The sequence below is a fragment of the Sphingomonas arvum genome (assembly GCF_026013565.1).
GTDB classification, from domain to species: domain Bacteria; phylum Pseudomonadota; class Alphaproteobacteria; order Sphingomonadales; family Sphingomonadaceae; genus Sphingomicrobium; species Sphingomicrobium arvum.
Map to the genome: position 1 here is coordinate 553,200 of NZ_JAPDOB010000002.1, position 55,020 is coordinate 608,219.

At 67.2% G+C, this 55,020-nt stretch carries 55 protein-coding genes, 3 tRNA genes and 3 pseudogenes (2 of these 61 running past the window's edge); 28 read left to right on the forward strand and 33 right to left on the reverse strand.

What is annotated here, in order from left to right; translation table 11 throughout:
* Positions 1-1,235: the 5' portion of an adenylosuccinate synthase gene (locus tag OMW55_RS10215; RefSeq protein ID WP_264882893.1), read on the reverse strand. 55 nt of this gene lie to the left of the window's left edge; 1,235 of the gene's 1,290 nt are visible here — the first part of the coding sequence; the start codon lies at positions 1,233-1,235; the stop codon falls past the left edge of the window.
* Between OMW55_RS10215 and OMW55_RS10220 the strand changes: the two genes are divergently transcribed.
* Positions 1,216-1,536, forward strand: a complete 321-nt coding sequence (locus OMW55_RS10220) for a hypothetical protein (RefSeq protein WP_264882895.1) — start codon at positions 1,216-1,218, stop codon at positions 1,534-1,536. The genes OMW55_RS10215 and OMW55_RS10220 overlap by 20 nt on opposite strands.
* Positions 1,537-1,734: 198 nt before the next feature.
* On the forward strand, positions 1,735-2,094 hold the full coding sequence (locus OMW55_RS10225) for a hypothetical protein (RefSeq protein WP_264882897.1): 360 nt from the start codon (positions 1,735-1,737) through the stop codon (positions 2,092-2,094).
* A gap of 37 nt (positions 2,095-2,131) precedes the next feature.
* On the opposite strand, the gene serA is transcribed toward OMW55_RS10225, so the two are convergent.
* Both serA and OMW55_RS10235 read right to left on the reverse strand, forming a co-directional pair.
* The gene (gene serA, locus OMW55_RS10230; protein WP_264882899.1) at positions 2,132-3,712 is read right to left on the reverse strand and encodes a phosphoglycerate dehydrogenase; all 1,581 of its coding nucleotides are present in this window, start codon (positions 3,710-3,712) and stop codon (positions 2,132-2,134) included.
* A gap of 75 nt (positions 3,713-3,787) precedes the next feature.
* Entirely contained in the window at positions 3,788-4,915 is a 1,128-nt protein-coding gene (locus OMW55_RS10235) for a phosphoserine transaminase (protein ID WP_264882901.1), read from the reverse strand.
* A 392-nt stretch (positions 4,916-5,307) separates the two neighbouring features.
* On the opposite strand from OMW55_RS10235, the gene OMW55_RS10240 reads away from it, so the two are divergent.
* The 4 genes from OMW55_RS10240 (at position 5,308) to OMW55_RS10255 (ending at position 7,830) form a co-directional block, all read left to right on the forward strand.
* Positions 5,308-6,342, forward strand: coding sequence for a M23 family metallopeptidase (locus OMW55_RS10240; protein WP_264882902.1), 1,035 nt, complete (start codon positions 5,308-5,310; stop codon positions 6,340-6,342).
* 37 nt (positions 6,343-6,379) lie between these two features.
* Positions 6,380-6,706, forward strand: coding sequence for an iron-sulfur cluster insertion protein ErpA (gene erpA / locus OMW55_RS10245; protein WP_264882904.1), 327 nt, complete (start codon positions 6,380-6,382; stop codon positions 6,704-6,706).
* 21 nt (positions 6,707-6,727) lie between these two features.
* Positions 6,728-7,501 (forward strand): exodeoxyribonuclease III, encoded by a 774-nt coding sequence (locus tag OMW55_RS10250; protein ID WP_264882906.1) that lies wholly within the window; start codon positions 6,728-6,730, stop codon positions 7,499-7,501.
* 80 nt (positions 7,502-7,581) lie between these two features.
* Complete coding sequence (locus OMW55_RS10255) at positions 7,582-7,830, forward strand: PilZ domain-containing protein (RefSeq protein WP_264882908.1); 249 nt, start codon at positions 7,582-7,584, stop codon at positions 7,828-7,830.
* Here OMW55_RS10255 and OMW55_RS10260 read toward each other — a convergent pair.
* A complete protein-coding gene (locus tag OMW55_RS10260; protein ID WP_264882909.1) occupies positions 7,827-8,699 on the reverse strand; it encodes a hypothetical protein in 873 nt (290 codons plus the stop codon). The genes OMW55_RS10255 and OMW55_RS10260 overlap by 4 nt on opposite strands.
* Positions 8,696-9,667: a diacylglycerol/lipid kinase family protein gene (locus tag OMW55_RS10265; protein ID WP_264882910.1), complete on the reverse strand. Its 972-nt coding sequence runs from the start codon at positions 9,665-9,667 to the stop codon at positions 8,696-8,698. Before OMW55_RS10265 ends, OMW55_RS10260 begins: the two co-directional genes overlap by 4 nt.
* Before the next feature lie 190 nt (positions 9,668-9,857).
* Here OMW55_RS10265 and lptF point away from each other — a divergent pair, with 190 nt between their 5' ends.
* The 3 genes from lptF to OMW55_RS10280 are packed head-to-tail and all read left to right on the forward strand — an operon-like array spanning position 9,858 to position 12,794.
* The gene (gene lptF / locus OMW55_RS10270; protein ID WP_264882911.1) at positions 9,858-11,078 is read left to right on the forward strand and encodes an LPS export ABC transporter permease LptF; all 1,221 of its coding nucleotides are present in this window, start codon (positions 9,858-9,860) and stop codon (positions 11,076-11,078) included.
* Positions 11,075-12,172, forward strand: a complete 1,098-nt coding sequence (gene lptG, locus OMW55_RS10275; protein WP_264882913.1) for an LPS export ABC transporter permease LptG — start codon at positions 11,075-11,077, stop codon at positions 12,170-12,172. The genes lptF and lptG overlap by 4 nt, the downstream gene beginning before the upstream one ends.
* Before the next feature lie 4 nt (positions 12,173-12,176).
* Positions 12,177-12,794, forward strand: a complete 618-nt coding sequence (locus OMW55_RS10280; RefSeq protein WP_264882915.1) for a DsbA family protein — start codon at positions 12,177-12,179, stop codon at positions 12,792-12,794.
* Between the two features lie 3 nt (positions 12,795-12,797).
* On the opposite strand, the gene OMW55_RS10285 is transcribed toward OMW55_RS10280, so the two are convergent.
* The gene (locus OMW55_RS10285; protein ID WP_264882916.1) at positions 12,798-13,907 is read right to left on the reverse strand and encodes a fatty acid desaturase family protein; all 1,110 of its coding nucleotides are present in this window, start codon (positions 13,905-13,907) and stop codon (positions 12,798-12,800) included.
* Positions 13,908-13,985: 78 nt separating this feature from the next.
* On the opposite strand from OMW55_RS10285, the gene OMW55_RS10290 reads away from it, so the two are divergent.
* Entirely contained in the window at positions 13,986-14,984 is a 999-nt protein-coding gene (locus OMW55_RS10290) for an MBL fold metallo-hydrolase (protein WP_264882918.1), read from the forward strand.
* Here OMW55_RS10290 and OMW55_RS10295 read toward each other — a convergent pair.
* The gene (locus OMW55_RS10295) at positions 14,981-15,166 is read right to left on the reverse strand and encodes a hypothetical protein (protein WP_264882920.1); all 186 of its coding nucleotides are present in this window, start codon (positions 15,164-15,166) and stop codon (positions 14,981-14,983) included. The genes OMW55_RS10290 and OMW55_RS10295 overlap by 4 nt on opposite strands.
* Positions 15,167-15,288: 122 nt before the next feature.
* Between OMW55_RS10295 and OMW55_RS10300 the strand changes: the two genes are divergently transcribed.
* Complete coding sequence (locus tag OMW55_RS10300; protein WP_264882922.1) at positions 15,289-16,422, forward strand: GNAT family N-acetyltransferase; 1,134 nt, start codon at positions 15,289-15,291, stop codon at positions 16,420-16,422.
* Between the two features lie 9 nt (positions 16,423-16,431).
* Here OMW55_RS10300 and OMW55_RS10305 read toward each other — a convergent pair whose 3' ends face one another.
* Positions 16,432-18,381, reverse strand: a complete 1,950-nt coding sequence (locus tag OMW55_RS10305; RefSeq protein WP_264882923.1) for a response regulator — start codon at positions 18,379-18,381, stop codon at positions 16,432-16,434.
* Positions 18,382-18,452: 71 nt separating this feature from the next.
* On the opposite strand from OMW55_RS10305, the gene OMW55_RS10310 reads away from it, so the two are divergent.
* The gene (locus OMW55_RS10310) at positions 18,453-19,682 is read left to right on the forward strand and encodes a S1 family peptidase (RefSeq protein ID WP_264882925.1); all 1,230 of its coding nucleotides are present in this window, start codon (positions 18,453-18,455) and stop codon (positions 19,680-19,682) included.
* An 8-nt stretch (positions 19,683-19,690) separates the two neighbouring features.
* Here the strand turns inward: OMW55_RS10310 and OMW55_RS10315 are convergent, their stop codons facing one another.
* Entirely contained in the window at positions 19,691-20,689 is a 999-nt protein-coding gene (locus tag OMW55_RS10315) for an acyltransferase family protein (protein ID WP_264882926.1), read from the reverse strand.
* 183 nt (positions 20,690-20,872) lie between these two features.
* On the opposite strand from OMW55_RS10315, the gene OMW55_RS10320 reads away from it, so the two are divergent.
* A tRNA-Gly gene (locus OMW55_RS10320) sits at positions 20,873-20,946 on the forward strand.
* 126 nt (positions 20,947-21,072) lie between these two features.
* On the opposite strand, the gene OMW55_RS10325 is transcribed toward OMW55_RS10320, so the two are convergent.
* Positions 21,073-23,079 carry a TonB-dependent receptor gene (locus tag OMW55_RS10325; RefSeq protein WP_264882927.1) on the reverse strand — a complete coding sequence of 669 codons (2,007 nt, stop codon included), beginning with the start codon at positions 23,077-23,079 and terminating at the stop codon, positions 21,073-21,075.
* Positions 23,076-23,399 (reverse strand): hypothetical protein, encoded by a 324-nt coding sequence (locus OMW55_RS10330; RefSeq protein WP_264882929.1) that lies wholly within the window; start codon positions 23,397-23,399, stop codon positions 23,076-23,078. Before OMW55_RS10330 ends, OMW55_RS10325 begins: the two co-directional genes overlap by 4 nt.
* A 76-nt stretch (positions 23,400-23,475) precedes the next feature.
* Here OMW55_RS10330 and ku point away from each other — a divergent pair, with 76 nt between their 5' ends.
* Positions 23,476-24,390 carry a non-homologous end joining protein Ku gene (gene ku / locus OMW55_RS10335; RefSeq protein ID WP_264882930.1) on the forward strand — a complete coding sequence of 305 codons (915 nt, stop codon included), beginning with the start codon at positions 23,476-23,478 and terminating at the stop codon, positions 24,388-24,390.
* A gap of 15 nt (positions 24,391-24,405) precedes the next feature.
* Here the strand turns inward: ku and OMW55_RS10340 are convergent, their stop codons facing one another.
* The 3 genes from OMW55_RS10340 to OMW55_RS10350 all read right to left on the reverse strand — a co-directional run bounded on the left by OMW55_RS10340 (position 24,406) and on the right by OMW55_RS10350 (position 29,188).
* Entirely contained in the window at positions 24,406-25,782 is a 1,377-nt protein-coding gene (locus tag OMW55_RS10340; protein WP_264882931.1) for an HlyD family type I secretion periplasmic adaptor subunit, read from the reverse strand.
* A complete protein-coding gene (locus OMW55_RS10345; RefSeq protein WP_319950667.1) occupies positions 25,779-27,530 on the reverse strand; it encodes a type I secretion system permease/ATPase in 1,752 nt (583 codons plus the stop codon). The genes OMW55_RS10340 and OMW55_RS10345 overlap by 4 nt, the downstream gene beginning before the upstream one ends.
* Before the next feature lie 92 nt (positions 27,531-27,622).
* Entirely contained in the window at positions 27,623-29,188 is a 1,566-nt protein-coding gene (locus OMW55_RS10350; RefSeq protein WP_264882932.1) for a M10 family metallopeptidase C-terminal domain-containing protein, read from the reverse strand.
* Between the two features lie 279 nt (positions 29,189-29,467).
* Between OMW55_RS10350 and ligD the strand changes: the two genes are divergently transcribed.
* Entirely contained in the window at positions 29,468-31,990 is a 2,523-nt protein-coding gene (gene ligD, locus OMW55_RS10355; protein ID WP_264882935.1) for a DNA ligase D, read from the forward strand.
* Here the strand turns inward: ligD and pip are convergent.
* On the reverse strand, positions 31,987-32,943 hold the full coding sequence (gene pip / locus OMW55_RS10360; protein WP_264882936.1) for a prolyl aminopeptidase: 957 nt from the start codon (positions 32,941-32,943) through the stop codon (positions 31,987-31,989). The two genes, ligD and pip, sit on opposite strands and share 4 nt — an antisense overlap.
* 158 nt (positions 32,944-33,101) lie before the next feature.
* Here pip and OMW55_RS10365 point away from each other — a divergent pair, with 158 nt between their 5' ends.
* Positions 33,102-34,097 (forward strand): outer membrane protein, encoded by a 996-nt coding sequence (locus OMW55_RS10365; protein ID WP_264882938.1) that lies wholly within the window; start codon positions 33,102-33,104, stop codon positions 34,095-34,097.
* Positions 34,098-34,293: 196 nt separating this feature from the next.
* A complete protein-coding gene (rplQ, locus tag OMW55_RS10370; RefSeq protein ID WP_264882940.1) occupies positions 34,294-34,716 on the forward strand; it encodes a 50S ribosomal protein L17 in 423 nt (140 codons plus the stop codon).
* A gap of 59 nt (positions 34,717-34,775) precedes the next feature.
* On the opposite strand, the gene OMW55_RS10375 is transcribed toward rplQ, so the two are convergent.
* The 5 genes from OMW55_RS10375 to OMW55_RS10395 all read right to left on the reverse strand — a co-directional run bounded on the left by OMW55_RS10375 (position 34,776) and on the right by OMW55_RS10395 (position 38,095).
* Positions 34,776-34,985 (reverse strand): hypothetical protein, encoded by a 210-nt coding sequence (locus OMW55_RS10375; RefSeq protein ID WP_264882942.1) that lies wholly within the window; start codon positions 34,983-34,985, stop codon positions 34,776-34,778.
* A 198-nt stretch (positions 34,986-35,183) separates the two neighbouring features.
* Entirely contained in the window at positions 35,184-35,723 is a 540-nt protein-coding gene (nusG, locus tag OMW55_RS10380) for a transcription termination/antitermination protein NusG (RefSeq protein ID WP_264882944.1), read from the reverse strand.
* 25 nt (positions 35,724-35,748) lie between these two features.
* Positions 35,749-35,946: a preprotein translocase subunit SecE gene (gene secE, locus OMW55_RS10385; protein WP_264882946.1), complete on the reverse strand. Its 198-nt coding sequence runs from the start codon at positions 35,944-35,946 to the stop codon at positions 35,749-35,751.
* 219 nt (positions 35,947-36,165) lie between these two features.
* A tRNA-Trp gene (locus OMW55_RS10390) sits at positions 36,166-36,241 on the reverse strand.
* A 66-nt stretch (positions 36,242-36,307) separates the two neighbouring features.
* On the reverse strand, positions 36,308-38,095 hold the full coding sequence (locus OMW55_RS10395; RefSeq protein WP_407822135.1) for a fatty acyl-AMP ligase: 1,788 nt from the start codon (positions 38,093-38,095) through the stop codon (positions 36,308-36,310).
* A 77-nt stretch (positions 38,096-38,172) separates the two neighbouring features.
* Between OMW55_RS10395 and OMW55_RS10400 the strand changes: the two genes are divergently transcribed.
* The 5 genes and pseudogenes from OMW55_RS10400 to OMW55_RS13975 all read left to right on the forward strand — a co-directional run.
* Entirely contained in the window at positions 38,173-38,724 is a 552-nt protein-coding gene (locus OMW55_RS10400) for a regulatory protein RecX (RefSeq protein ID WP_264882950.1), read from the forward strand.
* Positions 38,725-38,871: 147 nt separating this feature from the next.
* On the forward strand, positions 38,872-39,378 hold the full coding sequence (locus OMW55_RS10405; protein ID WP_264882951.1) for a cold-shock protein: 507 nt from the start codon (positions 38,872-38,874) through the stop codon (positions 39,376-39,378).
* Positions 39,375-39,869 (forward strand): DUF192 domain-containing protein, encoded by a 495-nt coding sequence (locus OMW55_RS10410; RefSeq protein ID WP_264882953.1) that lies wholly within the window; start codon positions 39,375-39,377, stop codon positions 39,867-39,869. Before OMW55_RS10405 ends, OMW55_RS10410 begins: the two co-directional genes overlap by 4 nt.
* A 56-nt stretch (positions 39,870-39,925) precedes the next feature.
* A complete protein-coding gene (locus OMW55_RS10415) occupies positions 39,926-40,309 on the forward strand; it encodes an NADH:ubiquinone oxidoreductase subunit NDUFA12 (RefSeq protein ID WP_264882954.1) in 384 nt (127 codons plus the stop codon).
* A 235-nt stretch (positions 40,310-40,544) separates the two neighbouring features.
* Positions 40,545-40,712 (forward strand): annotated as a pseudogene (locus OMW55_RS13975) (DUF2155 domain-containing protein); the annotation flags it as partial.
* Between the two features lie 35 nt (positions 40,713-40,747).
* On the opposite strand, the gene aat reads toward OMW55_RS13975, so the two are convergent.
* The 6 genes from aat to aroQ form a co-directional block, all read right to left on the reverse strand.
* Complete coding sequence (gene aat, locus OMW55_RS10425; RefSeq protein ID WP_264883984.1) at positions 40,748-41,443, reverse strand: leucyl/phenylalanyl-tRNA--protein transferase; 696 nt, start codon at positions 41,441-41,443, stop codon at positions 40,748-40,750.
* A gap of 40 nt (positions 41,444-41,483) precedes the next feature.
* Positions 41,484-41,825 carry an arsenate reductase (glutaredoxin) gene (arsC, locus tag OMW55_RS10430; protein WP_264882956.1) on the reverse strand — a complete coding sequence of 114 codons (342 nt, stop codon included), beginning with the start codon at positions 41,823-41,825 and terminating at the stop codon, positions 41,484-41,486.
* Positions 41,822-44,176, reverse strand: a complete 2,355-nt coding sequence (locus OMW55_RS10435) for a PAS domain-containing protein (RefSeq protein ID WP_264882957.1) — start codon at positions 44,174-44,176, stop codon at positions 41,822-41,824. Before OMW55_RS10435 ends, arsC begins: the two co-directional genes overlap by 4 nt.
* Before the next feature lie 116 nt (positions 44,177-44,292).
* Positions 44,293-45,645 (reverse strand): acetyl-CoA carboxylase biotin carboxylase subunit, encoded by a 1,353-nt coding sequence (gene accC / locus OMW55_RS10440; RefSeq protein WP_264882958.1) that lies wholly within the window; start codon positions 45,643-45,645, stop codon positions 44,293-44,295.
* Between the two features lie 4 nt (positions 45,646-45,649).
* Positions 45,650-46,141 (reverse strand): acetyl-CoA carboxylase biotin carboxyl carrier protein, encoded by a 492-nt coding sequence (accB, locus tag OMW55_RS10445; RefSeq protein ID WP_264882960.1) that lies wholly within the window; start codon positions 46,139-46,141, stop codon positions 45,650-45,652.
* Between the two features lie 34 nt (positions 46,142-46,175).
* Positions 46,176-46,607: a type II 3-dehydroquinate dehydratase gene (gene aroQ, locus OMW55_RS10450; RefSeq protein ID WP_264882961.1), complete on the reverse strand. Its 432-nt coding sequence runs from the start codon at positions 46,605-46,607 to the stop codon at positions 46,176-46,178.
* Positions 46,608-46,644: 37 nt separating this feature from the next.
* On the opposite strand from aroQ, the pseudogene thiS reads away from it, so the two are divergent.
* Positions 46,645-46,860: pseudogene (gene thiS, locus OMW55_RS10455) on the forward strand (sulfur carrier protein ThiS); the annotation flags it as partial.
* A gap of 3 nt (positions 46,861-46,863) precedes the next feature.
* Here the strand turns inward: thiS and OMW55_RS10460 are convergent.
* On the reverse strand, positions 46,864-47,289 hold the full coding sequence (locus OMW55_RS10460) for a hypothetical protein (protein WP_264882963.1): 426 nt from the start codon (positions 47,287-47,289) through the stop codon (positions 46,864-46,866).
* 72 nt (positions 47,290-47,361) lie between these two features.
* Between OMW55_RS10460 and OMW55_RS10465 the strand changes: the two are divergent.
* Positions 47,362-48,132: pseudogene (locus tag OMW55_RS10465) on the forward strand (sulfur carrier protein ThiS); the annotation flags it as partial.
* On the opposite strand, the gene OMW55_RS10470 reads toward OMW55_RS10465, so the two are convergent.
* Positions 48,125-48,928: a class I SAM-dependent methyltransferase gene (locus OMW55_RS10470; RefSeq protein WP_264882966.1), complete on the reverse strand. Its 804-nt coding sequence runs from the start codon at positions 48,926-48,928 to the stop codon at positions 48,125-48,127. The pseudogene OMW55_RS10465 and the gene OMW55_RS10470 overlap by 8 nt on opposite strands.
* 36 nt (positions 48,929-48,964) lie before the next feature.
* Between OMW55_RS10470 and OMW55_RS10475 the strand changes: the two genes are divergently transcribed.
* A complete protein-coding gene (locus tag OMW55_RS10475) occupies positions 48,965-49,594 on the forward strand; it encodes a protein-L-isoaspartate(D-aspartate) O-methyltransferase (RefSeq protein ID WP_264882967.1) in 630 nt (209 codons plus the stop codon).
* Positions 49,578-50,876: an erythromycin esterase family protein gene (locus OMW55_RS10480; protein ID WP_264882969.1), complete on the forward strand. Its 1,299-nt coding sequence runs from the start codon at positions 49,578-49,580 to the stop codon at positions 50,874-50,876. Before OMW55_RS10475 ends, OMW55_RS10480 begins: the two co-directional genes overlap by 17 nt.
* 6 nt (positions 50,877-50,882) lie before the next feature.
* Here the strand turns inward: OMW55_RS10480 and OMW55_RS10485 are convergent, their stop codons facing one another.
* The 3 genes from OMW55_RS10485 to cmk all read right to left on the reverse strand — a co-directional run bounded on the left by OMW55_RS10485 (position 50,883) and on the right by cmk (position 53,477).
* Complete coding sequence (locus OMW55_RS10485) at positions 50,883-51,077, reverse strand: YgaP family membrane protein (protein WP_264882970.1); 195 nt, start codon at positions 51,075-51,077, stop codon at positions 50,883-50,885.
* A gap of 71 nt (positions 51,078-51,148) precedes the next feature.
* Complete coding sequence (locus OMW55_RS10490; protein ID WP_264882971.1) at positions 51,149-52,822, reverse strand: thiamine pyrophosphate-binding protein; 1,674 nt, start codon at positions 52,820-52,822, stop codon at positions 51,149-51,151.
* A gap of 10 nt (positions 52,823-52,832) precedes the next feature.
* Positions 52,833-53,477, reverse strand: a complete 645-nt coding sequence (gene cmk / locus OMW55_RS10495; protein WP_264882972.1) for a (d)CMP kinase — start codon at positions 53,475-53,477, stop codon at positions 52,833-52,835.
* Between the two features lie 99 nt (positions 53,478-53,576).
* Between cmk and OMW55_RS10500 the strand changes: the two genes are divergently transcribed.
* Together OMW55_RS10500 and OMW55_RS10505 are read left to right on the forward strand one after the other, a co-directional pair.
* Positions 53,577-53,906: a TIGR02300 family protein gene (locus tag OMW55_RS10500; protein WP_264882974.1), complete on the forward strand. Its 330-nt coding sequence runs from the start codon at positions 53,577-53,579 to the stop codon at positions 53,904-53,906.
* Positions 53,907-53,951: 45 nt separating this feature from the next.
* A tRNA-Ala gene (locus tag OMW55_RS10505) sits at positions 53,952-54,027 on the forward strand.
* Between the two features lie 144 nt (positions 54,028-54,171).
* Here the strand turns inward: OMW55_RS10505 and OMW55_RS10510 are convergent.
* The gene (locus OMW55_RS10510; protein ID WP_264882976.1) at positions 54,172-54,360 is read right to left on the reverse strand and encodes a Flp family type IVb pilin; all 189 of its coding nucleotides are present in this window, start codon (positions 54,358-54,360) and stop codon (positions 54,172-54,174) included.
* Between the two features lie 154 nt (positions 54,361-54,514).
* On the reverse strand, positions 54,515-55,020 hold the 3' portion of the coding sequence (locus OMW55_RS10515; RefSeq protein ID WP_264882977.1) for a transglycosylase domain-containing protein. Its footprint extends 1,492 nt past the window's final position; the window shows 506 of its 1,998 coding nt (coding positions 1,493-1,998); its start codon lies beyond the right edge, outside the window — the gene reads right to left on this strand; it ends in the stop codon at positions 54,515-54,517.

A 55,020-nucleotide genomic window follows, 5' to 3' on the forward strand; every position in this document is an offset into this window, starting at 1 on the left:
GAGACCAGCGCCACCGGGCAGTGGATCAGCTCTTCCACCCGCCGGATATACTTGATCGCCTGGGCGGGTAGCTCCGCCCAGCTGCGCGCACCGGCCGTGCTCTCGCTCCATCCCGCGATCTCCTCGTAGATCGGTTCGACGCGCGCCTGGTCGGCGGCGTGCGGGGGCAGGTAGGCGAAGTCGCGCCCGTCAATCCGGTAGCCCGTGCAGATGCGGATCGTGTCCAGGCCATCCAGCACGTCCAGCTTGGTCAGCGCCACGCCGGTGATCCCGCTCACCGCCACCGCCTGCCGCACCAGCACGCTGTCGAACCAGCCGCAGCGGCGGCGACGCCCCGTGACCGTCCCGAACTCGCGCCCGCGCTCGCCGATCCGCTCGCCGACCTCGTCGAACAGCTCGGTGGGAAAGGGGCCCGCGCCGACCCGCGTGGTGTAGGCCTTGACGATTCCCAGCACGAACCCGGCCGCGCCCGGCCCCGTGCCGCTGCCGCTGCCGGTCGTCCCTGCCACCGTGTTGGACGAGGTGACGAACGGGTAGGTGCCATGATCGACGTCCAGCAGCACGCCTTGCGCACCCTCGAACAGGATGCGCCGCCCGCGCGATCGCGCCTCTTCGAGGTCAAGCCACACGGCCCTGGCGAACGGCAGCACGAATTCCGCGATCTCCGCCAGCTGCGCCTTGAGCGCGGCGCGATCAACCGCTGGCTGGCCAAAGCCGGCCCGCAGCGCATCATGGTGCGCGCACAGCCGGTCCAGCAACGGGTCGAGCTCGTTCAGGTGCGCCAGGTCGCACACCCGGATCGCGCGCCGGCCGACCTTGTCCTCATAGGCCGGACCGATCCCGCGCCGGGTGGTTCCGATCTTCGACGCCCCGCTGGCATCCTCGCGCAGTGCATCCAGGTCGCGATGGATCGGCAGAATCAGCGGGCAGGTCTCCGCCACCCGCAGCACCTCGGGCGTCACCGCCACGCCCTGCGCGCGGATCCGCTCCACCTCGTCCTTCAGCGCCCACGGATCCAGCACCACGCCGTTGCCGATGATCGACGGCGTGCCCCGCACGATCCCGCTCGGCAGCAGCGACAGCTTGTAGGTCTCGCCGCCCACCACCAGCGTGTGCCCGGCATTGTGCCCGCCCTGAAAGCGGACCACCACGTCCGCCCGGCTGGCGAGCCAGTCGACAATCTTGCCCTTGCCCTCGTCGCCCCATTGCCCGCCGATGACGGTGACGTTGCCCATCCGAAACGATCCTGCCAGTCAGCTGAACGCCGCGATCAATCGCGGTTCAGCGGCGCTCCTATTGGTTCGCTCCATTGCCGTCCAGTTGAGGGAGATGGGAATGGCGATTTCTCGTGCGAAAGTCGGCGCCGGCCTGCTGGTCGCCAGCGCGCTCGTCGCAGGCCATCAGGTGCTCGCGCAGCAACTGCCACGGCAGTGCCGCACCCCGGCTTTGGCGCGATGCCTGCTCTCGGCTGACCGTGACAGCTGCGCCGCCTTAGTGCTGCAGAACATGCTCCACGACTGCAAGGGCTATCAGTGACCAGGTGGTGAACCGCGCGGGAGCGCTGCCGGCCGGGTGGCGCTGGGAATGCCTAGCGCCAGTCCCCTTCAGCTCGCTTGAAGCGATTCAGCTCAGTAAGCCGCACTTCTTCGGCTGTTCTCCTGGGTCTAGTCCATCACACAACTGGAGGCCGTAGCTTCGGGCTCGTACAATGTGTGCGGTTCAAGGGAGGCTGCCATGCCTGAGCTGCCATCTGCCGCGTGGAGTCACGTTCCGGACGTGGTACGCGATAGCGTAACTCCGTTGACGTTCACCGTCCTCTACTATGGCATCGGCGCCGAAGATGTCGGTTTCTTCGGCGAGGTCAGCGAGAAGACGTGGATCGAGCGAACGGCGGGCGCCACCTACACCTACAAGGAGCTCGTGGAGAACCCCAACAGGGTCGTGCTGTACGACGAAGTCCGCGACCGTACGGTGACAATCAACTGGTCCAATTACCACTTCACGATCAGCGATGATGGAGTCCAAACCTCCTACATCGTGACCGACTCCGAAGACTCGCTCAGGCCCTTCGTCCCACCGGACTCCTGGTTTTGAACGCTGAGGCAATCGCCTGAGGGTGCGGGAACGCTTGTCAGAAGCGTAGCGGCACGACCTCGCGCACACCCTCCAGCCCGCACAGCTGCTCCACCACCGCCGCCGGCACCTCGCCGTCGACCGCCACCAGCGCCACCGCTTCGCCGCCGGCATCGCGCCGGCCGAGGTTGAAGGTGGCGATGTTGATGCCCGCTTCACCGAGCGTGGTGCCCAGCTTGCCGATGAAGCCCGGCGCGTCATTGTTGACGATGTACAGCATCGCCCCCGCCAGCTCCGCCTCGACGCCGACGCCGAACATCTCCACCAGCCGCGGGGCCTTGTTGCCGAACAGAGTGCCCGCGACGCCGCGTTCGCCCGCGTCCGTGCCGACCGTCACCCGCACCAACGTGTGGTAGTCGCCCTCGCGGTCGTGCCGCACCTCACGCACGTCCAGCCCGCGTTCCTTGGCCAGCACCGGCGCGTTCACCATGTTCACCGTTTGGCTGTAAGTGCCCATCAGGCCGGCCAGCACCGCGCCGGTGATCGGCTTCGGATTGAGCTCGGCCGCCGCGCCCTCGACCTCGACCGCCACGCTGCGCACCTCCTCGCCCAGCACCTGACCGGCGAGCCGGCCCAGCTTCTCGGCCAGCGCCATGTACGGCTTCAGCCGCGGGGCTTCCTCGGCCGACAGCGACGGCATGTTGATCGCGTTTGTGACGCCGCCGAGCAGGAGAAAGTCGCTCATCTGCTCCGCCACCTGAATGGCGACATTGACCTGTGCTTCGCTGGTCGAGGCGCCAAGGTGCGGCGTCGAAATGAAGCCGGGCGTCCCGAACAGGGGCGAGGCGGTCGCCGGCTCCGTCTCGAACACATCCAGAGCCGCGCCTGCAACCTGGCCGCTGTCCAGCGCCTCCTTGAGCGCTGCCTCGTCGATCAGCCCGCCGCGCGCGCAGTTGATGATTCGGACGCCTGGCTTGGTCCTCGCCAGCGCCTCGCGCGATAGAATGCCCCTGGTCTGGTCGGTCAGCGGCGTATGCAGGGTAATGAAATCGGCGCGGGCCAGCAGCGCGTCCAGCTCGACCTTCTCGACCCCAAGCTCGAGCGCCCGCTCCGGCGTCAGGAACGGGTCAAACGCGACGACCTTCATTTTCAGCCCAAGCGCCCGGCTGGCGACGATGGAGCCGATATTGCCCGCGCCGATCAGGCCCAGCGTCTTGGCGGTCAGCTCGACCCCCATGAAACGATTCTTCTCCCACTTGCCGGCCTGGGTGGAGGCGTCGGCCTCGGGCAATTGGCGCGCCAGCGCGAACATCAGCGCGACTGCATGTTCGGCGGTGGTGATCGAATTGCCGAACGGCGTGTTCATCACCACCACGCCCCGGGCGGTCGCGGCGGCGATGTCGACATTGTCGACCCCGATACCGGCGCGGCCGACCACCTTAAGGCTGGTGGCGGCGTCCAGCACGTCCGCCGTCACCTTGGTCGCGGAGCGGATCGCGAGCCCATGATAGTCGCGGATGATCGCCTTGAGCTCGTCCTTGCCGAGGCCCGGCTTCTCGTCGACCTCGATCCCGCGCTCACGGAAGATAGCGGCGGCCTTGGGGTCCATCTTGTCGGAAATGAGGACTTTGGGGGTCATGATGTGATCCTTGCCGTGCTCCCGCGTCGGCAGGAGCCCAGTTGTTCTTGGAAGAATGAAGGTCTGGGCTCCCGCCTATGCAGGAGCAGTCTCTGCCCAGGCCCAGTCGAGCCACGGCCCGAGCGCCGCTATGTCGGCGGTGTCGACGGTCGCGCCGCACCAGATGCGCAGCCCCGCCGGCGCGTCGCGATAACCGGCGATGTCGAATGCCGCCCCTTCCGCTTCCAGCAGTCCGGCCATGCGCTTGATCCGGTCCTGGTCGGCCCCGTCGAGCGTCAGGCAAACGCTGGTGGTCGAACGGCTCGCCGGGTTTGCGGCGAGGTGTGACAGCCAGTTCCGTTCGCGCACGATCCGATCCAGTGCCGCCGCATTCGCCTCGGTTCGCGCGATCATGCCCGCGTGCCCACCAATGGACTTGGCCCATTCCAGCGTCACGATCGCGTCCTCGACCGCGAGCATGCTCGGCGTGTTGATCGTCTCGCCGGTGAACACGCCTTCGTTGAGCTTGCCCTTGGACGTGAGCCGGAACAGCTTGGGCAGCGGCCAGGCCGGCGTGTAGCTTTCCAGCCGCTCGACCGCGCGCGGGCCCAGGATCAGCACGCCATGCGCCCCTTCGCCGCCCAGCACCTTCTGCCAGCTGAAGGTCGCCACATCGACCTTGTCCCACGGAATCTCATAGGCGAACACCGCGCTGGTCGCGTCGGCGAAGCTCAGGCCTTCACGGTCGGCTGCAATCCATTCGCCGTCCGGCACCCGCACGCCGCTGGTAGTGCCGTTCCAGGTAAACAGCACGTCATGGCTCCAGTCGACCTGGCCGAGGTCCGGCAGCTCGCCGTAATCCGCGCGGATGACCTTCGGGTCGATCTTCAGCTGCTTGACGGCATCGGTCACCCAGCCTTCGCCGAAGCTCTCCCACGCGAGCGCCGTCACCGGCCGTGCGGCGAGCATGGTCCACATCGCCAGCTCGTACGCGCCCGTGTCGGAGCCGGGCACGATGCCGATGCGATGCGTGTCCGGCAGCTGCAGCAGCTCGCGCATCAGGTCGATGCAATATCGCAGCCGCGCCTTGCCGAGCTTGGACCGATGCGATCGGCCAAGGCTGTCGAGCTTGATCTGGTCGGGGCTCCAGCCCGGCGGCTTGGCGCAGGGTCCGGAAGAGAAATAGGGACGGGCAGGACGCACGTCCGGCTTGGTGTTCGTCACGTTTGAACTCTCCTTACAGAGAGCGCGCGCCGCGTTGGGACGGCGTGGCCCGACGCCGGGTGTAACGGCTCGATGCCGCGGCGCAAGCTGGCTCGTGTCGAATCGAGCAGGCCGGTGAATAACTCGCGCCGGCAGGGAACCTTTTTCCACGTCCTTGCTGCGACTGGGCTCGGTTCGTCGCCCTTCGCCCGCAACTCGTCCCGGAGCGGGCAGCAATAGGTTGAATTGCTTAACCAACGGCGGTCTTTTCTCCCCGTCAGCACGGCCGTTGGGCAAATCGGGCGTGTGGGCAACGGGGCTGGGGAGCTCCTTGTGGTGGACAAAACGAAGCGGGCGCGGCGCCTTGGTGCCGCCTTGCCCGCTCCGGAATGAGGTTTGGGAGCGACTACCCGATGGCTTATGCACTGACCGCGCCGACCGGCCTTCTGCGAAGCCGTGACCTGTTCGTCCATGATGGCGCACGGCTCCGCCGCATCCGCCTGTCGGTTCCGGTTCAGGCTCTCTTCCTGGCGCTCGCTGTCGCCCTTGTCTGCTGGTCCGCGTTCGCCGCCACTCGCCTCCTCTCCGCCGCAACGCCGGCCCCGACCGGCCTGGAAGCGCGCGCCCGCCTCCTCGAACAGCGCCAGGCCCTGATCGAAGCCATGCTGGTCGGCGAGAAGGTCGACCCGGCCTTGCTCGCCGCCGCTGCCCGCACCGCGGCCGCGCAGGCCGGCCCGCTCGCCCGCCTCGAGAGCAATCAGGTCGAGCAGGCGGCGCTGGTCGCCAAGGCGCTGGACGTCCGCTATCAGGTCACCGCCGAGGAGCTGGCGAAGCTCGGCCTCACCCCCGCCAAGGTCGGCGGCGTCGGCGGCCCGCTTGACCCCGCGAGCAGCGCCGACCCGACGTTCAAGGCCCTGTTCAACAGCTGGAAGCGGCTCGACACTCTGCAGGACGGCGTGTTCGCCGTGCCCAGCGACAAGCCGGTCCGCACCGCCGCCTTCACGTCCAGCTACGGCGTGCGCTCCGACCCATTCCAGGGCCGCGCGGCAATGCACGCTGGTATCGACCTCGCCGGCCCGGTGGGCACACCGATCTACGCCACGGCCGATGGCACGGTCAGCACCGCGGGCTGGAACAGCGGCGGCTACGGCAACCTCATCAAGATCGACCATGGCCGCGGCATCGAGACGCGCTTCGGCCACCTGTCGGCCATCATGGTCCGCGAAGGTCAGCGCGTGCACCGCGGCGACCTCATCGCCAAGATGGGCTCGACCGGTCGCTCCACGGGCAGCCACCTGCACTATGAAGTGCGGATCGACGGTCGGGCCGTGAACCCGATCCCGTTCATGAAGTCGACCGACTACATCCTCGCCCTGCGCGGCCATCAGGCCGGCTCGTCGATGGACCAGGTCGCACTCGGCGGTCCGGCCCTGCGCGCCGCCAAGTAAGCTTGGCGAAGGGGCCCTTGGCTCCTATCTCGCCTCCGTGACACAGCTTACCCTTACTCCGTCCGCCGCCCGCCGCGTGGCCTGGATCGCCGATCGCCAGGGCAAGCCGGCCGTGCTCCGCCTGGCCGTGGATGGCGGCGGCTGTGCTGGTTTCTCCTACAAGTTCGGCTTGGCCGACGGCATCGACGCCGACGATGCGGTTGCGGAAACGGACGGCGTGAAGCTGGTGGTCGACAGCGTCAGCCTCGGCCTGCTCGACGGCAGCCAGGTCGATTTCGTCGAGGACCTCGGCGGCTCGGCCTTCAAGGTCCAGAATCCCAACGCCGCCAGTGGTTGCGGTTGCGGGTCTTCCTTCTCGGTCTGATCTGCGGCTAGGTGGCGGCCCATGAAGATCGCCACCTTCAACATCAACGGTATCCGCGCCCGCCTCCCGCGCCTGCTCGAATGGTTGGAGCGCGAGGCCCCCGATGTCGCCTGCCTGCAGGAGCTCAAGTGCGCCGACGAAGCGCTCCCCATCGCCGACATCGAGGCGGCCGGCTATGGCGCGGTGTGGCATGGGCAGAAGGGCTTCAATGGAGTTGCGGTCCTGACCCGCGGCCGCTCGCCCGACCTGCGCCGCATCGGCCTACCCGGCGACCCCGACGACAGCCACAGCCGCTACATCGAGGTGGAGGTGGGCGACCTCGTGATTGCTTCGCTCTACCTGCCCAACGGCAATCCGATCGGCACTGACAAGTTCAGCTACAAGCTCCGCTGGATGGACCGCCTGCGCGCCCACGCGGCTGAGCTGCTTGGGGACGAACGGCCGGTGGTCCTCGCCGGCGACTACAATGTCGTGGCGGAAGACCGCGATGTCTGGTCAGCCAGCCGGATGGCCGGGGATGCCCTGCTCCAGCCGGAAACGCGCGCGGCCTGGCGCCGGCTGCTCTACCAGGGCTGGACGGACGCGCTGCGCGCGCTGCATCCCACGCAGGACAAGCTCTACACCTTCTGGGACTATACGGCCGGCTGCTGGCAGCGTGACGCCGGCTTTCGCATCGACCACCTGCTGCTCAGTCCGACCGCGGCCGACCGGCTGCAGGCCGCCGGGGTGGACCGCTGGGCCCGCGGCGAGGAGAAAGCGTCCGACCACGCGCCGACCTGGATCGTCCTCGATTGAAGACAAGAAGGTGAAGCCGGCGGCAACCATCGCCGGAAACTCTCCGTTATTGACAGTTGGGCTAGGGTGGCGGCGGACCGATGGACCCCACGAGCATTCTTGAACGCCGGCCGCGCCATGCGGTGCGGCTGACCGCCACCGTTCGCGTGGCCGACGGCGCCTGCCTACGGGCGCCGGTCAGCGACCTGTCGCTTAACGGCTGTTGCCTCGGCATCGAACTGCCTATCGGCGAGGGGTTGGAACTGGAACTGCCCGAACTCGAGAAATTGCGCGGGCAGGTTCGCTGGTCGGTGAACGGGCGCAGCGGAATCCGCTTCGCCGCCGCCTAGCGTATAGCCTTGCTCCGCAGCAGCCGCGGCGCCAAGGTCAGCGCGGCCAGCAGTGGCCAGCGCCGCTGCCACGGCCGCAGCTGGATGTCCGTTCCCGCGTGCCGATTGATCTTCCAGGCGATGTAATCCGCGCCCCCGGCGAAGGTCGCGCTGGCCTTGGCCAAGCGCAGCACGGACAGGGCCTTGCCCTCGATCTTGCGCCGCCGCCAGCTCGAATGGCGCCGCCGTCCTTCCGCCCGCGCGGCAGCCAGGGCCGGCCCGGTGAAGCGGCGGTAGCGGTCGGGATCGGCGTCGACGACCGAGCCGCCCTTGTGCTTGCGCTCCGCCCGCAGTTCGGCGCCATAGGTCAGCGCGAAAGCGCCGCGCCACAGGTCCAACTCCGACTGCTCGTTCGGTAGTTCGGCCAGCGCGGCGGACAGCAGGGTAGGGGCGGCCCGTGCCACGGACGCGATCGCCCGGCCTTCCGCCGCCAGGTCGGACGACCACACCAGCCGGGCCGGCTGCGCAAACCGCGCCCACACGGACGGGTTGCGGGTCTCCGGCCCGTTCAGCCGATGAAAGTCGGCCTCGCTAAGCACGGCGTATTTCGCGCGCAGCCCGCCATGCTCGATCAGGAACACGTTAGGCGGGATCAGCCGGTTGGCGGCGGCCATCCACCGCTTGTCGTAGGCCGCGCGGTAATCCGACACGATCAGGTAGAAATCGAGCATAAGCCCGTCGAGCTGCCGCTCGCGCAGGCACGATCCGTAGAACAGCACCGCGCGGCTCGCCGGTCCGTGCTTGGCCGCGACCGCGGCGGCGAGCTCGCGCACCCGCGGATCGACCGGCTCGGTGAGCTCGGCCCTGACCAGATCGCGCAGCTGGCTCAAGCGGCGAGGCGCACGAACGACAGCGGCGTCGCGCGCGTAAGAAAGATTGGGCGGCCAGTACGGGCTTCGAACGTCTCGCCATCCAGGATCACGCTCGACCGCTCGCCTTCGATCGAGATCTCGTCCGCATCCTCGACATGGACGCCGTTGAACTCGGTCCGCTGTCCGGCCCAGCCGGCAAGGACGCGCAAGCCGCGCAGCATGGAAGCGGGCTTCTGCTCAATCGCGATCATCTTCAGCCGCCCGCCAGTGCCCGGGCGTAGCTCGCTGCCGAGCAGCAGCTTCTCCAACGTGGTCACCGCCAGTACGGCGAAGCGACCGCTGATCTTGCCATCCTTCGCAACCGACACCTGCAGCGGCGCCGGCTCGGGCGGCAGGAACTTCGCCTTCCAGCCCAGCAGCCCGCGCAGCAGCACGGCCACGGCGGTGATCGCATGACTAAGACCGTTTGGAAGACCCAGCGGATAGATGCGGTTGCGGCAATAGAGCATGGTGTCGGCCAGCCCCGCGCCGCCCAGAAACATGCCGATCACCGGCCGCTGCTCCTGCGCACCGCACCGCAGCGCGATCAGCTCCCGTGCCACCAGATGCTCTGACAAGTCGCTCCGGGCGATCTCCAGCAGGCGCGACAGCGCCGTCACCGGGTCGCCCTGCGCCCCAAGGTCCAGGGCAATAAGATTGGTCTTGCCGTTGGGCAGCACTGCCACGGGCGGAATATCCGTGCCGAAGTGCCCGCCATTGTGCAGTTCGGTCAGGGCGGCCTGGACCGTACCATCGCCGCCGTTGATCACCAGCAGCCGAGGCCGGATCTGAGCGAGGGTGCGCATCGCCTCGCCGATCTGGCTGGCCTGCTCCACCTCGTAATGAAAGATATCCGGATGCTCGGCGCAAAAGGCACGGATGCGCGGCAGCTTGCTGACGTTACCGGTCGACTTGGGGTTCGACAGCAGCGCGATGCGAACGGGCATGGTCAAGCCTGCCCCCGCCACGGCGCATTGCGTCGTCCGCCAGGGCATTGCCGCCCGGCGTTCCAACTCCAGCTACCCTTTGTCGCATGATCCATTATAAGGTGGCGTTCAGACCGAGCCGGGAATAGCCCCAGCCTCCTTTGTTCTTCTTCGCCGCTCATTGCGGCCAAATCATGGTGTCCGGGCCCCAGTGCGCAGCTTGTCGCTGATCGACCGCTACATCGCCCGCTCGGTGGCCGTGCCGCTGCTCGGCACGCTGCTGCTCGCCGCCATGCTGCTGGTGCTCGACAAGATGCTCCGGCTGTTCGACTTCGTGGTCAACGCCGGCGGTCCGGTCAGCGTGGTGTGGCGCATGCTCGCCAACCTGCTGCCCGAATATTTCGCGCTCGGCATTCCCATCGGGCTAATGCTCGGCATCCTGCTCGCTTTCCGCAAACTTGCGACCAGTTCGGAACTGGACGCGCTGCGCGGCATCGGCGCCGGCTTTGGCCGCTTGCTCCGCGTGCCCTACGGCTACGCAGTCGCGCTGATGCTGTTGAACCTGTTCATTGTCGGTTGGCTGCAGCCTTGGACCCACTACGGCTACGAACGACTGCGCTTCGACCTGCGCTCCGGCGCACTGGGCGCCAGCCTTAAGGTCGGCGAGTTCAACACCCTGTCGCGCAGGTTCACGCTGCGGATCGACAAGTCGGAACGCAAGGGGACCCAGCTCCACGGCATCTTTGTCCAGGTCGATGACAAGTCCGGCAACAACATCGTGGCGACGGCGGAACATGGCCGCTTCTTGGCCACGGACGACCCCGACGTGATCCTGTTCCGGCTCGACCGCGGCCGCCTGATCCAGGACAGCCCCAAGTTCACCACGCCGCGGACGCTTGCGTTCGAAAGCTACGACTTGCCGATCAACTTGCCTAAAGTGGACAGCTTCCGCGCCCGCGGCACGGCAGGAGACGAGGTCGACGAGAAGACCCTGCCGGAGCTGCTCACCAACGCTTATGGCGGCGGCGCCAGGGGAGAAGCGCAGCTCGCCGCCCGCGCCAACCTCCACTTCCGCCTGGTTGAAGTGGCGATGATGCTGCTCCTGCCGCTGCTGGCGGTTGCGCTGGCGGTTCCGCCCAAGCGCAGCGGCTCGGCGCTCGGCATCTTCATCGGCATCGTGATGGTGGTCGCCTACCACAAGATCAATCAATGGGCGGAAGCCACTGGTTCGCGCGGCAGCCTGGTGCCCGAAATCGCGCTGTGGCTGCCCTTCCTGCTGTTCGCCGTGCTGATCGTGTGGATGTACTGGACCTTGTCCCGTAAGCCGGGTGGCCAGCCGATCGGCGCGCTTGAACGGGCCTTTGCAAGGACCGGCGCGGCCATCCGCCGCCTGCTGCCGCAATTCGGGCGCGAGGCGGAAGCGGGCGCATGATCAACTTCGACTTCTTCCCCTCGCGCCGGCTCGCCTGGTACACCGCCAAGCTGTTCCTCACGCGCGGCCTCGCCGTCATGTTCAGCCTCAGCCTGGTGCTGATGATGCTCAACCTGCTGAGCGAAAGCGGCAAGATCCTCGCCGTTCCGGGCAACGACAATGCCGACGTCTGGCACTACGTTGCCCTGCGCCTCCCGCAGATTGTCTCGTTCGCCTTCCCGTTCTCCTTCCTGCTCGGCACCCTGATCGTCTTCGTCACCCTCAACCAGAACAGCGAGATTATCGCGATGAAGGCGGCGGGCATGTCCGCGCACCAGCTGATCGCCCCGCTGATCTTGACCAGCCTTCTGCTGGCCGGCGTCAGCTTCGCCTTCAACGAAGGGGTCGTGACCAAGGCCAGCCGAGAATTGAGCGCGTGGGAGGGCAACGACTATCGGCCGGTGCCACCGGACAAGGCGGTGGTCAGCAACGTTTGGATCACCGCCGGCGACGACATGGTGCGCTCACGCCTGGTGATCGGACGCGGCGCGGCCACCCAGCTCGACCGGGTCACCATTTACGAGCGCCGAGCCAATGCGGTCACCCGGATCATCGACGCCGAGCATGCTGTGCAGGACGCAGGCGCCTGGCAGTTGCAGCGGGTGCGGGTATATGATGGAGCGATGAATTTCGTGCGGCGCGTGCCAACGTTGCGGGCGCTGGACGGGGTTGACCCGGGCCGCTTCACTTTGGCTAAGGTCGATCCGGAAGCGAAGAGCTTTTTTGCGCTCCGCCGGTCACTAGCCGAGCTACAAGCGGCAGGCCGCCAGACCGACGAGGTTGAGACCGGCCTGTGGCACAAGGTCTCCGAGCCGCTTTCAACTCTGCTGATGCCCCTGCTCGCTGCCGTCGCCGCCTTCGGCCTCGCGCGCTCGGGTAAGGTGTTGGTCCGTGCGGCGCTCGGCATGGGACTCGGCTTCACCTATTTCGTCGCCGACAACTTCAGCCTGGCGATGGGCAACGTCGGAGCTTACCCGCCATTGCTTGCCGCATGGGCGCCGTTCCTCCTGTTTCTGCTGATCGGCGAAACCGTGCTGGTCCGCTCCGAGGAGTAAGCTTGTGATCCTGACGCTGTTTGCCACTGCTGCCACGGTTTCCATGCCCGTTGCGGCCACCCCCACGGGGTGGGTGATCGGCAGCCCCAAGGCGCGGCAGTCGCTGGTCGAGTACGGCTCACTCAATTGTGGCCATTGTGCTGCCTTCAGCCGCGAGGCGACGCCAACCCTGATGGCCGCGGTCAAGGCCGGCCGCCTGCGGTTCGAGTACCGCCCGTTCCTGATCTTCCCGCACGACATCGCCGCGACCTTGATCGCCCGCTGCGTGCCGGTGTCGCGCCGCTTCAAGTTCGTGGAGCAATATTATGCGAACACCGCCACTTTCACCGAGAAGCTGCGAACGGCGGACGAGGCGACGCTCAACGCTGCAAAGGCGAAGGGCGAGGGCGACTACAACCGCGCGGTGGTGTCGGCTACCGGCATGAAGCCACTCGCCGCGCGCTTCGGATTGACCGGTGCCGCAGTTGACCGCTGCGTCGCGGACCCCACGGGCACCGCCTGGCTCGACAGCGCCTACCAGAAGGCGCAGGCAGCCGGTATCAGCGGCACCCCGACTTTCTTCCTCAATGGCACGCGAGTGCAGTTCGGCAGCCTGGAAGAGGTCAAGGCCGCATTGAAGTAAGCGCTAGCGCTGTGCCAGCGTCGAGCGGGCCAGCCGTGAGACCAGCGGCATCAGCCCGCGATGGTTCACCGCATGGAACGCGCTGCCCTCGTCCAGCGCCGCGGTCAGCCGCCGGTGCGCCTCGCCGAGATTGTGATAGGGCACGCCAGGCAACAGGTGGTGCAGCGCGTGGTAGCGCAGGCCCACCGGCGCCCACAGGGCCGGCAGGGTGGCGGGCGGCGGTACGTTGACGCTGTCGAGATACTGGGCCGTCACCGACATCGGCTCGCCCTCATTCTCCCATAAGTGCGCGACCAGCGTGCGGACCTGGTTCAGGAACATGACGCCACTGGTCACTGCCAGCAGGATCGCGAACTCGCGCAGGGGGACCACGCCGGTGACCGCCAGGCCGATGAGGGTCAGCGCCCAGGCCGCGCAAGCCGTCTCCAGTCTCGCCCAGCTGCGGGCGAACTCGCCTTCGGGCCGCTTGCGGCGGAAATGGGGATTGATCTGCAGGCCCGAGTAGCGGCCAACGACCAGTTCGCGCAGCCGCGGCGAGCACAGCGACAACGGGGCCAGCAGGCCGAACCGGATCAGCAAGCCGATCGGGGCCAGCGCGGCGACCACCAGAAAGACCGGCAGGGTCCATGGCTTCATCAGCGCGAGTGGCAGATACTCCGGGTCCTCGACCGTGCCATAGCGCGTCTTGGCATGGTGCTGGTTATGAACACCTTCGTACAGGAACGAGGGCACCAGCAGCGGCACGCCAACCGTTAGGTTCCAAGCGGTACGGAAGCGCGGCAGCTGGCTGTGCTTGATGTGCGAGATTTCGTGGATGAAGCTGCCCGCGCGGTAAAGCGCCAGCACGGCCACGACGCCGGAGGCTACCGCCTCCCAACCGCCGAGCAGCAGCGCGCCGGCCAGCGCGACGTAGCCCAGCACCGCTGAGCCGATCAGGTCGGCCCAGTAGATGCGCGCGTCCGGGGTGTTGAGGTCGCGGGTAAGGTTCGCCGCAGCCCGCAGCATCTCCTTGTCGTCCGCCCCGCGCAGCGGGCGCGCGGGCGCCCTCGCGGACGTCGGCTCGACATCGGCGGCACGGCTGAAGCCACGGCGGGAGAGGGCTGCTTGGGTCATGGGATCCTTCGTCCAGGCTGGCGGACGTACGACCAGATAGTGGCGGCCGTATGGCGCGACAATGAACGTTGCGCCTCCGTGGCGGTTGGACTGTCGGTGACTCCGACGCTCCACCCGCACCTCGTCAACGGCCGTTCCGGCGATCCCGCCCTGTTCGTCGAGCGGCTGCACCGGCGTGAGGCTTTGCTGTTCGACTGCGGCGACCTGACGGCGCTCAGCAACCGCGACCTGCTCCGCGTGCACCACCTGTTCGTGTCCCACCTTCACATGGACCATTGGATCGGCTTCGACCGGCTGCTTCGGGTGCACATCGGCCGCGACAAGCTCATCCGGGTGGTTGGCCCGCACGGGTTGATCGAGCGCCTGCACCATCGGCTGCAAGGCTACGAGTGGGACTTGACGGAACGCTACAACGCCGATCTCGTGTTCGTCGCTACGGAGGCCGGCGCCGCCGGGCCAGAACGGAGTGCCCAGTTCCGTTTCCTCGCCCGTTTCGCCGTCGAGCCGTTGCCCGCGCCCGAGCCGCTCGCCGCCGACGACCTCGCCGTCACCTCCGCGCTGCTCGAGCACCATGGCCCGTGCCTTGGCTTCGCCGTGGCGGAACGCGCCCACGCCAACGTCTGGAAGGTCCGGCTTGCCGAGCGTGGCCTGGCTCCGGGTCCATGGCTGCAGGCGCTCAAGTCGGCGGTCCTCGCCGGTGCGCCGGACGGCATGCCTATCGAGCTTTCGGACAAAAGCCGCCTGCCGCTCGCTGCCCTGCGCGATCTCGTGACCGTCGGTCCTGGGCAGAGGCTCGCCTATGTCACGGATGTGGCCGACACGCCCGCGAACCGCACCGCCATCACCGCACTGGCTCATGGCGCCGACCTCCTGTTCCTGGAGGCACGCTTCGCTACCAATCATGCGACTGAGGCGGCCGCCCGCGCCCATCTGACCACGGCGGCGTGCGGCGAGATCGGTCGGGCGGCCGGGGTGCGCCGGCTGGAGCCGTTCCACTTCTCGCCGCGCTATGACGGGGAGGAGGATCGCATGCTGGCGGAGGTCGCGGCCGCGTTCGCGGGCGCGCCCGTGGTCTAGCTGCTGTCCGGTTGCGTTCGCAGTTGGCCGCTCGCGATCGCCGCCTGATCGATCAATCGAGCACCGGTCTCGGCGGCCGCTTCGGGCGTGAAGGCAAAGTGGACGTGATCGGGTCCGTCCACCAGCACCTTGCCCTCCTCAGCCACCACGTCGCTCGGCTTGCTATAGGTTTCGTCCGGCATGAACGCACAAGGTCGCAGCGAACCGTGTGTTCCTAGGATTTCATCTTCGAATCGAACTGTCGGCAAGATGACGGAGCGCGGGCCGGGCTAGGCGTGCTGGCCGGGCAGGGCTAGGCAGGGGCATGAGCCTCAACATTCGCCGGGTCGAGACCCAGGCTGACCGCCGCCGCTTCGTTGACCTGCTGTGGGACATTTATGGGGACGACCCCAATTGGGTGCCGCCGCTGAAGAGCGAGGAACTGGGGCTGATCGATGCCAAGAGCAACCCTTGGTTTGAGCATGCCGAGGCGGCGCTGTGGTTGGCCGAGCGCGACGGCAAGGTGGTCGGTCGGATCAGCGCGCAGGTAGACCAGCTGGTGCTCGAGCACATGGGCGCGGGCACCGGTGAGATCGGCATGTACGAAACGCTTGAGCAGGAAGCGGGACGGGAGCTGCTCGCCGCCGCCGAGGCCTGGCTGCGCGACCGGAGCATGACCCGCGCGCTTGGCCCCATCAGCCTTTCGATCTGGGACCAGCCCGGCCTGCTGGTCGACGGCTATGATGAGCCGCCCACGGCCATGATGGGCCACCACCGGCTTGAATATCGCGGTTGGTGGGAAGCCGCTGGCTACGTCCGTGCAAAGGATCTGCTGACCTACGAGCTCGACATCCGGATCGAGCACGTCGCCATGATCCGCCGCCTGATCGAAAGCGGCCGGCGCAACCCGCGTATCCGTATTCGCCAGGTCGACAAGAGCCGCTTCGAAGATGAGGCGAAGCTCATTCTCAATCTCTTGAACGATGCCTGGTCGGACAATTGGGGCTTCGTGCCCCTGACCCCGGCCGAGATCGCCTATGCCGGCAAGAAGTTAAAGCCGATCATCTTCGAGGACCTGGTTCTGGTGGCCGAGGTCGACGGCGAGCCCAAGGCGTTCATGATCACCATCCCCGACATCAACGAGCTGATCCGCGACCTCAACGGCAAGCTGTTTCCGTTTGGCTGGGCCAAACTGTTGTGGCGCCTGCGCAAGCCGCGCGTGAAGCGCATGCGGGTGCCCCTGATGGGCGTCACCAAGGACCTTCATGGCAGTCGCTTGGCTGGCCAGCTCGCCTTCATGATGATCGAGCAGTGTCGGCAGGTCAGCGTGGGCACCTATGGCGCCACTCATGGCGAGTTCGGCTGGGTGCTGGAGGACAATGGCGGCATGATCTCCATCGCGCAGCTGCCCGGTGCTTCGGTCAACAAGACCTACCGGATCTTCGAGAAAGCGCTCTGAGCGCCTCGCCTAGGCGGCCTGACCCTGCTCGCCGCTGTCGCGGTGCAGGGCTGTCGCGACCGCGTGGGCCAGGGCGCTGACGGTGAACGGCTTGCGCAGCAACTCGTAGCCGATCAGGTCGTCACCTTCGCCCTCGCCGACGTAGCCGGTGACGAACAGGATGGCGGTGTCCGGGTGCTTGGCTTTCAGCTCACGCACCATCTCCGGGCCGGTCATTTCCGGCATGATCACGTCGGAGATGACAAGGTCGAAGTCTTGCCGTTCGAACAACCGGATCGCGTCGGCACCAGATTCGCAGGCGACCGGATGATAGTCGAGGTCTTCAAGGGCGCCCACAGTGGCAGCGCGAACCCGGGGGTCGTCCTCGACCACCAGGATGCGAGCTCCGGGTACACTCGGTTCGGCCTGTTCGCGCTGGCTCATCACAGGGTGCATCCTCACCTCTGCCGTTTCCGCCTGTGCCCGTGGCAGGTAGATGGAAACGGTCGTGCCTACGCCTACTGTGCTGTCGATCCCGACTTCACCGCCCGACTGACGGGCAAAGCCAAAGATCTGCGACAATCCTAGTCCCGTACCCTTGCCAACTTCTTTCGTGGTGAAGAATGGCTCGAACGCGCGGTCCATGACCTCTTGCGGCATGCCGCAACCAGTGTCACTGACGCAAACCCTTACGTATTCCCCACCGCGCACATCTCCCACTTCGCCGGGCGCCAGCGTCACATTCTGCGTCCGGATCACCAGCTCGCCAACGCCCTCCATCGCGTCCCGGGCATTTACCGCCAGATTGAGAATCGCATTTTCCAGCTGGTGCGGATCGACGAACACCGCCCATGCGTCGGTCGCGGTGTCGACGCGGATGCGGATCCTTTCGCCGATTGTTCGATCCAGCAGTTCGGACATGCCCGCGACGAGCTCGCCCGGGGCGACACGCGCCGGAAGCAGCGGCTCGGATCGGGCGAAGGAAAGCAGGCGGCGGGTGAGCGCGGCGGCGCGGGTCGCGCCCTCCATCGCATTGTTGAGGTGCAACAGCACCTCCTGCCGTGGTCCGTTCAGCCGCCGCTGCGCGAGATCCAATCCGCCGACCACCACCGCAAGCATGTTGTTGAAGTCGTGCGCGATACCGCCGGTCAGCTGCCCTACGGCCTCCATCTTCTGCGCCTGCCTCAATTGCGCTTCGGCCGCCGCACGCTCGTAGGCTTCCTCTTTCAGCGCTTCATAGGCTTCGCTCAGCTCTACGGTGCGCAGCGCCACCGCCTGCTCCAGCGTCTCCGCCTCTCTGCGTGCCTGAACGTTCTGTCGCCAGATCTGCACGGCGATGAAGCCGAGCCCGAGCGCCATCAGCCCGACGATCACGCCCAGCCAGGACAGGTAGTCGGTCAGACGGTCCGCGCGCCCGGAGAAGAACCGCGTTTGGCGCATCGAAGCGCGCAGCAGCCGCCGCTCGGCCGAGGCAATCTGCGTGAGCTGGCTGCTGAGGTCTGGGCCGGTGTCGGTCCGGCTCGCCGCGTAATAGAGCGGCACGCCGCCCTGGCCCTGCTTGGCCATGGCGGCCTGTGCCGCGGCGCCCAGCTCCAGCCCGCGCTCATTGTACAGTCGCTCCAGCTCCGCGACCCGCGCGCGCTGCTGCGGGTCGCGCTGAACGAGTTTCTTCAATTGCCGCAGCTGGTAGCTCGCCAGTCGCCACTGGTCGGCGTAAATGGCGCCGCTGCCTTCCTTGCCCGTGTCCTCGTCCAGCACGAAGCGGCCAAGCGCCGCTTCGGACCGCGACAGGGTCGCGTCCAGCGAGCGCACCAGCAGGGTTACGTCGTAGGAATGCCGCTCCCGCTCCAGCGCCGTGTCGCGGGCCTGGCTCGCCAGCGTGACGAGCAGCACCATGCCGAGCAGCACGAGGGTTGCGATGAGAGCACCGGCCGCCGCCCCCCCGCGGCGCCAGTCGAAGCCTCTCTCTTCAGGCGTCATGCACCCGACTCTAGGCTCGCGCGCAAGCCGGCGCTACCCCTAGGTTCAGGTGGGTCGTGGTAGGAAGAGCCATGCGACGCTTATTGCTCCTGTTAAGCATCTTTCTGGCCACGCCTGCCCTGGCGGCCGATCCCGCTGTCCAAGGCTCGAGCGAAGCGCTGGCTACCGACGCCGCTGCCTATGCTGCCGCGCACGGCGTCCCTCAGGCCGAAGCCCTGCATCGCCTCCGCCTGCAGCTCGCCAGCGTCGGGATCGCCGACCGGCTCCGCGTCCAGTATGCCGGTCGCCTCGCCGGCCTCTTCATCGAACACACCCCCGACTGGCGGCTCGTAGTGCTGCTGGCCGGAGAGGTGCCGACGCAGGACCTGCTGCTCGGCAGCGCCGACCTGCGGGTTCCCGTCCAGATCCGCGGCGGTGGTGCGGCGACCCGCACCGCGGTGCTGACAGCGATCGACGCGCACCGGCAGCAGCTCGCCGCCCTGGTGCCCGGGCTCCGCGGCATGGGCGCCGATCCGCGGGCCGGCGCCCTGCTGGTGTTCCAACGGGCGAGCGCGGCAGTTCGACCGACCGCCGAGGTCGAGGCCGAGCTGACGGGGGTGGCCGGCGTCCCCGTCCGGCTGCGCCTGATCTCCGCTAACTTCGACAATGCAACGGCGACCGGCGGGGGCCGGGTGGTTGGCGCGTCGGGCGGTCATAACTGGATCTGCACCACGGGCTTCGTCGTAACCGCCGGCAACAACCGCGGCATCACCACCGCCGCCCACTGCCCAGACGGACTGAGCTATCGTGGTCCCGACGGCGAGGAGCGGCTGCTGACCATGGTTGGCAGCTGGGGCGCGGGCGCCCGCGATGTGCAGGTAATGGCGGGAGCAGGAAGCGGCCCGGCCCTGTTCTTCGCCGACACGGCCCGCGCGGTTGCTCGTCCCGTCACCGGCTGGCTGACCCGCCCCATGACCCGGTCGGGCGACTGGGTGTGCAAGCGTGGCGAAGCTTCGGGTGCGAGCTGTTCGGAAATTGAACTGACCGATTTCGCCCCACCTGGTGAGCTGTGCGGCGGCTTGTGTTCGGCGAGCTGGGTGACGGTGAAGGGACCCACTTGTCGCCGCGGGGACAGCGGCGCCCCCGTGTTCATCGGCACCACTGCGCTCGGCCTGCTCAAGGGCGGCGCCTTTGTCGAGAACGACGGCTGCGCCTTCTACTACTACATGAGCCTAGACTATTTGCCCGAGCAATGGCGTGTGGTCCGCACCGGCACGGATGTTCGCTCGGCGCCAGAACCGCTTGCCACCGACGCAGGCTAACGGCCGCGCTACAAGTCCTGCGCCGAGTTCCTGCCGAACCTCCACCTGCCGTTGGGATTGCCCCTGCCGCTCCACAATTCGAGCAGCCGGCGCTGGACCGGCTTCTCGAAGTACCGGTGCAATGCGATCGAAAGTGCCACGGCGCCGAGCGCGGTTGGCAGGGGCGGCGCCAGCTCCAATCGAAGCAGCGGAAAGTGCACCATGTACAAGGCGAAGCTGGCCTCACCCAAAAGGACGGCCCAGCCTTGTGACAGAAGGCGGGCGAGGGGACCTCGGCTGGTGGCGAACGTCCGCACCAGCGCGACTGCGCCAGGCCAGAAGATCATGGCGGAAGCGAGCGAGCCGGGCAGGTCGGCATAGACCAGCGCGAGCCCGGCAGCGGCGAGTGCAAGCGCCATCGCCTCCTCACGCCAGCCCGCCGATCGGGCGGCCGGCAGCAAGCCCAGGCCGATCCCGAAGGCGAATTCGATCAGCCGCGCTGGCGGCAGGATGTAGAACAACCAATGCGTCGGCTCGCCGGCCAGCGGCTGCGGGCTCAGGACCGCGGCGCCCACCGCAACGGTCGCGAACGTGGCCGCCCACCATGCCAGGCGCCGCAGCGGGCGCGGGCGGAGCCAGGCGAGCAAGAGCGGGAACACGGCGTAGAACATCGCCTCGTCGCTGATCGACCAGCTCGGCGCATTGAAGCTGAAGTAGACCGGGCCGAGCGGAACGAAGCTCTGGAGCAAGGTGAGGTTGAACGGGAGGGCAACCAGGTCGACGCCCAGCGGCAGCGCCAGCACGAAGGTCAGGAGGTGGAGGGGGTAGATGCGGGCGAAGCGTTTCCACCAGAACTGCCGCCGCTGCTCGGCGGTCCCGATCTTGCCCGCATAGTTGATGGTCAGCACGTAACCGGACAGGACGAAGAAGAACGACACCCCCGCGTAGCCGGCTCGGAAGCCGAAAAAATGATGCGCGACGACCAATAGGGCCGCGACGAAGCGCAGCGACGTCAACGGGCGGATCATGCAGCTATGGCGGGGAGGAGCGACATGCGCCGACCGTGGTCGGGTTCGTCCAAACGTTCAACCGCTTGCGCCCGCTGTGGGCGGCAGCTAACACCCGCGACGCCCATTTCGATGTTGGCTCGCCCGACATCGAGAGATCGGAAAAGCCTCCTCCAAGAGGAAATTGCACGATGTCGGGCGCGAGCGGGTGTAGCTCAATGGTAGAGCAGAAGCCTTCCAAGCTTACGACGAGGGTTCGATTCCCTTCACCCGCTCCAGCCGAGTAGCGACCTGCCAGGAGCAGGTCGCAGGCTGGAGCGCGGTCCCGCTGTGCCGAACCGGCTTAGCCCGCGCGAGTCAAAATGCTTGCTAGGGTAGGTCGCCCACGGGTGCCGTCCTCCGAGCTAACGCAGCCGCAGCCCAACCCACAACGTGCGGGGGGTGATCCGCTCACGCACGCCATCCGAACTGGTCGCTGCCAGGATGTTCGCGTCGAGCAGGTTCTCGACCCGTGTCGTCAGCTGGAGGCGCGAGCTCAGCGGCAATCCGGCGGCGAGGTCCACCTGGGTTCCTCCTGCGAGGCGAAGGCTGTTGAGATCGTCCTCGAACTGCGCCCCGGTACTCCGCACCGACAAGTTCCCGAAGGTGCCGTCCTGGCTCCACCCAAGCGAGCCTCCGACCGAAGTGCGCGGGGTCTGCGCCGGGCGAAGGCCGTCCAATGCCGCCGCTGCCCGCGAGGCGCTGACCTCGGCGGCGGCGAGGCTCGCCGACAACCGCGCCCGCCACGGCCCTCGGCGCCACTCGCTCGCCAGCTCTAGGCCGCGGCTAGTGACCGCGTCCAGATTCTGGCGCTGCCGATAGCTGCCGCCCGCCCCGACGAAGCCAATTTGCGCGAAGCTGCCAGGACCGCTCGCCAACGTCACGTTGACGACCGGATCGATCAGCCGATTGGCAAAGGCAGTCGCCGACAGCGACCAGGGTCCAGTGGCCCACGCGAGGGTCGCCTCGGCCCCGCGCAGCCGCTCGGGCTTGAGCAACGGGTTGGCGGCCGTAGCGTCGCTGCCGGCCCGAAAGGGACGGAACAGCTCGTTGAGCGTAGGCAGGCGCCAGCCAAGATAAGCCGCCCCGCTGACCGACCAGCCGCCGGTCAGGTCCAAGGCCGCGCCGGCCCGCCCCGTCGGCCGCCAACCGTGGCGCGCCGGGTAGCGCAGGTCCTGCAGCGCGGCTCCGCTCAGCAGGTTCCGCTCGGCGTAGACGCCGTTGCCGATCCACCAACGGTCGAGCCGCGCGGCGACGCTCAGTACCAGGGGACCTTCGGTGCGGGTCGCTTCGACGAACAGCCCGGCCTGGCCACTGCGTCCGCCCGAGCGCCGGTCGCGGGTCGGTGCACCCGAAGCATAGCTGCCGAATTCGTTGGAGAAGCCACGCATGGCGCGCATATCGCCACCGATCCGCAGCTCTACACCGCTCGCTACCAATGGGCGCAACTCGGCGCTGCTCCCAAAGGCGCGCGACGGCACGTCATATTGCAGGGCGCTACGCCGCGCTTCAGTGCGCCCGGCGGTCACACTGGCCGAGCTGTTCTCGAACCCGCGCCACTGGCCGTAGGCGAGCAGCGCAAAGGGCAGGGCACCTCTTCCGACCAGGCGAAGCGACGCATCGGCGCCGTCCGCCTTGTTGCCGGTAAACGCCAACCCGCGGGTGCGGTGGTCGGTGAAGGCCGACAAGCCGGCCTGAAGCTCCGCCTCCCCGCCGACCGGCGCCACCCAACGCAGCCGTGCGGCGGCGTTGCGGTAGGGTGCGCGGCGGTCGGCCGGTCCGCGATCTTCCGCCACTACCGGCATGAAACCATCGCCACGCGCCGCCTGGGCCGAAACGGTCAACAGCCCGCCTCCTGTCTTCATGCCGGCACCCACCGCAGCGTTGAACGACTCGCGGCTACCCGCTTCTGCTTCACCCCGCAGGCCAAGATCGGCACGGCTAGTCAGCTCGACCACCCCGGCCAGGGCACCCGGCCCCGCTGTCACGCTACCGCCGCCGCGGGTCACCCGGACCTCCGCGAGGCCCGCCGGATCGTAGGCCGGCCACGGCACCCAGCCGCCGAACGGATCAACCTGCGGCACGCCGTCCAAAACCAGCAGTGTTCGGCTAGCCGCGTTGCCGCCGAGCGCCCGCAGGGTCACGCCCTGGCTTGTCGGATTGGCCGATCGTGCGTCCGAGCGGCGGAACAGCTGCACGCCCGCGAGGCCTGTCAACAGTTGGTCCAGCCCGGTCGCCGGCGTCTCGGCCAGCTCACGCGCGTCGATCACCATCGGCCGGAGCAGGCGCTCGCCCGCGCTGGTGCCAAGCGCGCGTCCCGTCACGACGATCTCGGTTGCCGCCGGCGAGGACGGCGGGGGCAGGTCGATCAAAGTGCGGTGAGCGCGATGACCGAGGCCATGGCGCTCGCCACGCCCAGCATGATCACCAGGGCGACCCAGCCCTGCTGCGCCGCCCGCTCCTTTTGCCGCTCACGATCGAGATAATAGCGTCCCGAGCCTAACGGCCGTACGATCGCCAGGCCGACCAGCTCGGTCAGCGCCGATGCTTCCGCGCCGTCCAGGTCCAGGCTCATGGCCGTACTCGGCTCGTACGCTTCAGCTTTCTTCAGCTTCTGCAGCACCGCCTGCTGCGCAGTCTGGCTGTTGGCCGCCGATGCGATCAGCGCTGCGTTGATTGCCGGGTTCACCATGACCTCCCTCTAGTCGGAACGACTCTCGCGCCAAAGGATTGAATCGCTCCAGCATCGTAACGAGCAGGAGCCCCCGATGGCCGCACGTCCCGCGTGGCGCGGACAGATCAAGTTGGCGCTGGTATCGATCCCGGTCGAAATCTATCCGGCGACGAAGTCCGGCGCGGCCATCGCCTTTCACCAAATCCATGAACCGAGTGGCAAACGGATCAAATATGAGAAGGTGGTGCCCGGCATAGGGCCGGTGAATACGGACGACATCGTCAAGGGCTTCGAGGTTACCAAGGGCGAGTACGTCCTGCTCGAACCCGAGGAAATCGAGAGCGTGAAGCTGGAGAGCCGCAAGACGCTCGACCTCGTCCAGTTCGTCGACATGGCCGAAGTCGACGCCATCTACTACGACAAGCCCTACTTCGTGGTCCCGGCCGACGACCTCGCCGAGGAAGCGTATATCGTCGTCCGTGACGCGCTCCGGGCCGCGCGCAAGATCGGTATCGGCCAGCTCGCCATGCGCGGCCAGGAGTATGTCGTCGCCCTCAAGCCCTGCGGTCGTGGCATGCTGCTCGAAACGCTGCGCTACTCGGACGAGGTCAACAAGGCGGCGAGCTACTTCCGCGAGATCGAGGATGCGGAGCCCGATGCAGATCTGCTCGACCTCGCCGGCACCCTCATCGAGAAGAAGAGCGGAAAGTTCGAGCCACAGGAGTTCCACAACCGCTACGTCGATGCGCTGAAAGGCCTCATCGAGGAGAAGCGCAAGAGCAAGGGCGAACTGGTTATCCAGGACCCCGGCGACGACAAGCCGGCGAAGAGCAACGTCATCGACCTCATGGCCGCGCTCAAGAAGAGCCTGGGCGACGATGCCGGCAACGACAACAACGGCACTGCGGCCAAGCCGGCAGCGAAGAGGCCCGCCGCCCGCAAGCCTGCCGCCGCCAAGAAGGCTGACGCCACAGCGAAGAAGACCGCGGCGGCCGGGCGCAAGCGCTAGGCCGGCCCCCCGCTCCTAGTGCTCCGTCAGCGACCGGCGGAACGGGGCTGTCAGCGGCTCGATCATGTATTGTAGCGCCGTGCGCTTGCGGAGCGGAATCTGCACTGACACGGGCATGCCCGCGCGCAGCTCGAAATCCTTGCCGCGCACGGCCTTGAGTTCGCTGAGCTCGCTTTGCGGCACGTCGACCGTCGCGGTGAAGAAGCTCTCGCCCGTCCGCTCGTCCGTGAAGCTGTCGGCCGATACCCGGGTGACATGCCCTTCGAGCGGCCGCAGTGAACGCTCGTGCATCGCATCGAACCTGACATAGGCCAGCTGCCCCGGATTGAGGTCGTCGGCATCGTTAGGCGACACCTTGGCCTCGATGGTCAGCGGCGTCCGGTCCGGTACCACATCCATCAGCTTCTGCCCCGCCGCGATCACACCGCCGGGTGTGAACACCTGTAGGCCAACCACCGTGCCAGTCGCCGGCGAGCGGATCTCGGTCCGCGCCAGCTGGTCGCGGGCCGCGTTCAGTTTCGGCAGCACCTCATTCAGCGATGCCTCGATGTCGCGCAGCTCGGTCGCAGCCCGCTCGAGGTAGGAGCTCTGCGCTTCCAGCGACTGCAGCCGGGCTTCGCCGCCCAAGTCGCGTGAGGATGCGACAGTGGCGGTATACTGGCCCTTTTGTCCGATCAGCTCGGCCCGGGCCCGCTCCAGCGCACGCAGCCGGTTCTTGGCCACGAAGCCCTTCTCCGCGACGGAGCGAAGGCTGTTCAGCTCTTCGTCCAGCAATCGCACCTGTTCATCGATGGCGGCGATCTGGCTGCGATAACCGGTGCCCTGGTTCGCCGCCTGGCTGCCACGCTGGCCAAAGGTGCCGCGCTGGGCAGACAGCACCGCCAGACGCTGGCGCAGCTGCTCGTTCTGAATACGCAGCGCTTCGCGCGCCGCCGGCTGGTCCTCGGGCGACAGCGAGGCGAATTCGCGCGGGGTGACGATGGTGGCTGACCGCTGCTGCTCGGCCATCGCCCGCGCCCGCTGCGCGAGGAGAGTGATCGCCTGCGCAGTCAGCGCCCGCTCCTGCGCCCGCACGTCGGCGGCGGCAAGGCGGATCAGTACCTGGTTCTTCTGCACTTTCTGACCTTCGCGGACCAGGATGGCGCCGACCACGCCGCCGTCGCGATGCTGCACGGTCTGGCGCTGGCCGGTAACAACCAGACGTCCCGGGGCATTGGCGGCCGCGTCGAGGCGGGCGAACGCCGCCCATCCCAAGAACAGCACGAAGAACAAGGCAGCGACCATTGCGCCGATGCGGATATCGACGGAAGGATCATCGTTGCCGCCGGCCTGCTGCGGGCCGGGGAGAAATGGCATCTGACCCGGTGCCAGGGCGAGGCTGTGTTCGTTCATGACGTCGCTTCCGTCGTTCGGGCGGGAACCCGGCGGCGCTCGGGCGCGCCGGCCGCCAATTGCTTCAGCACCTCGTCGCGGGGCCCGACCGTCGCCACCCGCCCGTCGCGGATCACCATCAGCGTATCAACCACTTCAAGGATGCTCATCCGGTGCGCCACCACCAGAATGGTCGCGCCACGGTTCTTAGCGGCCCGCAACGTCTCAGTTAGTTGCTGCTCGCCTTCCGCATCCAGGCTCGAGTTCGGCTCGTCCAGGATCAGGTAGCGCGGATCGCGGAACAGCGCGCGGGCCAGCGCCACCCGCTGCGCCTGCCCGGCCGACAGCCCGCGGCCGCCAAGACCCAACTGGGTGTCGTAGCCCTGCGGCAGCCGCAGGATCATCTCGTGCGCGCCGGCCAGCCTGGCCGCGGCGATCACGTCGGCGTCGATTGCGTCGGACGCATCGCCGAGCCGGCCGCGGAAGCGGGAAATGTTGTCGCGGATCGAGCCGGCAAACAGCGCCGAGTCCTGCGGCATGAAGCCGACATGCTCCGCCAACCGCTCCGGGCTCCAATTGCGCTGGTCCGCCCCGTCGAAGCGGATGATGCCGGCAGCGGGCAGCATGGCCCCGGCCAACGTCCGCACCAAGGTCGACTTGCCCGCGCCACTCGGGCCGACGATCGCGACCACCTGGCCCGACGGCACGTCAAAGCCGACGTTGAGCAGAATCGGGCGCTGGTTGGGGTCGGTCACCGTCAGGCCCTGCACCTCCAGCCGGCCTTCCGGCGCTGGCAGGCGGGTCAGCGCAATCTCAGGCGGCCGCTCGTTGAGTAGGTCATTGAGGGCGGCATAGGCAGTGCGCGCCTGAATAATGGTCTTCCAGCTGCCCACCAGCTGATCGATCGGCTGCAGTGCGCGACCGATGATGAACATTGAGGCGAAGACGGAGCCGGGGCTGATCTTGCCGTCGATCGCCAGTAGGGCGCCGAGGCCTAGTGCCAGTGACTGGATCAGCTGCCGGGTGAAGCGCGACAAGGCGGTCAGCCCGCCGCCCGCCAGGCTGGCGTCCGTCTGCAGCCGCAGCATCTCGTCCCGGTCAGCCAGGTGCCCGCGCACCACTGCTTCGCGCATCCCGAGTGCACGGACCACGTCGGACGACGCGACGGTAGAGTCGAACTCGGCATAGCTGCGGCCGGCGGCGGCGTTGGCGCGCTCCATCCGAGCCCGGGTGGCCACCTCGTTGCGCCATGCGAGGAACAGGCTGAGGCCCGCGCCGACGATGCACAACACGCCGATCCACGGATGAATGAGAAAACCGATCAGGATGTAAATCGGGACCCACGGCGCATCGAGCGCGGCCAGGACCGCCGGTCCAGTCAGCGCCTGCCGCAGCGTGTCGAATTCGCGCACCGCCTGCCGCGACAAGCGGCGAGTCGCGCCGTCAGGGCGGACCAGCGTGGCGTCGATTACTTCAGGTGCCAGAATCCGGTTCAGCCGGATGCCGGCGCGCACCAGCAGGCGGGTACGGATGGCGTCCAGCCCGGCGAACGTCATCAAGGCGAAGGCCAGCACTACCGTCAGCAACAGCAGTGTCGCTCCGCCCAGCGTCGGGATTACCCGGTCGTAGACCTGCAGCATGTACAGCATGGGGGCGATGAACAGCAGGTTCACCAGCGCGCTGAATAGCAGGGCGTAGGTGAAATGGCGGCGGCACGCCCGAAGCGCGGCCATGATCCGCTCGTTGCCGCTGACCGTCGGGATTCGCACGATGGATCGTTCTCCGATGAGCGCTGTCTAACCCCCAGACAGCGAAACGCCCCCGCGCAACCGCGGGGGCGTCTCTCTTAAGCCATTTCTACTTAAAGGAGAATGTCGGAACTTGTAAGATGGACCTGGCCCAGGTTGACGACGAAATCGGCCACTCCGTCGCCGTCCAGGTCGCCGGCGACGATATTCATGCCGGTGCCATCGACATAGGTCCGGACCTCGCCGGCGTGCTTGCCGAACGCCGCGTCGCCGATGAAGGTCATCGCCTGATCGCCCTTGGCCGAGCTTGGGTCAAACGCCGTGAAGTCCAGCTTGTCCTGGCCACGAACGAAGTCGGTGATCTTGTCGGTGCCACCAGCATTCGCGATGATGAAGATGTCGTTGCCCAAGCCACCGGTGTAGGTGTCGTTGCCGGCACCGCCGTTCAGCTTGTTGGCGACATTGTTGCCCTGAAGGACATCGTCGCCAGCGCCGGTCACACCGTTCTCGATGATCGTGTTGTACGCGATCCCGATGTTTTCGCTCAGGAAGCCTGGATTGCTGGTCCGACCATCGTAGATGGCGTTCCAGAACGCCTGGTCGAAGTCGGTGCCCCAAACCTCGTTGAGCTGCGCCGCATCACCGTAGGTGTAGCCGGTGCTGAACGCACCCGGCCGCAGGTCCAGCACCGTCGGTGCCACGAAGCCGCTGAGGTCCAGCGTGTCGTTGTTGCCACCGGCGTCGTAGATGCTGAGGAACGGGTTCTGGTTAAGCGAGAAATCGTACACGCCGCCCTTGAGGCTGGCACTGGCATTGAAGCCGTACGTCGTATCGCCCGTGCGGGTGGTCAGGTCGGCGCCGTACACTTCCTGAACCGCTGCAATGTCGTGGATCATCGGCGTCTGCGGCGTCTGGTAGTAACCACCGGTCGCCCAGTTCACATAGCCCGTCGCGCCCGAGTTCGCGTGGCTGAAGTAGGACATGATCGAATACTGATAAGTGTCCTGGAAGAACTCGGCGTCGTTGGCATAGGTGATCGGGTCCGGCTTGCCGTCACCGTTATTGTCGTCGCTGGCGTTGTAGTCGCCAGTGTGGCTAAGGCCGATGGCGTGGCCAATCTCGTGGGTCAGTGCGGTCTGCCCATAGCCGCCATAGTACAGGTCGAAGTTATCGTCCTGGCCGGCGTTGACGTACACGTCCCCGTTGATCTTGCCGTACTTGCCCTTGTAGTCGGGGATGAAGGCGGCCGCCTGGCCCGGGCCACCTTCGCCGGTGTTCATGAACAGGATGTCGGCGCCGCGTCCGTTCTTCTCCACGAACTTGGGCGCGATCAGGTCGTCCCACAGCTGGATGGAGGCCCGCGCGGCGTCGCGCTGCTCGGCGTTGAACGGCGAGAACTCCGCGGTCAGCCCGACCAGGTAAGGATCGCTGTTGTACTGGCCGGTCGGCGCACGATCGAGGAAGCTGTAGGTGATCGTGTTGTCGCCATGGACCTGCCACATGCCGCCGGTGCGGGTCAGGTTGTCGACCGCGCCGTCCAGCGTCAGATACTTCTTCCCATTGTACGCCGTTCCCGTCTGGTCCGGGGCGACGTAACGAAGATCGTTTATGGTCGGCAGGTCGCCCTCGGCACGAGGGGTCAGATCGGCTGCGGTGGATAGAAGACGCTGTTGATTCACTACGCACTCCTTCAAGACTTCACCCCCGACCGGACGGGCCGGAGCCCCGCGTTAACCATGCGAGGGGGGCGGACGGGTGATGAGTTCGTCTTTATGGGTCAACCACTTAGCTTGGCTTTTCGACCAACGGCTGAACCGCTGCGCAGACGTAATGGAACCATTCGCCGGTTCGGATCATTGCTGCTCGCGACTTGAGCGAGCGGAGCCATTGACCTTGCCACAACCGTATCTGCGCTGGCCTAGGTCCGCTCCATTCGTCGCACACGCCGACCGCCGCTGATGGCTCGCGCACCTGCCCGCGCTCGCGGCGGTCTCGACATTGATTCGTATAACGCCAAGCGCGACTTCTCGAAGACGGCCGAGCCGAAAGGCCGCAAGCTAAAGGGCAAGGGCGACAGCTTTGTCGTGCAGAAGCACGATGCCAGCCGGCTTCACTGGGATTTTCGCTTAGAACTCGATGGAGTGCTGAAAAGCTGGGCCGTGCCGAAAGGCCCCAGCCTCGACCCCGGCCAGAACCGCCTCGCCATGCGGACGGAGGATCACCCGCTCGACTATGGCACGTTCGAGGGCATCATCCCCAAAGGCGAATATGGCGGCGGCACGGTGATGCTGTGGGATCGCGGCCGCTGGCTGCCGCACCCGGACAAGGACCCGCGCAAGACGCTCGATGACGGCCACCTCCACTTCACCCTCGAAGGCGAGCGGATGAAGGGCGAGTGGGTCATGTTCCGGATGAAGCCCCGCGCCGGCGAGAAGGGCGAGGCGTGGATGCTCAAGAAGGTCACGGACGACTTCGCCAAACCGGATGAGGGCGAGGCGCTGGTCGACGACTGCCTGACCAGCGTCACGACCAACCGCACCATGGCCGAGATCGCGGCCGGCGAAGACGTGTGGGAGTCGAACCGCGGCGGAAAGAAGGGCGGCCGGACCAAGCGCAAGGTCGCCGCGCCGCCACCGCCGTTCCAGGAACCGCAGCTCGCCACGCTGACCGACACGATCCCGAGCGGCAACGACTGGCTCCACGAGTACAAATATGACGGCTACCGCCTGCTGCTGAGCGTCGGGGAGGGAGTTGCCTTGGCCTGGACCCGCGGCGGCAAGGATTGGAGCGACTTCTTCGCGCCCCTTACTGCGGCCGCGGCCAAGCTGCCGCCCAGCTGCCTGCTCGATGGCGAGGCGGTGGCGCTGGACGAGCACGGCAAACCCAGCTTCCAGCTGCTGCAGAACACCCTGAAGGGCGGACCGCGCTCGCGTGGAAAGCCGTCCGACCTCAACCTCGCCTACTACGCCTTCGACCTGCTGATCGATCGCGGCGAGGACATCACCGGCCTCAGCAATTTGGAGCGCAAGCAGCGCCTTGCCGCCCTGCTCAAGACCGCGCCGCCGCCCTTGCTCTACGGCGACCACATCGTCGGCAAGGGCGAGAAACTGTTCACCGCCATTTGCAAGGAGGGCGGAGAGGGGATCATCTCCAAGAAGGCCAGCGCGCCCTACCGCGGCACGCGGACAAAGTGCTGGCTCAAGATCAAATGCATCCAGCGGCAGGAATTCGTGATTGTAGGCTGGCAGGCGAGTGACAAGCGTCGCGGCTTCCGCTCGCTCCACCTCGCGGTCAATGAAGGTGGCGCCCTACGCTACGTCGGCAAGGTCGGCACCGGCTTCGATACCAGGATGATCGAGGAGCTGTCCGCCACCATGGCGCCCATGAAGCGCGACGAACCGGCGCTGGACGTTCCCCGCGCCATGCGCCGCGGGTCCACCTGGATCCAGCCCAAGCTGGTTGCCGAGATCGCTTTCACCGAGTTCACCACGGACGGCGTCCTCCGCCACCCCAGCTTCATCGCCCTGCGCTCCGACAAGGCCGCCAAGGAAGTCGTCCGGGAGACTCCGGCTCCGCTGAAGAAGGCCACCAAACAGCCGACCCTCGCCACCTACGAAAGCCACGGCCTGAAGCTCACCAGCCCCGAACGGGTCGTCTTCCCCGGCGACGAACTCACCAAGGGCGACCTCGCCAACTATTATGCCGCGGTCGCCGACCTGCTTCTGATTGACCTTGCCAACCGCCCGATGACCCTGATCCGCTGCCCGCAGGGTCGCGGCAAGCAGTGCTTTTTTCAGAAACACGACAGCGGCGCGATGGGCCCGCACGTGCTTCACGTCCCGGTCATCGAGAACAAGGGCGAGACCCAGGACTATTTGTATGTGACGGAAGCGCTCGGCGCGCTCGAATGCGTGCAGATGAACACGATCGAGTTCCACGGCTGGGGCAGCCGGGTCGACCCGCTGGAGAACCCCGACCGGCTGGTGTTCGATCTCGACCCCGACGTCGGCCTCGACTTCGACAAGGTGAAGGAAGCGGCGCTGCGCCTGCGCGCGCTGCTCGGCGACCTAGGGCTGACCACCTTCCCGCTGCTCTCCGGCGGCAAAGGCATCCACGTCGTCGCGCCGCTCGACCAGACCCGCGACTGGCCGACGGTGAAGAGCTTCGCCGAACGCTTCAGCCGCGCCATCGCTGAGGCCGAGCCAGAGCTGTTCACCGCCAACATCCGCAAGGTGCAGCGCAAGGGTCGCATCTTCCTCGACTGGCTCCGCAACCAACGCGGCGCCACGGCCGTCATGCCCTATTCCGCCCGCGCTCGCGAAGGCGCGCCGGTCGCCGCTCCGGTGGCATGGAAGGAACTGGACGACCTCACTGCCGCCAACATCTACTCGATCCGGGACGCGGCCACCCTGCTGGAACGCTCGTCCAGCGACCTGCTGAAGGGTTGGGGGCAGGCGAAGCAGGCGCTACCGGACCTCTAACCCGCAAACCGGTCCGTCGCCCGGATCAGCCCGTCCAGCACGCCGGGCTCGCTGTACAGGTGCCCGCCGTCCGGCACGATCTCCAACTCCGCTTCCGGCCACGCGCGGTGGAGCGCCCACGCCGCCCTGGGCGGGGTGCAGGTGTCGTGCCGGCCTTGGACGATCACCGCGGGAATGTGGCGGATCCGCTCCACCCCGCGCAGCAATTGCCCTTCCTCCAGCCAGCCGCCGTGCCGCATGTAGTGGTTCTCAATCCGCGCCACCGCGATCGCCTTGTGGGCTTCCGTGAAATCCTCCAGCGTCTCCGGGCTGGGCAGCAGCGTCACGGTGACGCCCTCCCACCGGCTCCACGCCTTGGCTGCGGCCAACTGCGCCGCCGGATCGTCGCTCGTCAGCCGGCGGTGATAGACCTCGACTAGGTTGCCGCGCTCCGCGTCTGGGATTAGGGCCACGAACTCCTCCCAGCCGTCTGGGTAGACCGCGGACGCGCCGCCTTCCCGGTACAACCAGTCGATCTCGAACTGATCGAACAGGAAGATGCCACGCAAAACCAGCTCCGTGACTCGCTCAGGGTGCGCCTGGGCATAGGCCAGCGCCAGGGTCGAACCCCAGCTGCCGCCGAATACCTGCCACCGCTCACAGCCCATCACTTCTATCCGCAGGCGCTCGATGTCGGCGACCAGGTGCTGGGTGGTGTTCGCTTCAAGGCTGGCGAACGGCTCGGAGCGGCCGCAGCCTCGCTGGTCGAACACCAAGATGCGATAGCGTTCCGGATCGAATTGGCGACGATGGTTAGAGCTAGCACCGCCGCCGGGCCCGCCGTGCAAAAACACCACCGGCTTGCCATGCGGATTGCCGCACAGCTCCCAATAAAGCCGGTGGCCGTCGCCCACCTCCAGCATGCCGTTGCGGAAAGGCTCGATCGAGGGGTACAATGTGCGGCGTTCGGTCATCAAATGAATCTACCCTCGATCGCCAATAGGCACTGTGTCTCAGGTGCAACAGGTTGAGAGTTTGTCCCCGAAGGAACGCCGTGCTCGCAACCGCAGCATGGGCTCGGGACTTAGACGGGCATCCAAGTAACGCGTATCAACAACGAAAGGGGAAACCCATGAAGCGCATGCTATTGGCAACGGCGATCGCCGCGGCCGTCATCGCCACGCCGGCCGCCGCCCGCGACGGCCGTGGCTACTTCGGAGTGGAGGGCGGCCTGCTCTTCCCGAAGGACCAGAACGGCGACGTATTCGTCGACTACACCACCACCCAAACGCCGGCGACCACGCCGCTGTTCGTCGGTCCGGCCGACACCAGCTTCAACAATGCGTACGGCCTGAACTACAAGCGTGGCCTCGACCTCGACTTGGTCGCCGGCTACGACTTCGGCATGTTTCGGCTTGAGGGTGAACTCGGCTGGAAGCGCGCCAACCTCGACGACTTCGACGTCGATACCGGCTTCATCACCAGCCTCAACGCCGGCCTGAACCGCCCGGCTGGCACCGGCGACCCCGTCGGCGCCAACGCTGCGCTAACCGGCGGAAGCTTCGATCTCGATGGCCGTACCAAGGTGCTGTCGGGCATGATCAACGCGTTGGTCGACTTCGGCAACGAGGACGGCGTCAGCTTCTACGCCGGAGGTGGTGCCGGCCGGGCGCGCGTCAGCTTCGCCGGCGACCGCGACAATGCCTGGGCGTTCCAGGGCATCGCGGGTGTTCGCTTCGCCCTCAGCCCGAACGTCGACCTCGGCGTGAAGTATCGCTACTTCCGCACCGGCAAGGTGAACCTCGCAGGTGACTCGGTGCTGCCGCTGGCCGGCAATGCCGATGCCGTCGTCGTTGGCACCACGCCGGTGCTGGCGACCACCAATGCGGTGCTGTCGACCGACTTCGATCAGAAGTTCCGCAGCCACTCGCTGCTGGCCTCGCTCATCTTCAACTTCGGTGGCGCCGCGGCTGCCCCGCCGCCCCCGCCGCCGCCGCCTCCGCCGCCCCCGCCGCCGCCTCCGGCGACGCAGACCTGCCCGGATGGTTCGGTGATCCTGGCGACTGACACCTGCCCGGTGCCGCCGCCGCCGCCGCCGCCGCCGCCGCCGGCTCCCGAACGGGGCTAAGGCTCAAGCCGGAAGGGAAGAGGGTCGCTCCACGGAGCGGCCCTTTTTCTTGACTCGCGCGCCCGCATCCGCTTGAGAGCGCATCACATCGGCGGGCTTCGGCTCGCCGTTTGCTTTGGGGCTTGGGCAGCGCCCCTTACTGCTGCCTGGCTGGGGATACCTCGCACGGTCCCCCGACGAACGAAAGGAAAGACCTATGCGCCATCGTGTTGGCGGCCGTAAGCTTCAGCGCACCTCGGCCCACCGTGCAGCCCTGTTCCGCAACATGGCCGCTGCCCTCATCAAGCACGAGCAGATCACCACCACGCTGGCCAAGGCTAAGGAGCTCCGCCCCTATACCGAGAAGCTGGTGACCCTGGCCAAGAAGGGCGGCCTGTCCAACCGCCGCCTGGCGCACGCCCGCCTGCTCGACGACGCGCAACTTGTGAAGCTGTTTGACACGCTTGCCGCGCGTTACGCGGGCCGCAACGGCGGCTACACTCGCGTGATCAAGGCTGGCATCCGTCAGTCGGACGCGGCGCCGATGGCGATCATCGAGTTCGTCGACCGGGACGTCAGCGCCAAGGGCCAGGACTCCGGTCCGATGATGACGGACGAGGATTTGGACGAAGCGGCCTGATTACGGGCAGCCCATTCGATCCCACGAAGGCCGCTCCATTCGGGGCGGCCTTTTTCGCGTCAGGCGGCGGCGCGGCCTGGAAGGCCGAGCATCTCGGTTTCGAGGTCGGCTTGGCTGAACGGGATCGGCGCGCCCATGTGGCCCAGCCGCTCCAGATAGAGCCGTGCGAAATGATGGTGTCTCTCGCGCGCTTGCGCGGTCAGGGAGCGGCGGGCCGCTCCAAGTTCCTCGACGGCACGGCGCCAGTAGTAACGAGCGTCAGCTTCCATGCGACTGCATCCCCCCAGAGGTGCTTGGCACTGGTGCGGCGCGGAACCACCCCAATGGCCCGAGTCGCACAGCCAAGGTAACGCAAGCGCAGCCGATGGTGGAGTCCCCAGCCTCGGCTTGAGCCGCGCACCCGGAAGGTGTTGAAGAAGCGTTAACGTCAGAAAGGGCGTGTCGCGCGCCCGCCTGAGCCCCAGACCTTACTTTACCAGTTCGACCTGCTCGAACTCGAGCTCGACCGGAGTCGCACGGCCAAAAATCGACACGCCGACCTTCACCCGGCCGCGATCGAAATCGAGTTCCTCGACCACCCCGTTGAAGCTGGCAAACGGGCCGTCCAACACCTTCACGGCGTCGCCGATCTCGTAATCGACGCTGACCTTCTGCTTGGGCGCGGCAGCGGCGGCCTCTTCCTTGGTGTTGAGGATGCGTGCAGCCTCCGCCTCACTGATGGCCTGCGGCTTGCCGTTGGGGCCCAGGAAGCCGGTCACCTTGGGCGTATTCTTGACGAGGTGGTAGACGTCGTCGTTCATGCCCAGCTTCGCCAGCACGTAGCCCGGGAAAAACTTGCGGTCGCTGGTCACCTTCTTCCCGCGCCGGACCTCCGTCACCTTCTCGGTCGGAACCTCGACGTTCTCAACCAGCTGCTCAAGTCCCAGTCGCTTGGCCTCGCTCAGGATCGACTCGCGGACCTTGTTCTCGAAGCCGGAATAGGCGTGGATGATGTACCAGCGGGACATGAGTGGTGGTCCTTGTTCGAGGGCGTCAGCCGAGCAGGCCGAGCAGCCACTGGACGATGGCGGCGAAGAAGCTGTCGACGCCGAAGAAGAAGAGGGCGAGCAGGCTGGTCATGATGAACACCATGACGGCGGTCATCCACGTCTCTCGGCCGGTCGGCCACACGACCTTGCGAGCCTCGGTTCGCACCTGGCGCGCGAACTCTCCGGGAGACGTCTTGGCCACGGGTCTCTGCTTCCTCTTCGCGATAGAAAAACGAGGTCCGCGGGCATCCCCGCCGGACCTCGATCGACAGGCGATGTAGCGGCAACCGTGCCTGCCTTCAAGCGGGCCGTCACCGAAGTAACGTCCATCACGTCCGTCGTGACTTCGCGCGCCGGCCGGCGTTTCGCGCCCGCCAGGCGCACCAATCAAGAAGCTCCCGCTTCTTCGCTCGCTCCGGCCTGGCAGGGGCAGAGGGACTCGAACCCACGACCCTCGGTTTTGGAGACCGATGCTCTACCAACTGAGCTATACCCCTAGGCCGGTCGGACCCTTGCAGGACCGGCGCGCGAAGTAGCCGTGAAGCGGTCCGCGCGCAAGGCGCTCAGGCAGCGATGTCGAAGGGCACGATCTCGCCCGAAAGATACAGGTTCCGGGCCTTGGTCCGCGACAGCTTTCCCGAGCTCGTGCGCGGCAGGCTGCGCGGCGGGACCAGCTCCACGACCGGCGTGATGCCGGTAATCGCCCGGACCCGCTCGCGGATGTCGTCGCGCAGGCGCCCACGCTCTTCCGGGTCGGATACCCGGCAGTGAACCAGCACCGCCGGCTGCTCCTCGCCGCTCGGGCCGGTGATTGCGAATGCGGCGATGTCTCCGGACTTGAAGCCGGGTAGCTGCTCCACCGCCCACTCGATGTCCTGCGGCCAGTGATTGCGGCCATTGATGATGATCATGTCCTTGGCCCGGCCGACGATGAAGATGTAGCCGCTCGACAGATAGCCCATGTCGCCGGTGTCCAGCCACCCGTCCTTCATGCAGGCGTCGGTCGATTCCTGGTCACGATAATAGCCGACCATCAGGCTGGCGCCCTTGACCCACACCTTGCCGATCTGCCGGTCGGCCATGACGCTGCCGTCCGCGTCGCGGATCTCGATGGTCATGCCCTGCACGGGCTTGCCGCAGTTGACGATCGCCCGGTAGCGGCGGGGTCGTTCCTGCGCGGGGGTGCCGGCGCCGCTCAGCTCGCTTTCCTCAACCAGCTCGACCCGGATGCCCTCACCCGGCGGCATCAGGCTGACTGCCAGCGTCGCTTCGGCCAGGCCATAGCTCGGGCAAAAAGCATGTGCCTTGAAGCCGGCGTCGGCGAACGCATCCACGAACGCCTGCATTACGTCCGGCCGGATCATGTCGGCGCCGTTGCCCGCCACCCGCCAGCGCGACAAGTCGAACCGGTCGGACGCGCGGGTCTGCGACGAGATGCGCCGGGCGCAGATGTCGTAGCCGAACGTCGGCGAATAGCTGACGGTGGTGCCCGGGTTGCGGCTGATTAGGTCGAGCCAGGCAAGCGGCCGGCGAGCGAAATCCTCCGTCTTCATGTAATCAACCGAAATCTGCTGCGACAGCGGTGACAGCAAGCAGCCGACCAGCCCCATGTCATGGTACCACGGCAGCCAGCTGACGCAGCGGTCGCTGTCGCGCACCTGCAAGCCCACGCCATGCGCCTTGAGGTTGTCGAGCAAGGCATGGTGCGTCACGGCCACGCCATGCGGGAAGCGGGTCGAGCCGCTGCTATATTGCAGGTAGGCGATCTCCTGCGGGTCGGCTGCGGGCAGGGCAGCCGCCTCGTCCGGCACTACGTCGGCAAGGCTTTCCCAGCTGCGGCCCTCGACGCCGCGCTGCTCAGCTGCGGCAGCCGCGAAATCCTCCAGCTCGGCCGGATACAGGAACAGCTTGGGGTCGCAGCTCTGCAGCATGACCTTCAGTTGTTCGACATAAGCTTCGCGCCCACCGAAGCTGGTCGGCAGCGGCAGCGGCACCGGCCACAAGCCAGCGTAGATCGCGCCGAAGAAGCAGGCGGCGAACTCCGGTCCGGTCTCCGCCACAAGCGCCAGCCGGTCGCCCTTGGCGAGACCGAGCGCCATGAACCGACGCGCATGCGCCAGCGCGTCGCGGCGCAGTTCGGCATAAGGATAAGCCTGCGCCAGATTGCCGCGCGCATCGTGGAAGTTCAGCCCGCGCCGACCACCAGCGGCATAATCGAGCGCCTCGCCCAAGGTGGCGAAATCGGCAATCCGACGCGGCAGCGGATCTAGGGTCGGGGTAGCGCCTGGGGGAGCAAGGTGGGTCGATGCGGAGTGACGGTCGAGCACGCCTATGTCCTGTTCTGATCGCATGGCTGGGTGCCGCAGGGTTCGCCCACGCCACATGGTTAGCATTTTCTTGAAGCTCCATAGTGTGGCACAAACAAGGCGTGGGCCGGGGAACAGAGGACAGTGATGGGCCGGCAAGGGGCCGCCGGGCGCCGCGGCCGCTCGATGAGGAGCGCCTGCGCGAGCTCGCGCTCCATTACGTTGGTCGCTTCGCTACCACTCGCGCCAAGCTAGCGGCCTATCTCAATCGCAAGCTGCGGGAGCGCGGCTGGGCGGGGGAGGGGGCGCCCGACCTCCACGTACTTGTCGAACGTCTGGCCGAGCTCGGTTATATCGACGATCGCGCCTTCGGCGTCGCCAAGGCGGGCTCGCTGACGGCGCGCGGTTACGGCACGCGCCGGGTGCACCAAGCGCTGAAACTGGCCGGCGTCACCGACGAGGACGCAGTCGATGGCGCTGCGGTGGCAGAGGAGCGCGCAGCCGACGCTGCCCTGCGCTACGCCTCGCGCCGGCGGATTGGGCCGTTCGCGCTGGAGCCGCACGACCCAGTCCAGCGCGAGAAGGCCCTTGCCGCGATGATAAGGGCAGGTCACGACTTCGCGCTCGCGCGGGCCATCGTCGATGCAAAGCCCGGAATTCCGCCAGACCTGTAACCCGCTCGTTTTATTGGGATTCATAACCGTTCCGTTACGGTTTTGCTAACGGCCCGGTGACCATGCTATAGTTGCGTCGTGCAACCGGAACGCGCGTACTCAGCGGGAAACGACTCGGCGGCGGAGGCACCCTCCGACGCTCCTGCCTTGCGAACTGCTGCCCGGATCAAGTGGTTCGATGCCACCCGCGGCTTCGGCTTTGCGGTGGCCGACGATGTCGACGGCGACATCCTGCTGCATTTTTCAGCGCTCAAGGAGCATAACAGGCGCAGCCTGCCGGAAGGGGCGCTTGTGGAAGTGGAAGTGGTGCGGCAGAACCGCGGCCTGCAGGCGAGCCGCGTGCTGTCGATCGATCTGAGCCAGGCGCTGGTGCAACGGGTGCAGCCCGTTGGCAATCCGGCCGATCGGGCCGACCGCCAGGCGCTGCTCGACGAGGCAGGCCCGTTCGAGCTGGTGGAGGTCAAGTGGTTCAATCGCGTAAAAGGCTACGGCTTTGTCAATCGCGCCGGGGACCCTGCGAACGACATCTTCCTGCACATGGAGACCGTGCGCCGGGCGGGCCTTGGCGAATTGGAACCGGGCCAGCGGCTGGATGCTCGGATCGCGAACGGCAAGAAGGGTCTCACTGCCGTCGACCTGCAACCTGTGGGTTGAGATTTTCGGCGGCGGCCCTGCTGTTGCCGCTGTCGGTCGCCGCTTGTCAGCCGGGCTCCGTGCAGCAGGCGCTGGGATCTGAGTCGGGCACCACGGGGCAGGCGCTGGAACGCGCCCCCTCCGGGCTTGAGCAGAAGGTCCTCACCGTCCGCACCACCGCCGGCCAGCTACATCGCTTTACCGTGGAGGTCGCCCGCAGCCCGCAGGAGCAGGAGCAGGGCCTGATGAACCGCCAGAGCCTGGCGCCCGATCGCGGCATGATCTTTCCCTACGCCCCGCCGCAACCGGTCAGCTTCTGGATGAAGAACACCTACATTCCCCTCGACATGCTGTTCATCCGCCCGGACAATTCGATCGCCCGGGTCGAAACCGCCGTCCCGCTCAACCTGGACCCGGTGCCAAGCCTCGAGCCGATCTCCGCGGTCCTGGAGATTCCAGGCGGCCGCGCGGCCGAGCTCGGGATCAAGCCGGGCGACCGGGTCAGCTGGTAGGAATCGGTCACGGCTGGCGCTTGCGCTTGCCGTTACGAGCGGGCAGGGACGCCCCCATGGGACTCCTCGGCAGCATCTTCACCTGGTGGAATGGGGCGACACTTGGCACGTCGCTGTTCACACGCCGGTTCGGCAACCAGGTCGGCAAGGACGCGCTCGGTAACCTCTACTTCGTCCACGCCAAGAACCCGGCTCGTCGCTGGGTCATCTACAACGGCAGCAACGACGCCAGCCGCACCCCGCCGGAGTGGCAGAGCTGGCTGCGCGGCCAGATCGACGACGTGCCTGACAAGGCGCTGCCCCCGCGCCGTCCATTCCAGAAGCCCGCCGTGCCCAACCTCACTGGCACCGGGGAGACGTACCGGCCTTCCGGCTCGCTCAGCCGCGGCGGGCAGCGTCCGGCGGCCACGGGCGACTACCAGGCCTGGACTCCCGAATAAGGTGGCGGCCAAGCGCCTGACCGGACTGCTGCTGCTTGGCCTTGCCCTGGCCGGCTGCGACCGGCTGCCCGGCAGTGGCAACCGCCAGGAGGCGCAGCCCGCCGCCGGCCAGCCGCAAATTGCGCCCGTTGCTGCCCAGCAATCCACACAGGTGCCCGGCGCAACTCCGATGGCGGAGCGAGTGGCGGTGATCGGCATCCTCAACAAGCGCAATGGCATTTCCCGCGATCTCCGGATGCGGCCCGGCCAGGCTGCCAGGGGCAACGACATCATCGTCCGCCTCGGCGCGTGCGAGACCACTCCGCCGTGGGAGTTCGACAAGCTCACCGGCGCCTTTGTGCAGGTCGATGTGCAGCAGCCGGGCGGCCAATGGCGCCGCGTCTTCTCTGGCTGGCTGTACAAGGAATCGCCGTCGCTGAACGTGGTCGAGCACCCGGTCTACGACGTCTGGGTCAAGAGCTGCGCGATGACCTTCCCTGCCGGTCCGTCCGCCCCGGCCGCTCCGCGCGCCGACAGCAGCTCGTCCAATGCGGCGAACGAGGCTCGCCCGTCTCGCCGCGCCAGGTCAGCGCCGCCGCCCAGCGCCGAGCCCAGCAACGCCGAGTAGAGCGTCCGCGGCACCACAATCGCGCCCAGCGACGCCAGGTGATCGGTGATGAATTGGCAGTCTAGCAGGGTGAACCGGCCGACCTTCAGCCGCGCTACCAGCCACGCCAGCGCCACCTTGGACGCATCCGTCTCCCGGCTGAACATGCTTTCGCCGAAGAAGGCACGGCCGAGCTTCACGCCGTATATGCCGCCGACCAGCCTGCTTCCACGCCATACCTCGACGCTATGCGCCGCGCCTTGCGCGTGGAGGTCGTGCATGGCCTGTTCGATCGGACCGTTGATCCAGGTCTCGGGCCGGTCGGCGCAGCCGAGGATCACGCCGGCGAAGTCGCGATCACGGGTGACGTGGAAGCGCCCGGACCGCAGCCGCTTCGCCAGGGAGCGCGACAGGTGGAAGCCGTCGATCGGCAGGATCGCGCGCTCGCGCGGCTCGACCCAGAACAGCTCGTCCGTGTCGCGGGTTTCCGCCATAGGGAAGATGCCGCTGGCATAGCCCTGCAGTACCAGCCGAGGATCGAGCCGGATCACGTGGCTCGCCCGACAAGGCCCGCCGCGTCCGCGCCGCTCAGAGTATGTCCCGGACCGCGTCCTGCGGCCGGCACAGGCGGACACCCTTCTCGGTCCTGACCAACGGTCGCTCGACCAGTACCGGGTGCGCCGCCATCGCCTGCAACACTGCCTCGTCGTCCGCGCCGGCCAACCCCAGCTCCATTGCCAGCTCCTCCTTGGCGCGCAGGCCGTCGCGGGGCCGCATTCCGGCTTCGGCATACAATCCGGCCAATTCGTCGCGGGTCAGCGGCTGCTTCAAATACTCGACCACCGTCACCTCCGCGCCATGCTCGCGCAGGATGTCGAGCGTCTTACGCGACGTGCCGCACGCCGGATTGTGGTAGATGGTCGCCTTCATGCAGCTGCCCCTGCCGCATCCGCGTCCGGTTCGGCAAGCCGGCTCACATGGTCCTGCGGGATCGCCAGTCGGACCTGCAGCCCGTCGTCGGCCCAGGTGTAAGCGACGGAGCCGCGCAGCTGCCGCTCCACGCTGTTGCGGATCACCTTGGACCCGAACCCGGCGCGGCCGGGTGGCGTCCCGCCCGGGCAGCCGTACTCGTGCCATTGAAGAATCGCCTGTCCATCGCGCACGGACCAGCTCAGGTCCACCCGGCCGCCGATCCGCGACAGCGCGCCATATTTGGCGGCGTTGGTGGCTAGCTCGTGCAGCACCAGCGCCAGGCTCTGGGCCGCTGCCGGCTTGAGTCGGAGGTGCGGCCCGTCGATCGTGACTCGCGCACTGTCCCGCTCAGCGTACGGCGCGAGCTCCTCGTGCGCGAGCGGCATCAAGTCCACTCCGGACCAGCGCGAACTGGCCAGCAGGCTGTGCGCCCGTGCCAGCGACTGGATGCGTCCCGTGATGGCATCCTTGAGCGCATCCGCGTCATCGGCGCGGGTGAGCTGCACAACCGACTGCACCACCGCCAGCAGGTTCTTCGCGCGGTGATCGACTTCGCGGGCTAGCAGCTGCTCCCGCTCCTCCGCAACCTTGCGCTCAGTTACGTCCATCACCAACCCGATCACCCGCGTCGGCCTGCCGTCCGCGCCGCGTTCGATCTGACCCGTATCCGCCAGCCAAATGTGACGTCCGTCGGCGGCCACCGCGCGATATTCCATCGCGAATCGCTCGAATCGCTCGAGGGCGACCCGGACGGTGTTGCGGAACGCCGGCACGTCATCAGGGTGGATGTGCTGCTCCCACCCGTGCTGGGTCGGCACGATCCGGTCGGGCGCGAGGCCGCACAGCTCCGCGATCAGCGGATCGCGGCTGATCAGGCCCGTCGCCACGTCGATCTCGTACAGCGACGAGCGCGCCGCCCGCTGCGCCGTCTCGGCCCGCTGCGCCATCCGGACCAGCTCCTCCCGCCGCTGGTGCCGCTCGGTTACGTCCGTGCTGGTGCCGACGATGCCGATTACCTGCCCGCCCTGGTTGCGCAGCGGTGCCTTGACCGACAGGAAGATGCGGGTGCCGCTATCGCCCGTTACCTGTTCCTCCAGTTCCTCGGCCTTGCCCGTGCTCATGATGCGGCGATCGTTGCGGCGGAACTCGGCAGCATCCTCCGGGCCGGCGAAGTCGGCGTCCGTCCGCCCGATCAGTTCGGCCACATCACAGCCGTAGAGTTCCAGCACCGCCTGGTTGGCGTAGATGAACCGGCCCTCCCGGTCCTTGGCGTAGATGAGGCTCGGCGCTGCATCGCCGATTACGTTGAGCAGAGACGTCGTCCGCTGCAGCTCCTCGCGTGCCGACAGCTCCTTGCCGATTGCGTCGGTCAGGCGCAGCTGGCTGTCGCGTTCGTGGACTGCGGCCGCGAGCAGTAGCTTGGTCAAGCTGGTCACCGTGAGGAACTGCTGCAGCAGGACCAAGTCGGCGCTGGCTGGCCCGCCCAGCACAAACGGGCCGTGACCCATGCTGGTCCCGGCACTCGCCACCAGCGACACGATCACCAGGCCAGCCGCCGCGCCCGGCACCCGGTACAGCAAGGCGATACAGGCCAAGATCGGAAAGACCAGCCAGGCCCTCGGCACCTGCCCCCCGAAGAACACGGCGGCCGTGATCGCCGCCAGCATCACCAGCGAAACGGCCAGGCCAACCTGCCGCCGCGTCACCAGGGCGTCGCTCCGGAGGCCGGCCAGACTCAAGATCAGCGCGCCCACCGACAGGATGCCGACCGCGTCGCCGAAGAACCAGGTTTCCAGCACGCCACCAGCCGCCGCAAGCGGAACTACGTCACGCACCAGCAGGATGCCGACCCCGGCTGTCGCGGCCATGGCGGACGAAACGGCGGCGGCAGCAACCAGAACAAGGACCTCCCGCACACAGGTGAGCGCAAGCGGACCCGGCTGCAGCCGGCGGACCAGGGTCGCTGCGACCAGCGCAGCCAGGCCGTTGCTCAACCCGATCGCCGCCTGGGCAACCAGCGGTTGATCCGCGCCCGTCAACTGCGCCGCGAGGACGAAGCCGAGCGCCACGGCCGGCCACAACCGCCGGCCGCCCAGCAACAAGGCGGCGAAGGCGACCCCCGCGGCCGGCCAGATCGGCGAAGCAACCCCACTCACGGTGGCCCAGCGCAGGCCAGCGGCCGCGGTCAGCGCATAAACAAGCAGCAGCAACACGAAGAACAGGGGAAAGGAAGCGCGCCGCTCCTCCTGTCCCATCTGCCCCGTCGCGTTCTTCGCAGCTGTAGCCGCCAGCGAAGACTGCTCGTTCATGAATGCGAAACTATTCGCCGACGCGACGCACGCAAGGATTCATTGCTTAATGTGGGTTTATGCTGGACCAAAGACCTAATCGACAACCGCGCTGGCTGCTTTCCGGCCAAGCGCCATTATGAACGCTGTTCTTCCAGCCAGCGCTCCAGCCACTTGATCGTATAATTGCCGTCCATGAACTCGGGCGTATCGATCACCCGCTGGTGGAGTGGAACGGTGGTTTTCATGCCTTCGACCACGAACTCCTCCAGGGCTCGCCGCAAGCGGCGTATGCATTCCTCGCGGTCCGCGCCATAGACGATCAGCTTGCCGATCATGCTGTCGTAGTAGGGCGGCACCCGGTAGCCGGCGTACAGCCCGCTATCGACCCGCACGTGCATGCCGCCCGGCGCAACATAGTTCTTCACCAGCCCTGGCGACGGCACAAAGGTTTCCGGGTCTTCCGCATTGATCCGGCATTCGATCGCATGACCGGTCAGCTGCACCCTTTCCTGCGGCACTGTCAGTCCTTCGCCCTGCGCGATACGGATTTGCTCACGCACAAGGTCGAGGCCGCTGATCATCTCCGTCACTGGGTGCTCGACCTGCAGCCGGGTGTTCATCTCGATGAAGTAGAACTGCCCGTCCTCGTACAGGAACTCGATCGTGCCCGCGCCGCGATAGCCCATGGCCGCCATCGCATTGGCGACGATCCCGCCCATCTTTGCGCGCTGCTCGGCGCTGATCACCGGCGACGGCGCTTCCTCAATCACCTTCTGGTGACGGCGCTGGATGGAACAGTCGCGCTCTCCCAGATGGATCGCCGCGCCCTCGCCGTCGCCGAACACCTGGAACTCGATGTGCTTGGGGTCGCCGAGGTACTTTTCCATATAGACGGTCGCGTCGCCGAACGCCGCCTTGGCCTCCGACGAGGCCTGCATCATCAGGCTTTCCAGCTGCTCCGGCGCCGGCACCACCTTCATGCCGCGTCCACCGCCGCCCGATGCGGCCTTGATCAGCACCGGATAGCCGATCTCCTCGGCCACCTGCATTGCTTCTTCAATCGTTTCCAGCGGCCCCGGCGAGCCCGGCACCAGCGGCAAGCCGAGCTTCGCCGCCGTGCGCTTGGCCTCGACCTTGTCGCCCATCACCCGGATGTGCTCGGGCTTGGGCCCGACCCAGATGATGTTGTGCAGTTCCACGATCTCCGCGAACTGCGCGTTCTCGGAAAGGAAGCCGTAGCCCGGGTGGATCGCGTCGGCGTGCGTGATCTCCGCGGCCGAGATGATGTTGGCGATGTTGAGATAGCTGTCGGTTGCGGCGGGCGGCCCGATGCACACCGCTTCGTCGGCGAGGCGCACGTGCATCGCATCTGCGTCGGCGGTCGAATGCACCGCCACCGTCTTGATGCCCAGTTCGTGGCACGCGCGGTGGATGCGCAGCGCGATCTCGCCGCGATTGGCGATCAGCAGCTTGGTAATCTTGGCCATCGGGTTAAGCGATCACGACCAGCGGCTGGTCGAACTCCACCGGCTGCGCGTTGGCGACCATCACCTGCACCACCTTACCGGCGCGCGGTGCGAGTATCGGGTTCATTACCTTCATCGCTTCCACGATCAGCAGCGTGTCGCCCTCGCGCACCGTGTCGCCCGGCCCAACGAACGGCTTGGACCCTGGTTCGGCCGACAGGTAGGCGGTACCGACCATCGGCGACTTGACCGCTTCACCGGCCGGCAGCGCATCGCCAACGGGAGCAGCTTCGGTCGGAGCGGCAATCGGAGCCGTGGCTAGCACCGGCGCGGCGGCAACCATCGTGGCGGGCGCGGCGGCCACCGTCAGCTCGCGCTTCACGCGGATCTTGCGGTCGCCATCCTCGACCTCGATCTCGCTCAGCTCGTTGGCGGCAAGCAGTTCGGCCAGTTCGCGCACCAGCGCGCTGTCCACGCGCATCTGCCTCGAGCTGTCGGCGCTCGTCTCTTCAGCCATGATCCGTTCCCTGTGCTTTTGCGCGGGCGCTCTGTCAGAGCCGGGCGGCGGCGTCCAGTGCCAGCCGGTAGGACAGGGCGCCGAAGCCGCTGATCGAACCTGTGCAAACGCCCGAGATCAGGCTTCGGTGGCGAAAGGATTCGCGGGCCTGCGGATTGCTGAGATGCACTTCGATCACCGGGGTAGTGATCGCCGCCACCGCGTCGCGCAGGGCCACCGACGTGTGCGTGAACCCGCCCGCGTTCAGTATGACGGCGTGCACCTTGTCCGCCTGCGCTTCGTGGAGCCAATCGATCAGGTGGCCCTCATGGTTCGACTGGCGCACATCCACTTCCAGCCCGAGCTCGCCGGCGCGTCCGAGCAGTTCGCCCGCGATGTCGTCGAGCGTCTGCGAGCCGTAGATCGCCGGCTCGCGCGTGCCGAGCAGGTTAAGATTGGGACCGTTCAGGACAAGCACCTTGCGCATTGCCGCCCTGCCTTCCGCCACCTAAGTGCACCAGTCAATGAGCGAGACCGAAACCTGTTCGATCAGCGTCAATGGCCAGCACCGCCGAGTGCCGGCCGGAACCACCGTCGCGGGCCTGGTGCAGGAGATCGGCCTGAACCCCGCGCGGGTTGCCGTTGAACGCAATCTTGAAATCGTTCCACGCTCCACGCTGGCGCAGGTGCAGGTCGAGGATGGCGACGATTACGAGATCGTGCACTTCGTTGGTGGCGGTTGATCAGAGCCGCGTCGGCGTGCGCGGCGGCCACGCGCCGTAGCGTTTCGCGATCGTTTTCACGGCATCGAAAGTCCGGTTGATCCGTCCGCGTGCATCCGCAATCGCGCGTCCATCTACTTGCCCGTCGGGGTCGCCCGCAGCTGCCGAGCGGGCGCGTGCCTTCGCGGCCGCATAGTCCTGCCATGCCCGCACATGCGCCTGGTAGGCTGCCCAGAACTCAGCCGGCGCCGCACCGCGCGTGATCTCCGCCATTCGCGCGGCCACCTCGTCAGCGGGCAGCTGTTCGACGTCGAGATTGTCCGCCTGCAGGATGCGCTCGATCGCCGGCTTGGCAGCGCTGCCCTGCACCACCACTTGCTGCGCCGGCGCTGACTCGAGTTGAGCGTTGGCGATCGCCGCCGCGACACAGAGGAGCTTTGCGATCATGGCCGAACTCCCATATCAGCGCGCTCCTCTATTCGCCTCGGGAAACTGGCCGTGAACGCACCGCAGAACATCGACGCCGACAGCTGGACCGTTGCCGGCCGCACCTTCCGCTCGCGGCTGATCGTCGGCACCGGCAAGTACAAGAGCCTCGAGCAGAACGCGGCCACCGTCGCGGCGTCCGGCGCGGAGATCGTCACGGTGGCCGTGCGCCGGGTCAACATCTCCGATCCCAACGCGCCGATGCTGACCGACCACATCGACCCCAAGAAGGTCACCTACCTTCCGAACACCGCCGGCTGCTTCACCGCCGAGGACGCCATCCGCACCCTGCGCCTGGCGCGGGAGGCGGGCGGTTGGAAGCTGGTCAAGCTGGAGGTGCTGGCCGAGGCCAAGACCCTCTACCCCGACATGATCGAGACCGTCCGCGCGACGGAGCTCCTCACGAAAGAGGGCTTCGAGGTGATGGTCTACTGCACCGACGATCCGATCATGGCCCGCCGCTGCGAGGACGCCGGCGCGGTGGCGATCATGCCCTTGGGCGCGCCGATCGGTTCGGGTCTAGGCGTGCAAAACCCGGTCACCATCCGCCTGATCGTCGAGGGGGCGAAAGTGCCCGTGCTGGTCGATGCCGGTGTCGGCACCGCCAGCGATGCGGCGGCGGCGATGGAGCTCGGCTGCGACGGTGTGCTGATGAACACTGCCATTGCCGAGGCGAAGGACCCGATTCTGATGGCCCGTGCCATGAAGGCGGCGGTCGAATCTGGCCGGCTCGCCTATCGCGCCGGGCGCATGGCCAAGCGCCGCTACGCCGACCCGTCGAGTCCGCTGGCCGGCCTTATCTGATTGCCGTCACCACGTGCGCCGACAGGGCGCGCGGGAAGTCGTGCGACAAGGCGGCACGCACCGCTTCCTCTGCCCGCTCCAGCATGAACGGCCCGTGCGCTTCTATCTCCCCCCGCAGCGGCGTGCCTTCCACCATGCCGAGCGACGCGTCCTCCGGCCCGGCCGTGGGCAGGCTTTCCAGTGCTACCGTTTCGAGCTCGATGTCGGTGAAGCCGGCCGCCAGCAGATCCTGTTCGATCTGCGCCTCGTCGGCATAGCCGAACGGAGTCCGTGCCAGGAACTGCGGCGGGTTGTCGGCCAGGAATGTGGCCAGAGCCTGGTGCACCCGGTGGGTCGCCGGGTTGCGCTCCAGCCGGTCCCAGATCGCCATCAGGTAACGCCCGCCGTCCCGCAACACGCGGCGTGCTTCGGCGTTGGCCCGCACCTTGTCGGGAACGAACATCAGCCCGAATGAACAGACCACCAGGTCGAATTCGCCATCCGCGAACGGCAGCTCCTGCGCGTCGGCCTGCTGCACCCGGACGTGCTCGCGAAGGTTGGTCGTGCGCCGCTTGGCCACGTCCAGCATCGCCGGATTGAGGTCGGTAGCGACCAGGACCTCAGCTTGCGGGCAGGCATGGGCCAGCGCCGCGGTCACCAGCCCGGTGCCGGCCGCCGTCTCCAGGATGCGCCGGGGCTCCCACGCCTGCACGCGCCGGGCGACTTCCGCGGCATAGGGCTGAAACAGCAGGGGCCCCAGATGCTGGTCGTAGATGCCCGGGATGGAACCGCTGAACGCGCTGTCGCTGGTGCTCATGGAACGCTCGTCCCTCTGCGGCTTTGAGCGGTGACAATGACAGATTTCCGCGACTTGTGCGAGCGGATGATTCAGCGCGACCTTGTGCGCCGCGGCATCAACGATCCGCGCCTTCTCCGCGCCTTCGTCGCCGTCCCGCGGGAGCTGTTCGTTTCGCCCGAGCTAAAGTCTCGGGCGTACGACGACCGCCCCCTTCCCATCGCGGCCGGGCAGACCATCAGCCAGCCGTTCATCGTCGCCCGGATGATCGAGCTCGCCGGCCTGTCCGAGCACGACCATGTGCTCGAGGTCGGCGCCGGCTCCGGCTATGCGGCGGCGATCATGGCTCAGCTGGCCCGTTCGGTCGTCGCGATCGAACGGCACGGGGAGCTGGCGGCCCAGGCACAGGACCGCGTGCAACGCCTGCGCTTACGCAACCTCCGCATCGTCCACGGCGACGGCACCCGCGGCTGGCCGCCGGACGCTCCCTACGATGCCATCCTCTGCGCCGCCGCCGGCCTTGCCGTTCCGCCTGCCTGGTGGGAGCAGCTGGCACCCGGTGGCCAGATCGTCATGCCGCTCGGGCCCGCAGGCGGCGAACAGGTGCTGACCGTGCTGACGACAAGCGGGCAGCAGGAGCTAGACCCAGTCCGCTTCGTTCCCCTGATCGATGGACCAGCTGACTGACACAAGCGCGGCCGAGCAGCTGCGCGCCGCCGCGGAGCCGCTCCCCGACATCGACAATCCTGCCTTCGCGGCCGCGTTCGACCGCTTCGGCGACGCCCGAGTCGTCCTGCTCGGCGAAGCCAGCCACGGCACCGCCGACTTCTATCGCGCCCGCGTCGCCATCACCCGGCGCTTGGTCGAGCGCCACGGCTTCACGATCGTCGCGCTGGAAGCCGACTGGCCCGACGCCGCTGCCCTCGACCGCTTCGTCCGCCACCGCGGCCGCCGTGAAGGTGAGGAAGCTGCCTTCGGACGATTCCCCAGCTGGATGTGGCGCAACCTCGAGTTCGACGGTTTCGTCCGCTGGTTGCACGAGCACAACCGGCTGCTCGGCGACGGTGCGCAGGCCGGTCTCTACGGCCTCGACCTCTACAATCTTCACGGCTCGATGCAGGCGGTGATCGCATTCCTGGAGGAGACTGATCCCGCCCTCGCCGCCGAAGCGCGCCAGCGTTATTCCTGTCTCGCGCCGTTCAGCCGCGATCCCGCTCAATATGGCGCGATGGCGCGCTCGGCCGGCTACGCCTTCTGCGCGGAAGGGGCGATCTCGGTCCTCACCGACCTGCTCGAACGCCAGTGCCTCGGCGGCGATTGTGACGAGTGGCTCGACGCCGCCGCCAACGCCCGTCTCGTGAAGAATGCGGAGAGTTATTACCGCGCCATGTTCCACTCGAACGAGGACAGCTGGAATCGCCGCGACACCCACATGTTCGAGACCTTGTGCCAGCTGCTCGACGCCAAGGGCCCGAACGCCAAGGCGGTCGTCTGGGCGCACAACAGCCACATCGGTGACGCGCGTGCCACGGACATGGGCCGCGAGCGGGGCGAGCTCAACATCGGCCAGCTCGCGAAGGAGAAGTTCGGCGCCGCGGCCCGCCTGATCGGCTTCGGCACGCACACCGGCACGGTCGCGGCCGCCGACGACTGGGACGGCCCGATGAAGATCAAGCAGGTCCGGCCCAGCCGCCCGGACAGCCACGAGGCGCTCAGCCACGCCACCGGCCTGCCGCGCTTCCTGCTCGACCTGCGGGACGGCGGGCCTACCCCAGCCCATGAAGAGCGCCTCGAACGCTTCATCGGGGTGATCTATCGCCCAGACACCGAACGCTGGTCGCATTACAGCGAAGCGGTGCTCGCCGAGCAATTCGACGCCTGGGCGTGGTTCGACGAGACTTCCGCCGTCACCCCGCTTGCCGACCTCCACGACGAACGCGAGGCGGAGCTGTGGCCGTTCGGCTTGTGATCGGCGTCAGTGCCGCACGGGGCAGGTATTGAACCCGAACAGCCGATACAGCGGGCAGGTCCCCACCAATCCGGTGACCAGCGGCACCAGCCCGAGATAGCCCCAGTTCGTCTTCGGACCGACGAACACCAGAGATAGCATGGCGAAGCCAAGGATCACCCGTAGCGTCCGGTCGAGCGGGCCTTCATTGCGCGCAAGCATGGCAATTCTCCTGCCTTGAAGCACCCAGGTCCGTGCGCCTCCGCATTCTCGTTGGTTATCCGTTATGTTCCTTAGGTACGCGCCCGTTCCCGTAGCTTGGTGATCGTGCTTGCATGGCTGATCACCTCCACGTCCGTCTTCACGTGAAGGAGCCGAATACCGCTCCCGCTCAGCGCCTCGTCCAGCGCGGGCCCGAACTCTTCCGTCCGCGCGACGGTCGCGGCCCAGCCGCCGTACGCCCGTGCCAGCGCCGCAAAATCTGGGTTCCTGAGCTCGGTCGCCGACAGCCGCTCCGGATACTCGCGCTCCTGGTGCATGCGGATGGTGCCATAGCTTGAGTTGTCGACCACTATGACCAGCAGATCCGCGCCATATTGCGCGGCGGTCGCCAGCTCCTGTCCGTTCATCAGGAAGTCGCCGTCACCCGCGACGCACAGCACCTGCCGACCACGAAACCGCACCGCCGCAGCAACGGCCGCGGGCAGGCCATAACCCATGGTTCCGCTGGTCGGCGCCAGCTGCGTCGGACAGTCGGAGTAACGCCAGTACCGATGTACCCAGCCCGAGAAGTTGCCCGCCCCGTTGCACACGATCGTGTCCGCCGGCAGCCGCTCGCGCAGCAGCTTCATGCATGGTCCCAGGTCCATCGCCACACCGTCCCGCGGCCTGGGCTCGCTCCATTCCAGCCACTCTGCATGCGCCTCGTCGCCGGCGCCGAACCGCACCAGTTCCGGATCGTCCCACGCATCAACGATCTCGGCGAACTCGCCCATGTCGGCGGCGATCGGCAAGTCGGCATGGTAGACGCGGCCAAGCTCCGTCGGATCGGGATGGACGTGCACCAAGGTCTGTCCCGGATGGTCTGGCGTAATCAACGTATAGCCGTCGGTGGTCGCCTCACCTAGGCGCGCGCCGACCACCAGCAGCAGGTCGGCGTCCCTGATCCGTTGCTGCAGCTTCGGATTCGGCCCGTAACCAAGGTTGCCGGCATAGACGGGGCAGTCGTTGGCGACCGAGTCCTGCCGCCGGAACGCCGCCGCGACGGGCAAGCCGTGGCGTGCGGCGAAGCTGGCGAAGTGGTGTGCCGCGCGCGGGCTCCAGTCGGCTCCGCCGACGATCGCCACCGGCGCCGCGGCTTCCTTCAACAGCTCGAACAGCGCCGCTACCGCGCCCGGCTCGGGGCTTTCCACCACGACCGGCACCGGCATCCGGTCGGGCACCGCCACTTCGTCCCGCAGCATGTCCTCCGGCAGCGCCAGCACAACCGGCCCGGGCCGCCCGCTGGTCGCCACCCGCCACGCCCGTGCGACATATTCCGGAATGCGCCGCGCATCGTCGATCCGCGCCGCCCACTTGGCGATCGGAGCGAAGAAGGCGGTCAAGTCTACCTCCTGGAACCCTTCGCGATCCTTGTCGCGCCGGTCGAGGTCGCCGACGAACAGGATCATCGGCGTCGAATCCTGAAATGCCACGTGCACGCCCGCGCTGGCGTTGGTCGCGCCGGGTCCGCGAGTCACGAACGCCACCCCCGGTCGCCCGGTCAGCTTGCCGTCCGCGTCGGCCATGTAGGCGACGCCGCCCTCCTGCCGGCACACCACCGTCTCTATTTCGGGCGTGTCGTGCAGCGCGTCGAGCACGGCCAGAAAGCTCTCGCCCGGCACGGTGAAGATCCTGTCGCAGCCATTGAGGACCAGCTGGTCGACGAGCACGCGCCCGCCGGAACGAAGGGGAGGGGTGTCGGTCATGGCCGCGGCTCTAGACCGCCGCCAGCCTCGCCTCAACCAGCCGGATCGCCTCGGCTACCGCGGCCTCGCGATCAAGCATGCTGGTGTCGAGCAGCAGCGCGTCGGCCGCCTGCTTAAGCGGCGCCGCTGAACGATGGCTATCGCGCTCGTCGCGCGCCCGAATGTCCAGCAGTACGTCGGGATAGTGCACCGGCATGCCTCGCGCCTGAAGCTCCGCCACCCGCCGCTCCGCCCTGACTTCGGGCGAGGCGGTGACGAACAGCTTGGCCGTGGCGCCCGGCGCGATCACCGTCCCAATGTCCCGCCCGTCAAGCACCGCGCCGTCCGGCTGCCCGGCAAACTCCTGTTGCCGCTCCAACAAGGCCTGCCGCACCGCCGGGTAGGCCGAAATCCGGCTTGCGACCCCGCCTACCGTTTCGCTGCGGAGCTCGGCGTCATCTATCAGAGACCCGATCGCGTCGCATGCCCGCAAGGCCGCGAACTCACTGTCAGGATCCCCGCCCCATCGCAGCAGGCTAAGGGCCACGGCCCGGTACAACATGCCGGTATCCATGTGCGGCAGACCGAAGCGGGCGGCCAATGCACGGGCGACCGTGCCCTTGCCGCTGGCGGCCGGGCCGTCCACGGCAATGACGAGGGAAGGGGGGGTGGGCACGGCTCGCGGCTTTGACAGCCACCCCCCGCTATGGCAAGGCGCCGGCCGATTTGGTCCGGGCTGCCGCCCACGGGCCCGTGTGACAATTGGAGTTTTCCCATGGTGAAGCCCGAGTGGGGCCACAAGCGCACCTGCCCCAAGTGCTCGACGCGTTTCTACGACCTCGGCAAGGATGACCCGGTCACCTGCATCGAGTGCGGCAACACGTTCGTGCCCGAGCCGGTGCTCAAGTCCAAGCAGCCGATGCCGTTCGAAGCAGCGCCCGTCGCCGCCGCGCCCGAAGCCAATGCGGATCAGGACCTCGGTGCCGAGGACCTGGCCCTGCCCGACGAGGACGAGGAGCCCAGCGCCGACGACGAAGTCGACATCGGCACGGGCGACGACGACCTGGGCGTCGAAGCCGCGGACGACGACGAGGAAAATCTCTAACAGGGGGTTTGACCCGCGCCGTGAATTCCCTAAAGGCGCGGGGACGGGGCCGTAGCTCAGCTGGGAGAGCGTCGCAATGGCATTGCGAAGGTCAGGGGTTCGATCCCCCTCGGCTCCACCAATTCTCTGAATTAAAAACAAGGCCGTCCGGAAGGGCGGCCTTTTTTCTTGTGTCACGTACAGGCGGCTCTGTTCCGTTCGACAGGCAAAAGAAAAGCGGCGGCGCCTTTCGACGCCGCCGCCAATCCTTGCCTAGCTGGCTCGCTTACGCGGTCGGCGTGACGTTCGCGCCGCTCAGCTTGTTCGACACGCTGCCGAAGGTCGTGCTCAGCTGGTTGCCAACGGCACCCAGGGCGGCGATGCAGGCGACGGCGATCAGCGCGGCGATCAGGCCGTACTCGATCGCGGTGGCGCCGTCTTCGTTCTTGATGAACTGCTTGATGAAAGTCGACATGTCCGGTCTCCTAGTTCCACACTTTGGGCTTGAGGCCCGACCGGCGTCCGCATCAGAACGGCGTCGGTTGAGTGCAGTCCTACGAGTCGTTGGTTGAGAAGCGGTTAAAGCCGAACCCTAACGGCTGTTCACGAATGGACGACCGAAACTCTCATCATAGACGATCCAGCAGCTTTCCGGCCTCGCGCAGCACATCGTCGACCCACTCCGGCCGCGGCCCGTCCCAGTCGGCCGGCAGCGGGCTTTTGCGCGATGGCGGCGGTAGGGGCCGCGGCGGCTGGTAATCGCCCGGCAGGCTGGTGGCGTTGCGTCCGTCGATGCTCAGGGCCGGGGCCATGAACGAGCGCCAGATCTGCGCCGGCGCGGTGCCACCGCTCATGCTCCGCGACATCGGCTGGTTGTCGTCGCGTCCAACCCATACGCCGACCACCAGGTCGCCGGCGAAGCCGACGAACAGCGCGTCGCGATTATCCTGGCTGGTGCCGGTTTTGCCGAACGTCGGCGTGCTGAGCGCCGCGCGGCGGCCCGTGCCCTCGTTCGCCGCCGCCCACAGCAGGTCCAGCATCGGCTTCCAGTCGCGTCGCCGATCCAGTGTTCCGCCGCGCCCGAAAAAGACGGAGGACAGTCCCTCGTCCTGCTTGATGGCTTCCGGCGGCAGGC

Excerpts from the sequence above, each read along its gene's own strand:
- accC (WP_264882958.1), bottom strand. The coding sequence starts at position 45,645 with ATGGCCAAGATTACCAAGCTGCTGATCGCCAATCGCGGCGAGATCGCG.
- OMW55_RS10310 (WP_264882925.1), top strand. The coding sequence starts at position 18,453 with ATGCGACGCTTATTGCTCCTGTTAAGCATCTTTCTGGCCACGCCTGCC.
- OMW55_RS10220 (WP_264882895.1), top strand. The coding sequence starts at position 1,216 with ATGACGGTGACGTTGCCCATCCGAAACGATCCTGCCAGTCAGCTGAAC.
- OMW55_RS10485 (WP_264882970.1), bottom strand. The coding sequence starts at position 51,077 with ATGCTTGCGCGCAATGAAGGCCCGCTCGACCGGACGCTACGGGTGATC.
- OMW55_RS10255 (WP_264882908.1), top strand. The coding sequence starts at position 7,582 with ATGGACCCCACGAGCATTCTTGAACGCCGGCCGCGCCATGCGGTGCGG.
- ligD (WP_264882935.1), top strand. The coding sequence starts at position 29,468 with ATGGCTCGCGCACCTGCCCGCGCTCGCGGCGGTCTCGACATTGATTCG.
- OMW55_RS10305 (WP_264882923.1), bottom strand. The coding sequence starts at position 18,381 with ATGACGCCTGAAGAGAGAGGCTTCGACTGGCGCCGCGGGGGGGCGGCG.
- rplQ (WP_264882940.1), top strand. The coding sequence starts at position 34,294 with ATGCGCCATCGTGTTGGCGGCCGTAAGCTTCAGCGCACCTCGGCCCAC.
- OMW55_RS10490 (WP_264882971.1), bottom strand. The coding sequence starts at position 52,822 with ATGACCGACACCCCTCCCCTTCGTTCCGGCGGGCGCGTGCTCGTCGAC.
- OMW55_RS10480 (WP_264882969.1), top strand. The coding sequence starts at position 49,578 with ATGGACCAGCTGACTGACACAAGCGCGGCCGAGCAGCTGCGCGCCGCC.
- OMW55_RS10475 (WP_264882967.1), top strand. The coding sequence starts at position 48,965 with ATGACAGATTTCCGCGACTTGTGCGAGCGGATGATTCAGCGCGACCTT.
- OMW55_RS10340 (WP_264882931.1), bottom strand. The coding sequence starts at position 25,782 with ATGAACGAACACAGCCTCGCCCTGGCACCGGGTCAGATGCCATTTCTC.
- OMW55_RS10285 (WP_264882916.1), bottom strand. The coding sequence starts at position 13,907 with ATGACCCAAGCAGCCCTCTCCCGCCGTGGCTTCAGCCGTGCCGCCGAT.
- OMW55_RS10460 (WP_264882963.1), bottom strand. The coding sequence starts at position 47,289 with ATGATCGCAAAGCTCCTCTGTGTCGCGGCGGCGATCGCCAACGCTCAA.
- OMW55_RS10225 (WP_264882897.1), top strand. The coding sequence starts at position 1,735 with ATGCCTGAGCTGCCATCTGCCGCGTGGAGTCACGTTCCGGACGTGGTA.
- OMW55_RS10330 (WP_264882929.1), bottom strand. The coding sequence starts at position 23,399 with ATGGTGAACCCGGCAATCAACGCAGCGCTGATCGCATCGGCGGCCAAC.
- OMW55_RS10375 (WP_264882942.1), bottom strand. The coding sequence starts at position 34,985 with ATGGAAGCTGACGCTCGTTACTACTGGCGCCGTGCCGTCGAGGAACTT.
- OMW55_RS10250 (WP_264882906.1), top strand. The coding sequence starts at position 6,728 with ATGAAGATCGCCACCTTCAACATCAACGGTATCCGCGCCCGCCTCCCG.
- OMW55_RS10315 (WP_264882926.1), bottom strand. The coding sequence starts at position 20,689 with ATGATCCGCCCGTTGACGTCGCTGCGCTTCGTCGCGGCCCTATTGGTC.
- OMW55_RS10500 (WP_264882974.1), top strand. The coding sequence starts at position 53,577 with ATGGTGAAGCCCGAGTGGGGCCACAAGCGCACCTGCCCCAAGTGCTCG.
- OMW55_RS10435 (WP_264882957.1), bottom strand. The coding sequence starts at position 44,176 with ATGAACGAGCAGTCTTCGCTGGCGGCTACAGCTGCGAAGAACGCGACG.
- accB (WP_264882960.1), bottom strand. The coding sequence starts at position 46,141 with ATGGCTGAAGAGACGAGCGCCGACAGCTCGAGGCAGATGCGCGTGGAC.
- pip (WP_264882936.1), bottom strand. The coding sequence starts at position 32,943 with ATGACCGAACGCCGCACATTGTACCCCTCGATCGAGCCTTTCCGCAAC.
- arsC (WP_264882956.1), bottom strand. The coding sequence starts at position 41,825 with ATGAAGGCGACCATCTACCACAATCCGGCGTGCGGCACGTCGCGTAAG.
- OMW55_RS10300 (WP_264882922.1), top strand. The coding sequence starts at position 15,289 with ATGAGCCTCAACATTCGCCGGGTCGAGACCCAGGCTGACCGCCGCCGC.
- OMW55_RS10415 (WP_264882954.1), top strand. The coding sequence starts at position 39,926 with ATGGGACTCCTCGGCAGCATCTTCACCTGGTGGAATGGGGCGACACTT.
- OMW55_RS10365 (WP_264882938.1), top strand. The coding sequence starts at position 33,102 with ATGAAGCGCATGCTATTGGCAACGGCGATCGCCGCGGCCGTCATCGCC.
- OMW55_RS10295 (WP_264882920.1), bottom strand. The coding sequence starts at position 15,166 with ATGCCGGACGAAACCTATAGCAAGCCGAGCGACGTGGTGGCTGAGGAG.
- OMW55_RS10240 (WP_264882902.1), top strand. The coding sequence starts at position 5,308 with ATGGCTTATGCACTGACCGCGCCGACCGGCCTTCTGCGAAGCCGTGAC.
- OMW55_RS10265 (WP_264882910.1), bottom strand. The coding sequence starts at position 9,667 with ATGCCCGTTCGCATCGCGCTGCTGTCGAACCCCAAGTCGACCGGTAAC.
- OMW55_RS10470 (WP_264882966.1), bottom strand. The coding sequence starts at position 48,928 with ATGAGCACCAGCGACAGCGCGTTCAGCGGTTCCATCCCGGGCATCTAC.
- OMW55_RS10395 (WP_407822135.1), bottom strand. The coding sequence starts at position 38,095 with ATGCGATCAGAACAGGACATAGGCGTGCTCGACCGTCACTCCGCATCG.
- lptG (WP_264882913.1), top strand. The coding sequence starts at position 11,075 with ATGATCAACTTCGACTTCTTCCCCTCGCGCCGGCTCGCCTGGTACACC.
- serA (WP_264882899.1), bottom strand. The coding sequence starts at position 3,712 with ATGACCCCCAAAGTCCTCATTTCCGACAAGATGGACCCCAAGGCCGCC.
- aroQ (WP_264882961.1), bottom strand. The coding sequence starts at position 46,607 with ATGCGCAAGGTGCTTGTCCTGAACGGTCCCAATCTTAACCTGCTCGGC.
- OMW55_RS10510 (WP_264882976.1), bottom strand. The coding sequence starts at position 54,360 with ATGTCGACTTTCATCAAGCAGTTCATCAAGAACGAAGACGGCGCCACC.
- nusG (WP_264882944.1), bottom strand. The coding sequence starts at position 35,723 with ATGTCCCGCTGGTACATCATCCACGCCTATTCCGGCTTCGAGAACAAG.
- ku (WP_264882930.1), top strand. The coding sequence starts at position 23,476 with ATGGCCGCACGTCCCGCGTGGCGCGGACAGATCAAGTTGGCGCTGGTA.